The sequence below is a fragment of the Echinicola jeungdonensis genome (assembly GCF_030409905.1).
Taxonomy (GTDB): Bacteria; Bacteroidota; Bacteroidia; order Cytophagales; family Cyclobacteriaceae; genus Echinicola; species Echinicola jeungdonensis.
On the sequence record NZ_JAUFQT010000001.1, the window covers coordinates 2796373 to 2854043 of the forward strand.

Sequence of the window (57671 nt, forward strand, 5' to 3'; positions counted from 1 at the left end):
GTTTATTTTTATGTACAGCCCTTTGAGGTAATTAGTTCCTTTGTCTCCTTCTTTTGTATAACTTGATCCCAGCCATGAGCAATCCGCTCAAGACTAACAAGCCAACTATGCCCCAGACCATATCCAGGAGGTTTTTAAGTACGATCAGGAAGACAATTGCAAATAACAGCACCGTAGCCGCTTCATTCCAAATTCTGAGTTGGGTGGAGCTCCATTTTGACACCCCTTTTTGCAGCTGTTTAAAGATTTGGTGGCATTTAAAATGGTAAAGGTACAATAAAAAAACAAAGCCTAATTTGGCATGCATAAAGCCCAGTTCCAGATACCCCCAACGGTAGCTGAGGACCCAAAACCCAAAAATTAAAGTTAAAACTGCTGATGGCCAGGTGATGCCCAACCAGAGCCTTTTGGCCATTAAGTCCAATTGAGGTTTAAGGATTTTTTGTTCTTCCAGGGGTTTTTCCAGGGTCTCAGTTTGGTAAATGAAAAGCCTTACGATGTAAAATAACCCTGCAAACCAGGTGACAATAAAAATAATATGTAATGCTTTTAAGTATTCGAAGCCCATTTTCAAATTTTTCCTCTAAATTAATGGTTAAAGGGTAAACAACCTTGAAATTAAATGAAAACTAAATATTTGATATGGGGGCTGGGTACAATGGTGTTTTTTGTGATGATCTATATTGCTCAAACCACCTTTACTCAACCTGGAATTGCAGAACTTAGGTCTACTTTTACTGAAGTGGCCAAATACCGAAACCCTAACAATACCGGGCCAATTGTCAGATTGTATGCGGTGGCTACCACCAGAATTGCCCCTTGGGAAGAGATGAAAAGATATGGACAATTTATGCCCCATAACAAATATGGAAATACTAAAGTGTTTTTTTTCGATGGAGTATTACACACCCCTAAGGAAATAGGCCCTGAACCTCCCTATTTTGAAAAAGGATTTCAGGAGTATTGTATCGGAAAGTATGAAAAGACTGCCATGGGGAAAGAAAGCTTCAAAAAATACCCATTTAAAGGATTGTTGATCGATACTTTGGTCAGTGGTGGGCAAGCGAAACAAGGAAAAAGGCTAATAATAAATTGATTTGGACTATAAGCCAAAACGTCTAAAAGCAAAAGATTATGTGGATGGGGTGCTTTCGGGAAATCGCACCCTTTTAAGTAAGGCCATTACTTTGGTAGAAAGCAAATTGGAGGAGGACCAGAATTTGGCCAAGGAAGTGATGGCCAGCATTATGCCTTATTCTGGAAATTCTGTCCGCATAGGTGTTACCGGGATTCCGGGAGTAGGGAAAAGTACCTTTATTGAAAATTTTGGTAAAAATATTGTAGAAGAGGGTCATCGGTTAGCCGTATTGACCATTGATCCAAGTAGCGATAAATCTTCCGGAAGCATATTGGGGGATAAAACCCGTATGGAATCACTATCCAAATTACCTGAGGTTTATGTTAGGCCATCTCCGTCTTCCTTTTTTGCTGGGGGGGTAGGTGAAAAAACCAGAGAAGCTATTTTTTTATGTGAGGCTGCCGGATATGATGTGATTATTGTGGAAACAGTGGGAGTGGGGCAAGCTGAGGCTTTGGTTCGACAAATGGTGGACTTTTTTTTATTGTTATTGTTGCCTGGATCGGGGGACCAACTCCAGGGAATAAAAAAAGGAATTATCGAATTTGCAGATGGCTTGGTGATTACCAAAGCGGATGGGGATAACCTGATTAAATCTAAAATTGCCCTGCAAGAATTCAAACAAGTGGTTAATCTATTGTCCAACAGGGATAAGGGATGGAGGCCCCCTGTAAAAATATGTTCTTCCGTAACAAAAAAAGGGTTAAATGAAATTTGGGGTATGATTCTTGATTATGAAAAAAACAGAAAAATTAATGGGGCCTGGGAGGAAACCAGAAAAGACCAACAGGTGTATTGGGTTAAGGAACAAACTCGGGTCCTGATTGAAAAACGTTTTTTTAATAACCCTTGGATCAAAAAAAATATTGAGAAATATATGCCCTTATTGATTAATGGAAATGTTTTGCCAAGTGAAGTAGCAGAAAAATTATTGGAAGATTTTGTTGTTTATCTAAAAAAACAATCATGAAGGAGGGTTGTAAATCCATTAGGGGACTTTTTATGACGATGGTTTTGCTGGCATTTTTTGCCTGTGGGCAGGACGAAAATGTAGAGTTGAAAAAAATATCCCACCATATAAAAGAACTCAATAAGAAAAGCTGTATTGATGAGGATTGTGCTGAGGTAAAATTGTCTTTTCCAGTTTTTGAGGGAAAGCGGAATTTGGCAGACAAGATCAACCTTCACATTAAGCAGCAAATGATCATGTATTTGGGCTGGGGTGAAAGTGAGCTGGAGGTGGATTCTTTGCAATATGCCGTGAATAATTTTATAAAAAAATTTAAAAACATAAAGGAAGAATTTCCAGATTCGCATCAAAGTTGGTATGTGGATGCTCAGGGAGCAGTAACTTATAGCAATTCAAAATTCCTTTCACTTTCCATGCTCAGTGACAGCTATACAGGAGGGGCCCATTCCAATCAAATTATGTTATTTATGAACTTTGACTTGGATAGGGGAGTGCTGGTGAAAAAAGATGATATCATTTTGAATGAAACCAAATTATTGGCGAAAGCTAAAAATGCTTTTAGAAAATATCATGATGTTGATCCAGAAAAATCATTGGCTGAGGATGGGCGTTTTTTCCTAAAGGACGGGGAGTTCTTCCTTCCTGCAGCCATTGGTTATGAAGACAGTGAACTGGTGTTGTTTTACAATTCCTATGAAATAGCCCCGTATGCCATGGGGCAAACCGAATTGAGGATCCCTTTGGATCAATTGGAGGGAGTCGTGCTTCAGCCCTGAAAAATAAAAATTTTAGAATTGAAATCTTAGAAAGTAGACCATACCCAGGTTGTTTAAATCTTAAAAAAATCAGGAATATAAAATTCCACATTTTCCATTCCTGATTGAATATTCAATTTTAATTGGTTTTGGGTATTTCTATAATTCCCCTGTGTTGGAAAAAAAATGCTCGAATCCCTAATATCTGGTTGTTTAGCCTGTTTAATACGGGTAATGCATGTTTAAGAATAAAATGAATTGGATCAATAAGATCTCATTTTAAACTTTTTCTTTTGCTCATTGATGGCATTTCTGAAGGTAGTATCTGTTTCCATTAGATCGTTTACTGTTTGTACGGCATGGATTACAGTACTGTGGTCCCTTCCTCCAAAGTGGTATCCAATTGATTTGAGAGAATGGTTTGTAAACTCTTTGGAGAAATACATGGCAATTTGCCTTGCCATTACAATTTCTTTTTTCCTGGTCTTGGCTTTAAGATCATCCAGTTTGATGCCATAATAATCCGATACAGTTTTCTGGATAAAATCGATCCCCACCTCTGTTTCAATATCTTTAACGATATTTTTCATGATGCTTTTTGCCAAGCCCAAGTCTATTTCCACCCTGTTGAGGGAGGCATGGGCAATGAGGGAAATGAGTACACCCTCCAGCTCCCGGATGTTAGTGTCAACGGTATAAGCCAGGTATTCAATGACATCATCAGGAATATAAATTCCCTCGGTTTGCATTTTTCGCCTTATTATGGCCACCCTTGTTTCAAAATCAGGCATGTGAAGATCAGCCGTTAACCCCCATTTAAATCTGGAGAGTAATCGTTCCTCCAGCCCTTTTAAGTCCCTTGGGGGGCAATCGGAGGTCATGATGATCTGCTTTTTACTTTGATGCAAATGGTTGAAAATATGGAAAAACATTTCCTGGGTCCGGTCTTTTCCTGCCAAAAACTGGATGTCATCAATGATTAGAACATCCACTTGCATATAAAAATTGGTAAAGCTTTTTACATTTCCATCTTTGATGGAATCCATAAATTGATTGACAAATTTTTCTGAAGAAACATAAAGTACAAATTTGTCCTCAGGGCCATTTTTGATTTCATTTCCGATGGCCTGTACCAAGTGGGTTTTCCCTAGACCAACACCTCCATAAACCATTAAAGGGTTAAATGAAGTGATCCCGGGCTTGGTGGCAACTGCATATCCCGCAGATCTGGCCAAACGGTTACAATCCCCTTCTATGTAGGAACTGAAAGTGTAATTGGGATTAAGATGGGATTGTAGAAGGGCATCACCATGCAGGCTTTGCATATCAAAGGGGCTGCGGTTTTCCTGCTTTTGGAGTTTCTCATCATTTTTTTTCTTGGCTGCAGCATTGCCTTGGGGATAACTGACCACATAGGGTTGGTTTTGGGAGTTCCCCCGGTCCACCACTACAGCATATTCCAACTTGCCACTGGGGCCAAGAATATTTTTGATGGCCAGTTTCAAAACCTGGACATAATTATCCTCCAGCCATTCGTAAAAAAACTGACTGGGGACCTGTATGGTCAGGATAGGGCCTTCCAATCTCACCGGATTAATAGGTTTAAACCAGGTGGAAAAGCTCTGCTCATTTACGTGTGCTTCAATGACACGCAAACATTCATCCCATACTGCTTTTGCCTCTGAATTCATTTGAAACTGATTACAAGAAAGTAATGATTAAATACCCCCTCTTCATCTAGGAAGGGCAACAAAATTGGGGAAAATAAATCTAAATTAAAAATTAAAATTTACTTGCCTTAAGCGTTCTTTTGTGTATAAGTATTTTATGCATAGGAAATGTTGCAATTGATTTGGTTTTCAAAATTTTTTAAAGGTTTTTGTAGATTTTTAAAGAACAGTTTTGTTTCTCCTTGTTAAAGAACGGGGGGTATTATCAACAATAATAATTTAATTAATGGCCTTAAGAATCTAAGGCCTGTCAATATAAATTTTAATTTTTTTCTCACCAATTGATCATCGAATATATCAACATTAGTAAAATAAATTTTGTGGAAAATGGTGAAAACCCTCCTAGACTAATTAATCAATATTAACATTTGAAATTGATTTCCAGTAAACTAAGCCGTTTTATATTAACTGATAAAGGCTGGTTTTTATTTTCCAAAATCTTATTTTTGATAAAGGAGGGGTATAGGTTGAACATAAATTGGAACCGATGAATAAGTTGTTTGATAATTTTCCGCCCCAAAATAAAGGGATGTGGATGCAGGAAGTGCTCAAAGACCTGAAACAAGGAAGTTTTGAACATTTGATGATTTCCAGGCCCTGGGAAGGAATGTCTTTGTTTCCTTTTTATACAGCTGAAGATGCCGAGAAATGGAAATGGCTGATTTCTTATGAGAATATTGAAAATTATAATCTGCCTTTATCCTCGTCTTCCCCTAAGCAGTGGGCCAACATGGTCAAGGTGACCTGGCGTCCGGACGATACTTTTGAGGCTGAAGTAAAAAGGGTCTTGGAAGGAGGGGCTGACGGAATTATTTTGGAATTAAGTGGTGAAGAACCACCTGGTATAATTTTTAAAGGAGATTGGTGGAAGGGGCTTGTCCTTTGGATACACCCTTTAAACAATCCTGTTTCCATCCTACAGCAATTTTTTTCTGAAATCGATCAAAGAAAGATTGATAAAGGTACCATAGTAGGGGGCATTCTTTATAGTCCATTTAAAAACTTATTTGATAATCAAAAAGCGAAAAGTGCATTGGAAGGGGAGCTTTGGCAACTTCACCAAATGACAAAGGACTTTCAGTACTTTAAGGGGCTTTGTCTGGACTGGTGCATTTATTTGGAAGGCGGAGGAAACCCAGATCAGGAAATGAGGTATGGATTGGGGGAATTGGTGGAACTAATGGATATTTTAACCGAAAAGGGTTTTTCTCCCGAAGAGCTTTTTAAGAATTTAATTATAAAGGTGGCCGTCAGTGGTGATTTTTATATGGAGATTGCTAAACTAAAATCCATGCGGGTACTGGTCCATCAATTGGCGGGCCTTTATGAAGTAAAGGTTAACCCCAATGAATTTCCTTTTTTTGGATTTACCAGTAATTGGTCAAAATCCAAAGTGGAACCTTATACAAATATGATCAAAAATACTACCGAAAGTTTGGCTGCCCTATTGGGTGGATGTAATTTGATATGGGTACGGCCACATGAAATTGAAGGAGCTGAGCCAAGTAATTTTTCAAAAAGGATTGCCCGGAATATTTTAAACATATTGAAGGAGGAATGTTATTTGGATAAAGTATTAGACCCAACTGCTGGTTCCTATTATTTGGGCTTTCTGACCAATAAGTTGCGACAATTGGGTGAAGAAGGATTAAGGCAATTGGAAAAAGAAGGAGGATGGTGGGGAAATTATATGGACCTGAGGATTCAAAAGGACATTAAAACTTCCAGGATGGAAAAATGGGATGCCCTGATTAGTGGGGACCAAGTTCGAGTAGGAGAAAATAAATACAGGGCAAAAGAAAGTGGTTATTTATTGGCTAAAAAACCAAATAAAATTCAAGAAGAACCATTTCAAATAAAGCCTCTTTCTCCTGTTCTATTGTTTGAAATGACCAAAACAAGCTAACCATGAGACCAAACCTGGAAAAATTAACCCAAAATAACCTTTTCAGTCACAAACCTGGAAAGCCAGGTGAGTCTTGGTCTTCATTTGAGAAAATCAAGATCAAACCTTTTTATAGTAAAGAGGATGTGAAAAACATTTCCCATTTGAGCTATGTAGCAGGGTTGCCACCTTTTTTGAGGGGGCCCTATAGCACCATGTACCTAAACCGGACCTGGACGATCCGTCAATATGCTGGCTTTTCCAATGCCGAGGCTTCCAATGCTTTCTATAGGAAAAATCTGGAAGAAGGACAAAGAGGCCTTTCAGTGGCATTTGATCTAGCTACTCACCGGGGATTTGATTCCGATCATCCAAGGGTTCAAGGGGATGTTGGAAAGGCTGGGGTAGCAGTGGATTCCATTTTGGACATGAAGATTCTTTTTGATGGAATTCCCTTAGATAAGATGTCTGTTTCAATGACCATGAACGGGGCCGTTATTCCTATTATGGCATTTTATATTGTAGCTGCGGAGGAGCAGGGTGTGCCGGTATCTTCGCTCAAGGGAACTATTCAAAATGATATTTTGAAGGAGTTTATGGTAAGGAATACTTACATATATCCTCCCCAGGCCTCAATGCGCATCATCGGGGATATTTTTAAATATACTTCCCAAAATATGCCTGGGTTTCACTCTATTTCCATCTCGGGCTATCATATGCAGGAAGCTGGGGCCACTGCTGATTTAGAATTGGCTTATACCTTAGCAGATGGCTTGGAGTATGTGAGAACTGGATTAAGGGCTGGATTAGATATTGATGATTTTGCTCCCAGATTATCCTTTTTTTGGGGAGTGGGCATGAATCATTTTATGGAGATTGCTAAACTGAGGGCAGGTAGGCTACTTTGGGCAAGGATGATGAAGACTTTTAACCCTCAAAACCCGAAATCCATGAGCCTTAGGGCCCACTGTCAAACATCCGGTTGGTCACTGACTGAGCAAGATGTTTTTAACAATGTAGCAAGAACAACAATGGAGGCACTTGCAGCTGTTTTGGGGCACACGCAGTCTTTACATACCAATGCTTTTGATGAGGCCATAGCTTTGCCAACAGATTTTTCTGCCAGAGTTGCCAGAAATACACAGCTTTATTTAAAAGAAGAGACGGGTATTACCCGGGTAGTGGATCCCTGGGGAGGTTCCTATTATTTGGAATACCTGACAGACCAACTGGTGAAAAAAGCTGAAATATTGATCAAGGAAGTGGAAGAGCTCGGAGGTATGGCCAAAGCCATTGAGGCCGGACTTCCCAAAATGAGGATTGAAGAAGCTGCTGTCAGAAAACAAGCCAGGATTGATAGTGGAAAAGATGCGATTATTGGTGTAAACAAATACCCTTCCCATCCCGATCACGAATTTGATGTTTTGGAAGTGGATAATGAGCAGGTTATCAGGTCTCAAATGGCCAGATTGGACCAGCTAAAAACAGAAAGGAATGGGAAAGAAGTGGAGGACTCCTTGGATAAAATTACGGAAGCGGCAAAGACTGGGGAGGGGAATTTACTGGAATTGGCGGTTGATGCAGCCAGAAAAAGAGCTACATTAGGAGAAATATCCCTTGCCATGGAAAAGGAATTTGGAAGGCATAAAGCCACCATGAAATCTGTGTCTGGAAATTATGCCAGTGAAGCAAGTGACAACCTGGTTTTTCAGAAGGCCAAATCCCTGTCTGATAAATTTGCGGACCTGGAGGGACGCCGACCACGCATTTTGATTGCCAAAATGGGACAGGATGGACATGATAGAGGAGCCAAGGTAATTGCTACAGGACTGGCGGATATGGGGTTTGACGTGGATATTGGCCCACTTTTCCAAACTCCGTATGAAGTGGCCATGCAGGCAATAGAGAATGATGTCCATATTATTGGCGTTTCTAGCTTAGCTGGCGGGCATAAGACTTTGGTTTCCCAACTGATAAAGGAATTAAAGGATTTGAGCAGAGAGGATATCATGGTTGTCGTGGGAGGGGTTGTACCCCCAAGGGATATAAAATTCCTCAATCAGCTGGGGGTGGCTTTGGTATTTGGTCCTGGGACTGTATTGCCTAAGGCAGCTATTGAAATTTTAAATAAAATGATGGAAGAATAATATATTTTTATAAGCATGAAAGGGATTACACTTTTGTTTGATGAAAGCCTTGCAGAAGAAGTTGAAGATAAAATTGTTCCTTTATTTGGAGAATTACTAAAAGGGAAAATTCCATTTTCCCTAAATCTTGAAATTGCCCTGGAAGAAGATGATTTTTTGGTTACTTATTTGTCTGATGACCAATTGAAGGCCCTTTTTCCCAAGGTGATTGAAAACGAATGGCAGTTGGGCTTTCTTCCCCATCCCAAAATGACCCACGCCCGTCAAGGTTTTGGCGTAGGTTCCAGTATAGAAAAAGCGGCGGAGAATATTTTAAAAACTGATGAGGTCAAAAGGGTGGATGCCCTTATGGTTAATGGTAGGCCTGTTTTCAATACTGTGGTTATTGGGGAATCGCTAAGTGTGATGTATGGTAGTGCAGAATTGTCGGCGATTAAGCGGCTGTGGGGAAAGTTTAAAAGCTTTTTTAAAATGTTTAGGAGGATGCACTTGCACCCTTACAGTATCCTCATCCAAAAGGAAGGGAATAATGAAAATGGGGAGGGTAAAAAGGAGGAAAAGATTGAAACTGCCGCATTAGGAATGGTTGTGGTTGAGCATGGTAAGAGTTCCTTATTGTCCAGGCGGATATTGGAAGATTCATTTGTAAATGATGGGATGATGCATAATATTGTCCTTTCTCCTCATAGTGTTTTTGGCTTACTTGAATTTACAATAAAAAGCTTTTTTCGGTCGACCAAAAATTCCAAATTACCTCCTTTTGCTGCTCATATAAAAACCAAAAAACTAATTGTTCAAAGTCCGGAACCAATTAATTTGAGTGTGGACGGAGTATTTCAAAGCACCAAGGAAGTTGAACTGGAAGTTGTACCTAAAGTCTTGAAAATTGTCCCTGGAAGGTATTTGGATACCCAGGCGGAAGCGAACAATAAAGAGATATTCAAGACACAAATGTTGCCCAGAGGGGAGTTAAGGGATGAACTGTTATCCGGGCCTTTGCCCTATATTAACCATGCCACCACAGAGGAATTTAAGGACCTATTTACCGTACTCCGTGAGAACTCACAGCCTACTTCAAGTTACCTGGTTTTAATGGTGTTATCCACGGTTTTGGCCACCTTTGGTCTTTTTGCAAATTCCACACCTGTAATTATAGGTGCCATGATATTGGCTCCCTTGATGGCTCCCATCATTTCCTTAAGTATGGGTGTTTTGCGTCAAGACCAGCATTTGATCAAAAATAGCCTTCAATCCGTGGGGTTTGGTTTGTTGTTGGGATACCTGTTTGCTGTTTTTATTACCTGGTTGACTCCACTGAAGACTTTGAATAGTGAAATTGTGGCAAGGATAAGACCCAATTTGCTTGACCTTGGGGTGGCGGCTGCATCAGGGGTTGCCGGTGCTTATGCACATTCCAAAAAAGAAATAGCCAAGACTTTGGCAGGAGTAGCCATTGCTGTGGCCTTGGTGCCCCCACTTGCAGTTTCCGGAATTGGACTGGGGTGGTTGAATTGGCAGGTTTTTTCCGGGGCTTTACTTTTATTGGTAACGAACCTGGCGGGAATGGTTTTAGCAGCTTCCCTTACCTTTTTATTGTTGGGGTTCAGTCCATTTCACCTGGCCAAAAAAGGTTTGATGTGGTCCTTGGTTTTGGTTTTGGGAGTGAGTACTCCTTTGGCTTTTGGCTTTTCCAAAATGGTCCATGAAAACAAGATCATCCAACAATTGAGTGGATATCAACTTAATGAAAAGGTAACTATCAGAGAGGTGAATGTAAGGCAGCTCAGCCCTTTAAGGCTTGCAGTTACCTTAGTGGCAGACGGTCCTTTGGATGAAAAGGAATTGCTGAGGGTGAAGCGAAAAGTTGAAACCATGCTTGGAGAGGAGGTTGAACTGGAAATTACCACGGGGGTAAAAATGTAAAAAGTTGACCTGGAGTTCAGGTCAACTTTAGGAAATGTGGTGAATAAACCGATTAGTTCTCTTCTCCTCTCAGTTTGATAACTGCTCCTTCGAGCATGTCACTGATCCTGATTTGGCAGGCCAGCCGACTAGTGGGGAAAAGCTCGGGAAGGGTTTCTAATTGGTCTAGCTCTACATCTGATGCATCGCCCAAACCATCTTTTCCCTCCAGGACCTCCACATGGCAGGTAGCACATAGGGCCATTCCACCACAGGTGGCCAATACTGGATAATCGGAAGCTTTCAGGACTTCCATGAGACTTAAGCCCATATCGTCCGGGGCTTCTATCGATTGACGGTTTCCGTCAAGATCTTCAACTTCAAATGTTACCATGCCACAAAATTAATATTAAAATGCATTTACACCATTAACGGTGGTATATTTAAAGCTTAATTTTTGGTCAGGATAGACATATTTAAAGGCGCTGTGACACATCAAAGCAGCCTCATGGAATCCACAAAGGATAAGTTTCAGCTTATTCTCATAAGTATTGATGTCTCCTACTGCATAGATTCTGTCCACATTTGTGGAGTAATCAGTGGTGTCCACTTCAATGGCATTTTTGTCAATGTTCAACCCCCAATCTGCAATTGGGCCCAATTTCGGGCTTAATCCAAACAAAGGAATTAGGTAGTCAGCATCCACTATCAACTCTTCCTTGGCTTTATTTTTCATGGTTACACTTTGCAAGTGGCCATTTCCTGCAATAGATGTCAGGTTAGAGCTTAGGATCAAATCAATCTTGCCATTGTTGGCCAGGTCAAATACCTTGGCAGCTGAGTCAGGGGCTCCACGGAAGGTCTCGTTTCTGTGAACCAAAGTTACTTTTTCAGCAACATCGGCCAAGAAAATAGTCCAGTCCAGGGCAGAATCACCACCACCTGCCAAAACAACTTTTTTGTCTCTAAATTGTTCTGGGTCTTTTACCATGTAGGTAATACCTTTCCCTTCAAAATTTTCCAGGTTTTCAATGGCTGGTTTTCTAGGCTCAAAGCAACCCAACCCTCCGGCAATTACGATTACCTTGGCGTGAACTTTGGTTTTGTCGCTGGTGGTGATCACAAAAGAACCATCATCCTGCTTGGTGAGGTGATCAACTCGCTCCCCCAAAGTGTATGTGGGGTCGAATGGTTCAATTTGTTTTACCAGGTTATCCACCAATTCCTGAGCTTTTACTTCTGGGTAGCCTGGAATATCATAAATAGGTTTTTGTGGATATATTTCAGAGAGTTGTCCACCCACCTGCGGCAATGCGTCAATCAAATGACAACGCATTTTTAACAAGCCTGCTTCAAATACGGTAAATAATCCAACAGGTCCGGCTCCGATGATGCAAATGTCAGTAGTTATCATGGTGTATCTTTAAATATTTACTTTGCAATTTGATAAATGTGTCCTTGCTGCAAATATAATTAGTAGGACAACTAAATTCCTATTAATTTAAATTTATTCTAAATTACTGTAGGTTATTGTAGATGGTATTAAGTATCCTTTTAAATTCCTCAAAGTCATTTTTATCCAGCTTTTCCCAGGCTTTTTCCCTGATCAATGATACCTGAGGTTTTAATTGTATTACCTTTTCTTTTCCCTCCTGGGTCAATAGAATTTGAAAACTCCTCCGGTCTTCAGGGTGAGGAACCCGTTCAACATAGCCTTTTTTACATAATATGTCAATGATCCTTGTCAATGTTGGATGATCTTTAAACACCAACTGGGTCAAGTCTGTTTGACTTAATGCCTCATTTTCAGATAAATTTTTCAAAACTACCCATTGATCAACAGTGACGTCAAAGTCTCCATTTTTAAACTTTTGTTGGGCGTACTGTTTTACCCTCCTGGCAGTCCGGTCTAGTAAAAATGAGTATTGGCTGTATAATTCCTTTGTCATTGTATTAGTTAGTATGACAAATATAAAAGGAAAATAAGATTGATAAAAACAAATCCCTATAAAAAAGATAGGGTATATGTGTTTTTTGGGTAAAGCAAAGGCCTGTACCTGGTTTTGGGAAACAAACTTCCGTATTTTGTTTCAAAAAAATTCATACTAATCTTTTCTTTGGGGTAAACCTTTTAGTATTTCTATTAAGCTGGCGATTTGATCCTTGGAAAATAAGGTTTGATCCCCTTTTTGTAGCTTGAATTGAAGCGGTGTAGTCTTAATATAGATTGAATAATCTTGGGGGAGGGGGATGTTATTTTTTGAAAGGGCTTGTTTTAACCAGCTGGAATAGGGTTCCGGCCCAATAACATTGGGGTATTTCTTCACTTTTGTTGACCGGATCTTTCCCGAATTGGGGTCAAAAATTAGTTTTTGGTTGGGCAACAAGCGGTTGATTTCTCCGGAAAGGATCAGGTCCTCGGGACATCCGCAAATCAGGGGTTCTCCACATTGCATTAACCACAATTCATCAGCGCTGTCAATGGCAATGTCCAGGTCATGGGTGACGACCAAAATGGTTTTGTTCTGCTGCTGGGTAATTTCCCTTAACAAATGCATGATTTCATAGCGGTTGATCAAGTCCAGGTGGGCAGTGGGCTCATCCAGAATAATCAAATCCCCATCTTGTGCCAAAGCTCGGGCAATCATTACTTTTTGTAATTGGCCATCGCTGATTTCGGAAATTAAATAATCCCTCAAGTATAAGGTCTTGGTGGCTTCCATGGCTTGGGTGATGGCTTTTTTGTCCCCTGTGGTGAGGTCTCCCAACCAATTGGTAAAAGGGGTTCGTCCCAAACTAACCAATTGGCCAACGGTCAGATTACCTGCAGTAATTTTGTCGGTAAGGACAACGCTCATCTGCCGGGCCAAAGATTTGGCAGAATGCTCCTGAATGGGTTTCTCCCTAAATAAAACTTCTCCCGCTAGACAAGGGATCTGTCCCATAATGGACCGGATCAAAGTAGATTTTCCAACTCCATTAGGACCTAATAGACAGGTAAGCTTTCCCTTTTTCAAATCAAATGATAAAGGTCCGGCCACTTCAATGGTCTTATTGTTCTTTTTGTAACCAATAGAAATCCCTTTTCCCGTCAATATTGTTTTATTTTGGTCCATCAAAATTCCTTACTGAAGTTTCTTTTTAAAATTAACCAAATGACCAAAGGGGCCCCAAAGAGGGAGGTGATGACATTAATGGGTAAAGTTGAAGCGGCACCCGGCAATTGGCTGATACCATCACTGAACAGGAGAAAACCAGCCCCTATCAATGCCGAGGCAGGGAATAAAATCCGGTGATCCCCTGTTTGAAAAATCATTCTGGCAAGGTGGGGTACTGCAATACCAATAAATGCAATAGGCCCACAAAAAGCCGTGGCGCTTCCTGCCAAAACTCCGGTACTGAGGATCATAGCCCAACGAAGGGACTTTATATTTATCCCCATACTGGCGGCATATCTTTCTCCCAACAACATGGCATTGTAGGATTTGACCCTTAAAATTACCGGTAAAACCCCTATTAAGGTAATTAATGCCAGAATGGCCAATTGGTTATGGGTAATGCCACCAAGGCTCCCCATGGACCAAATGGTAAATAATTTTAATTCCTCTGCATCCCCAAAATAGGAAAGTACACTGACAATGGCCCCTGAGGCACTACCAAACATTAATCCTATGATCAAAAGGGTCATACTGTCCTTGATCTTCCAGGCAGTGAGGCTCATTAATAATAATACTAAAATTGCTCCTAAACTTCCGGAAATGATAATTCCCCAAACACCCCAGCTCATATAAGTCATCGTTCCCCCCAAACTCCAGCCAAAGGCACTGCTTCCTAATAATAAAATAGCCACCCCCAGGCCGGCACCTGAACTGATCCCTAATACATAGGGGCCTGCTAAAGGGTTTCTGAAAAAAGTTTGCATCTGAAGTCCGCTAAGAGATAGGGATATGCCGGCAAGTATCGCGGTGAGTGCTTTTGGAACCCTATATTCGAAAATAATGGTTTCCCAACTTGATTTGGTAAGTTGCCCCCCCAGTAAAGCTTCCAATATTTCCATGAGCGGGATGTACACAGACCCCATGCCCAGGTTGAATAAAAACAAAAGGATAAGGGATATTAAACCGGCAAGGATTTTTATTTTTTTGGTATGGGGTGCGAAAGTATTCAATTCGTCATTGGAGCTTTTGATAGAAATAGAGTTGGTAATTGGGCAAAAGGCTGGGGTGGAAGATCTTAATTAGGTCCTTTAAAATGAGGTCGGGTCGGGTGTATCCCAATTCGAAATATTCCATCCCCCCCGTTGGTCCTCTTTTGTTGGAAAAGGTAAAGACCTGGCCGTTTTGAAATGATTTAAATTGCGTGTATCTGCTGTCAGCTCTTGCCATTTCGTCTAAGGACTTGTATTCACCGGTGCTTAACAGGTATTCTGCATCCATGCCTTTATCCAGGACAAATTCATAATTGAGCTGAAGGCTGCCCTCACTTTTCATGTTTTTGAAAATATAATCCGTTCCGGCGTCTTTCAGGAATAAACCTCCCCAATTATTTCCTGCTGGGGCATACCAAATGTCTTTGTACATATTCCCACTGATAACTGTAGGTAATTGCTGAAAATCCGTTTGATTAACCTTTTCTTTTAATTGAAGGTAATTGGATTTGATATCATTAAAAACTTGCAGGGATTTTTCAAGTTTACCGGTCAGAGCACCGGTAAATTTGATCCACTCTGCACGTCCCAAAGGATGTTTTTCCACATACTCTCCGTTAATGACTGCGGGTATTTTTGCTTTTTGGAGTATTTGAAGATCTTTGAGATTATCCCCTAAAGTAGAAACAACAACCAAATCAGGGGTCAACTCAAGGATTTTTTCAATATTGAATCTTGCACCCCCACCCAGTTCCATGACTTTTCCTTCATCAATTCTTTTCCGGACATTTGGGGAAGAAATTAAATCCGTATTGGGAAAAGCGATCAATTTTTCATTGATGCCCAGCAAGTCCAAATGGGGCACCTGAGTAGTGGAAGTGAGAATCACCTTTTCTACCTTTGGTTGGATGATTCCATCAAAATTTCCTTCGGGTAATTCCGGTTTTGAATCTTCAATAACTAAATACCGGAATGCCTGATGGTCCCCAGGAAAGCCCTGTGAAACTTCAACGATTTTATATCCGTCGCCCTGAAAAATTTGAAAGCCCTCGGCAAAATCCAAAACCAATGGTTCCAGGGATAAGGATTCTTTTTTGTCGGATGGTGATGAACATGCCCAAAAAAAGAATAAGAGGGTGCTTAAAAATATAAATCTTTTCATTTGTAAATTTTTCAATCAATGATTGTCTGCCCAATAATAAAGGACTAATGGCTGTTGTTTAAATGCAAAAATAGGGGAAGCCCTTGTTAATTTACAATTAACTAACTTAATAATCGGAAAAATTCAGGGGGATTCCCGTTGTTTAGGGTAAGGGGGGCAGGAATAATGATACGGAAAGGGAGGGGGTAGGTAGCAATTTCCTTTTTTAAAGTAGGGTGATCGATGAAGCATGAAAAATACACCCGTTAAAAAAATCAAAATATTAAAACAGGTGTAAAATCATACTTGAACGATATGGCTTTGAGATTGAATTAAAGATTAAGTTTATTCTTCATATTTACCTCAAAGTTCTCAAACAAGTGGATGTAGTATTTCATGATATTATCTCTCATTTCATGTTGGACATCTTCGGTATAAATGGAAGTTGCTTTTATTCTACCGATGATCATGTCTAACCAGCCTTTGCCATCATCTATTATCTCTTCATCAAAAGCATCAATGGTAACATCCCTTGATCCTGAATAAGGAGGCCGGCCTTGTTGGCGGAAGTACTCCGTCATAGTTTTTAAGGCTAGTTCATGGGTGAGTTCAAATGAACGGATCAGGTGTTGTTCCCGGTGAGGATCGATTCCTCTTAGGTTAATTTCTTCTATAACTTCCTGTAATTCGACAAAAGAAGATTGGAAGTCCTCAAAGCATTTTTCTGAAGTGATGGGTGCGGTTTTCATAGCAATATCATTTATTTAAAAATACAAATTATATAAATAAAAGAAAGTACCGGAAGCCTTTTCGGTACTTTCTTTTTACCATTTCCTATGGATGAGAAAGGCTTACCTGATACTATAGGTTTGCATAAATGGTTGGCCTTTAGGGGTTAAGCCCTCGATGAGCAACCTGCCACTATATTCTTCCAAAAATGGACCAATTTCCTTTGGATCCCGTGCGGGTTCACCATTGATTTTGGTAAGGACAAAACCATTGCCAAGGCCCAGTTCCCTCAGATACCCCCTGGTCATCCCCGAAATTTTTATTCCATAATTGATGTCCAACCGGTCCTTTTCAACGGTATTGACCGCCTCAAGTTTTGCTCCCAAAATATTGGAACTATAAAATTCCCTTTTGATCACTCCGGTGCCTCCTTCCAAATTTTGAAGGGTAAGTTGGGCATTTTTTTCATTCCCCTCCCTTTGGTAAGTGACTGTTATTCTGTCACCAGGATAATAGTAGGATATTGCTTCTTCAAAACTTCCCTTTCCGGTTATTTTAGCCCCATCGATACTGGTGATGACATCATTTCTATGAATGCCGGCTTTTGCTGCCGCACCATCCCTGATTACGTGGGTAACAATAACCCCATCCAATGATTCCAAATCCATTTCTTCTGCCAATTCCGGGGTGATTTCTACAGCATCAATTCCCGGAATGGCCTTTTGGACCTCTCCATATTGGATTAAATCATTGGCTACCTTCGAAGCTATGTCTACGGGCACAGCGAATCCATAACCTGTATAGGAACCTGTCCTGGAAAGAATGGCTGTGTTAATTCCTACCAATTCCCCATGAATATTGACCAATGCACCTCCCGAATTTCCAGGGTTAATTGCTGCATCGGTTTGGATAAAAGATTCAAGTGGGAAATCTCCTCCGAGAATATTGATTTGTCTTTCCTTGGCAGAAACGATACCCGCAGTGACGGTGGAAGTAAGGTTAAATGGGTTGCCTACGGCCATGACCCATTCTCCTATTTTTAGGTCCCTACTGCTTCCCCTTTGAATTTCAGGGAGCCCTTTGGCATCTATTTTCAATACTGCAATATCAGTATTGGCGTCAGTGCCAACCAATTTTGCCTTGAAAGTCCTTTTATGATGGACTACCTCTATGGTTTCCGCCCTGTCAACCACATGGTTGTTGGTAATGATATAACCATCTTCACTGAAAATCACCCCAGAGCCGGTGCTTACCCTTTGTGGGGATCCGCCTTGCGGGCCAAAGAAAAAGTCAAACATACTGTACCTGCGGTAATCGGTCCCTGAAAAATTCTTGATAAAAACGACCGACTCTTTACTTTTTTCCGAGGCCTCCACAAAAGATATGGGAGGATTGGTTTGAATATTATTGCCAGTTGCTGGTCTGGAGAAATTTACCTGCTGAGGCTGGGGAATTTCGGTGTTATGCATTGGAGATTCATTTTGAGGATCCTCTCCATTTACCAACTCGAAAGTTCCGGCTCCCATGAGTCCTGCAAAAAAGGCCAGCCCAAATGTTATGAAGCTTTTTTTCATGAGATTTTTGATTTTATTGTCCAATTTACGATCAAACTCTTACTAAGGTATACCGTTTAACAATTTTTAATATGTTTTGTGCAATCCAGCTTTCATTACCCTTTTGAATGAATTTTTTCATGGGTTTATCTTATTTTTAAAACGACTTTTTCACCCAAAATAGGGATTAATCTTAAGTGATTTTTTTAACTAAAGTTACAGGTACGTGGATTTTATTTATTGATCAATAGGATAATTATCCGATTTCCAAGATGATGCCAAAACTGAGGGGGGTGAAAAAGAGGCAAAAATTCCAAGGAAAAGTCTATTAACCTTGTAAATTTGTCAGCTTATTAGAATAGCTTTGGAAGAGAACCGGTTTGATTATGGCCGGTTGAGTGAAAATAGACTTACATGTCAGAAAAAAAGAAAGTAGCCCTTTTAGGTTCTACCGGAAGTATAGGGACACAAGCATTGGAGGTGATCAGGGGCCATGCAGATCGGTTTGAAGTGGAAGTGCTGACAGCCCAAAATAATGTAGATCTCCTTGTTCAGCAAGCTTTGGAGTTTAAGCCCAATGCTGTTGTAATTGTCAATGAAACCCATTACCCGAAAGTAAAAGAGGCTTTAGATCCTCACTTTATCAAGGTGTTTGCAGGTGAAAATTCCCTGGCCCAAGTGGTAGAAATGGATTCCATAGATGTGGTTTTGACAGCTTTGGTGGGATACTCAGGATTATTGCCGACGATCAAAGCCATTGAAGCAGGCAAACAAATTGCCCTTGCTAACAAAGAAACACTTGTAGTGGCCGGTGAATTAATTACAAAGCTGGCTAGGGAAAAAGGGGTAAATATTTATCCGATAGATTCAGAACATTCTGCTATTTTTCAATGTCTGGTAGGTGAATTTCATAACCCTATTGAGAAATTGATTCTTACTGCTTCTGGCGGGCCATTTAGAGGGAAGGATAAACAATTTTTAAGTACTGTAACCAAGGAGCAGGCACTGAAACATCCCAATTGGGACATGGGGGCAAAAATTACCATTGATTCCGCTTCAATGATGAATAAAGGTTTGGAAGTTATTGAAGCCAAATGGTTGTTTGGGGTAGACCCAAAACAAATTGAAGTGGTGGTCCATCCCCAATCCATTGTCCATTCTTTGGTCCAATTTGAAGATGGAAGTATAAAAGCACAACTTGGATTGCCTGACATGCGTATTCCTATTCAGTTTGCTTTATCTTATCCGGACAGGTTTGTTTCAGATTTTCCCAGGTTTGATTTTATGAAATATCCTTCCCTGGGATTTGAAGCTCCAGATGGGGATACATTCAGGAACTTATCACTTGCCTTTGAGGCTTTAGAAAAAGGAGGCAATGCTCCATGCATCTTAAATGCTAGCAACGAAGTGGTTGTGGCCGCATTTTTGTGCGGAGAGGTAGGCTTCCTTGAAATGTCAGATATAATAGGCCATACCTTGCAAACCGTGGACTTTATTGCTCATCCCAGCTTGGAAGATTATGTGGAGACTGACAAAAAGGCAAGAGAAAAAACAAAAGAATTAATTAAGCATTAAATAAATAAGCATGGATACTTTGATAATGGTGGGGCAGCTTTTGCTGGGCTTATCAATTTTGGTTGGGTTACATGAGTTAGGCCATTTGCTGTCTGCCAAGTTGTTTGGCATGCGGGTGGAAAAATTTTCCATTGGTTTCCCTCCAAAGGTAATCGGTTTTAAATATGGTGAAACTGAATATTCTTTAGGGGCCATACCATTAGGTGGATTTGTCAAAATCTCAGGAATGATGGATGAATCAATGGATAAAGAGCAACTCAACTCGGAGCCCCAACCTTGGGAATTTAGGGCAAAACCTGCTTGGCAGCGTTTGATCGTCATGTTAGGGGGGATTATTGTAAACGTAATCACAGGGGTATTAATATTTATTTTCCTAGTTTATGATAAAGGAGAAACTTATTTTTCAAGAGACCAGATCATAGAACACGGGATTGTAGCCTATGATATTGGAGAGCAAATTGGCTTTCAAGATGGAGATAAGGTGTTGAATATTAATGGGAAACCCTATCAAAGTCTATCTGATTTGAGCAGTGGAGATGCTTTATTGAGTGACAATGGGTATTATACCGTTGAGCGGGATGGAAAAATTGTGAAAATCGAAATACCAAGAGGATTTATCAACTCTTTTTCTGACCGGGAAAGCATGTCCAATTTTATTGATATTGGGATTCCTTTTACCATCAAAAAAGCAGTGAAAGGAGGAAATGCAATAGATGTTGGCTTTCAGGACGGGGATAAGATCTTGGCAGTTAATGGGGAAAAGGTTCGTTATTTTAATGACTTTCAGGAAAAATTGTCTTCCAATGCATCTAAGGAGGTGGAGTTGACCTATGAAAGAAATGGGGAGGTCCTTACAGATAAGGTAAAAGTCAATAAGAATGGCTTGATAGGGGTAATGGTAAACCCATTGATCGAGCCGGTTCGCAAAAGTTATTCATTTGCCGAATCCATTCCCAAAGGTGCTGAAAGGGCATTTAGTGTGGTAATAGTCAATGCAAGGGCCCTGGGTAAAATGTTTACTGGGGAAGTTTCTGCCAAAAATGTAAGTGGACCAATTGGAATGGCCCAGATCTACGGAAGTAACTGGGATTGGGTGAAATTTTGGAGCATTACCGGTCTTATTTCCATGATCCTTGCCTTTATGAATTTATTGCCTATTCCAGCATTGGATGGGGGGCATGTGGTTTTTCTTCTGTATGAAATGGTGTCCGGAAAAAGCCCTTCTGAGAAATTTCTGGAGAATGCCCAAAAAGTTGGTATGGTGCTCCTATTAGCCTTGATGGTTTTTGCCATAGGTAATGATATTTTGAAATTATTTTCAGGAGGCTGAAATTAAAATCATAAAAATAAAGAAAAGGGGGAGCGGAAGTTCCCCCTTTTTTTAACGAAACATTTAGGTCCCGGAAGAAAAGGTGTTCAGAAATCATGCTTATTCCTGCCATTTTGTACCAATCCAAACATTGGCATATCCCTTGAGTTTAGTAAAGGAGCCTTTGTTAATTAAAGGTTCTTCTTGTATTTTAAATAAAATATGACAAAATAACAGTCATTATCTATATGAACAAAAACGACAGTCCACTATACCAATCTTTGATCATGGGGGATTTTGCCGGAGAAGGTGATTTGATCCATTTGATCACGGATGAAGAGGAAGAAGGACAAACCCAGCCCGAAGATTTTTCAGATGAAATTCCGATTCTTTCCGTAAGGAATACCGTTTTGTTCCCAGGGGTGGTAATACCCATCACTGTGGGGAGAGAGCGTTCCATAAGATTGGTCAAAAAAGCCCAAAAGGGCAATAAAATGATTGGGGTGTGTGCCCAGGTCAACCCCAATAACGATGACCCCTCTTGGGAGGATATTTACCATGTAGGGACCATTGCAAAAATCATAAAAATGATTGTATTGCCAGATGGAAATACAACCATTATTATCCAGGGCAAAACGCGATTCAAGATAAAAGAAACTTTGCGGGAGGATCCTTATTTTGAAGCTAAGGTGGAATATTTGGAGGAAAGCTTCCCGGATAATAATAAGGAAATTGATGCCCTTGAAGAATCCCTTAAAGATGCTGCAGGTAAAATCCTCCAGCTGAATCCTGAAATTCCAAGGGAGGCTCAGGTAGCCTTGGATAATATTGACAGTACTGCATTTCTGACTCATTTTCTTTCTTCCAATATCAATGCTCCAGTAGAGGCCAAGCAAAAGCTTTTGGAGATCAATGATGGCCTGGAACGGGCTACTTTGTTGCTGGAATATATGATGAAAGATATCCAGATGCTGGAACTTAAAAGTGAGATTCACAAAAAGGTCCACACGGATATTGACCAGCAACAAAGGGATTACTTCCTTCGTCAGCAGATGAAAGTTTTGCAGACTGAGTTGGGAGAGGAAGGTCCTGAGAAGGAAGTGGAAGAACTCCGGGCAAAAGGGAAAAAGAAAAATTGGCCCCCTGAGGTAGCTAAACATTTTGAAAAGGAACTGGATAAAATCCTCCGAATTAATCCCTCTGCAGCAGAATACCCCATAGCATTAAATTATGCTGAGGTAATGGTGGAATTGCCCTGGGATGAAACTACCCCGGATAATTTCGACCTTAAAAGAGCTAAGGACATATTGGATAATGACCATTATGGTTTGGATAAGGTCAAAGACAGAATCATAGAATACTTGGCTGTCCTGAAATTAAAAAGAGATTTGAAAGGGCCTATTCTTTGTTTATATGGCCCTCCGGGTGTGGGGAAAACCTCCCTGGGGAAATCCATTGCCAAAGCCCTTGGCAGGAAATATGTCCGCATGTCACTAGGCGGGCTTCATGATGAAGCAGAGATTAGAGGCCATAGAAAAACCTATGTAGGAGCGATGCCGGGCAAGATCATCCAAAGCATGAAAAAGGTCAAAACATCCAATCCAGTTTATGTTTTGGATGAAGTGGACAAGTTGAGCTCCGATTTTAGAGGGGACCCATCTTCTGCTTTGTTGGAAGTGCTTGATCCAGAGCAAAACAGCACCTTTGTAGATAACTTCCTGGAAGTTGAATATGACCTTTCCAAGGTTTTGTTCATTGCTACTGCCAACTCATTGGAAACTATTCAGCCCGCCCTAAGGGATAGGATGGAAGTAATAGAGGTGACCGGATATACCATGGAGGAAAAGGTTGAAATATGTAAAAAGCATTTGATTCCTAAGCAAAGAAAAGAGCATGGATTGAAAGCAAAGGATGTTAGCTTTGATAAAAAGGCCATTGTCAAAATCATTGAAGACTATACCCGTGAATCTGGTGTACGGAACCTTGAAAGGACCATTGGTACAGTGATTCGAAATGTGGCCAAGTCCATTGCCATGGAGGAAGAATACCAGAAAAAAATCACTCCTGCCATGGTCCGTAAGATTCTTGGTGGGGAAATCTTTGATAAGGAAATTTACCAGGACAACAGTGTTGCCGGAGTAGTTACCGGTCTTGCCTGGACTTCCGTAGGAGGGGAAATTTTGTTTATAGAAACTTCCTTGAGTAAAGGGAAAGGTAAATTAACCCTTTCCGGTCAATTGGGCGATGTGATGAAAGAATCAGCTATGACAGCCATTTCTTATCTTCGGTCCCGGGCAGATTCCCTGGGTATCGATAATAGGATATTTGACCAATATGACCTGCACGTCCATGTTCCAGCAGGTGCAGTTCCTAAAGATGGGCCTTCCGCAGGGATTACTATGTTGACAGCTTTGGCTTCCTTATACACCCAAAGGAAAGTGAAGGCCAAACTGGCCATGACAGGAGAAATAACCCTTAGGGGGAAAGTGATGCCTGTGGGTGGCATTAAAGAAAAAATCCTGGCTGCGAAGCGTGCAGGTATCAAGGAAATTGTTTTATGTAATAGAAACAAGAAGGATATTGAGGAAATCGATAAAAAATACCTAGAAGGGGTGAAATTCCATTTTGTGGATAAAGTGGATGAAGTGTTGGACATAGCGCTGCTTAAAGTCAAAGTGGATTACCCCCTGAAATTGACTTTTGAAAAGTCTGATAAAGCGGTTGAAGCCTGATATAATATATCGATGGATTTTAGTTTGGGGATGTCTTCTGGCATCCCTTTGCACTTCCATGGGGCAGGAAAGCCAAGCTGGTTTTGCTTTTATTGATCATCCTTCCTCTACCCAACAGGCTGCCTTGGGAGGGCTAAACCTGACATCTTCCCATGACCCCCTTATGTTTTTAGCCAACCCCTCAGGAATGGACAGCACAATAGTTGGGGCTGCCTCCTTCCATTATCTTAATTTTCCTGGAGGAGTAGATATTTTTCAAATGGGATATCATTGGTCAAGCTGGGGAAATGGGATTATGGGTGCTGGCTTGCAATATTTTAATTATGGGGCTTTTGAGGGTTATGATGAAACCGGAAGTTATACAGGTAAGTTTTACGCAAGGGAATTTGCCATAACTTTGGGCCATGCTTTTTCGCAAGGGGTTTTTCAATATGGTGGAAGTTTAAAATTGCTGGGGTCCATATTGGAGTCATATAATGCATATGCTTTAGCCTTTGATTTTGGAGTGGGATATCAGCACCCAAAAAAAGATTTAAAAATGGGCATGGTTGTTAAAAACTTAGGTTTTCCAATATCGTCTTATTTAGAAGGGCAAAAAAAGCTTAGCTTGCCCACAGATATAAAAATAGGCCTTAGTATTAAACCTGAACATATGCCGGTAAGGTTTCACCTTACTGCCAGGAATATAAAAAAAGAAGAAAGAGATTATTTCTATTCCTTTAGGGATTCTTCCAATGATCAGTCAGGTTGGGGAGAAAGTGTGTTCCGGAGATTGATTTGGGGGGCTGAGATTCTTGCCCATGATAATTTCAGGATGCAAATTGGATACAATCACCTTATACGGAAAGAGCTTTCTGTTGCTTCCGGTAATGGATTGGGAGGATTTAGCGGGGGATTTACCTTAGGGATTAAGAAATTTGAGTTATCTTATACAAGGATGTTTTATCAGGTAGCTAGTGCTGCCAACTTAATTGGAATAACAACAAATATCAATGACTTAAGGTCATTTTGATGTAAAAGATATCAAATTAATTATGAAAGAAATCAAACAATTGACACCAAGGCAAATTGTCCAGGAGTTAGATAAATATATCATTGGACAGGAAGAAGCTAAAAGAAATGTGGCTATTGCCCTTAGAAACAGGATCAGAAGAATGATGGTTAAGACTGATCTGCAAAAGGATATTGTTCCTAATAATATTCTGATGATTGGTGCTACCGGGGTAGGAAAGACGGAGATTGCCAGGAGGCTTGCCAGTGTGGCCAATGCTCCATTTACAAAGGTGGAAGCTTCCAAATTTACTGAAGTAGGGTATGTAGGGCGTGATGTGGAGAGCATGGTAAGAGACTTGGTGGAGCAATCCATCAATTTGGTGAAGGAAGCTAAAAATGAGGAGGTAAAAGAAAGAGCCGCTGAAAATGTGGAGGATATTTTGTTGGATATTTTGATTCCCCCAGTCAAAACGCCCACCTACAGTGCTACTTCTTCTACAGCCCAACAGGGAGAGTTTGACCCAGATAAGGCTTCAGAACAGGAGCTAAATGAAAGAACCAGGGAGCGTTTCCGTGAAAAACTTAAAAATGGTGAACTGGAGGAGAGGAAAGTGGAGATCAATGTCAAACAATCTTCCAATGTGGGAGTTGGCATGATCGGTAATGGGATGATAGATGATGCCAGTATGGCCGGGCTTCAGGATATGTTGAGTGGAATGATGCCCAAAAAGACCAAAAAGAGAAAATTGACCATTGCCGAGGCCAGGAAAATTTTGATGGAAGAGGAAACTTCCAAACTTATAGATTTTGATGAAGTCAAAGAAGAAGCCATCCATTTGGCTGAAAACAATGGGATTATTTTTGTTGATGAGGTGGATAAAATTGCCTCCAAGAGCGGCCAGGGAAGTGGTGGCCCCGATGTAAGCAGGGAAGGTGTCCAAAGGGACCTTCTTCCCATAGTGGAAGGAAGTGCAGTCAATACTAAATATGGATTGGTGCACACCGATCATGTGCTGTTTATTGCTGCGGGTGCTTTCCATGTGAGCAAACCCTCTGACCTTATCCCGGAATTGCAAGGACGTTTCCCCATCAGGGTGGAATTGGATAACCTTACTCAAAAGGATTTTGCCAGGATTTTGAGGGAACCCAAAAATGCCCTGACCAAGCAATACCAGGCCTTGTTCAAAGCTGAGGAAGTTTCATTGGAATATTCGGATGAAGCTATAGAGGAAATTGCCCGTTTGGCCTTCAAGATTAACGAAGAAGTCGAAAATATTGGTGCAAGAAGACTTCATACTGTTATGAGTCATTTATTGAATGATTTCTTATTTGACGTTCCAGATACCATTGAGGCCAATTCTAAAATTCTGATCACCAAGGAAATGGTGGAAGATAGGTTGAGTTCTTTGGTGAAAAATAGAGATCTTTCTCAATATATATTGTAATTAAAATGATTTTAAGCCAAAACATAAAAGAAATTCCTTTTGTTTTGGCTATAAAATTTTAATCCTATGAAAAACAAGCTTTTTATTGTTACAGGTAGCAGCAAAGGTTTGGGTAAAGCCCTTGTGGAGGCATTAGTAAAAGAAGATGGTAGTCAGGTAATTGGGGTTTCCAGGTCTACAATGGATGATATCTCTGGTATTGAACATGTAAAATTGGATTTGGGAGATATCCAGGAATTGGAGAAAAAACTGGACAGGATTTTTCCAATTGATGATTTTGACCAGGTGGTATTGATCAATAATGCGGGTTGGATCGGTGAAATTGCCCCTGTGGGAAAATTGACCCCTGAAGGAATTGCCAAACTCCAAACGGTTAATGTGGTTGCTCCGGCCATTTTGATGAATGAATTTGTGAGGAGGTATGGGAAACAAATGGAAACCAAAAAAGTTATTGTTAATATTTCTTCCGGAGCTGCCAATAAAAATATCGATGGATGGTCCGGATACAGCAGTACCAAAGCCGCCCTGAACAGGATGACAGCCATTGCCCAGGAAGAAAGCGAACTTCATGATTATGGAATCCAATATTATGCACTTTCTCCAGGGGTTATTGATACTCCCATGCAGGAAGAAATCAGGTCAAGCCAAAAGGATGATTTTAGCAATGTAGAAAAATTCAAAGCGTTAAAGGCCAATGCTGAGCTGAGCACGCCTAAAAATACCGCTCAAAAAGTCTTGCATTTGATACGGAATGTTCAGGATTATAAAGAGGTCTTTCAGGATGTAAGAGAGTTTTAATCCTGAATCTGTGTTTTATTTTTAGGGAAATCAAAAAACCAAGCCTTTGCATTAAACCTTCCCACTTCATTCCAAGTATTGGTTTCAAATTGGAAACCAAATTGCCCACAAGTGGGAAGGTTGTCAATATTCCCACCCAGATCTTCAATCAGGTCATTGAGTCCCGGGTTATGCCCAAAAATAAATAAAGTATTTACATCAACTGGGGAATGCCTGATAGTTCTCAAAATAGACCCGCTGGATGCATGATATAGCTCGTCGGTAAATGAAATTTTTTCCTCTGGATATTGGAGGATTTCTGCAGCAGCCAAAGCTGTTGCTTTTGCCCTTTCAGCACCTGAAGAAACCATTAAATCCGGAATAATATTCCTGTCCTTTAACCTTTGTGCCATACGCGGGGCATCCCTGATTCCTCTTTTTGCCAAGGGCCGTTTGTGATCATCCAGGAAAGGATCATCCCAAGAAGATTTTGCATGTCTGCATATTATTAAATTTTTCATTTACACAAGATACTAAAAAAAACAGTTTGTTTTTTGGGTTAATAATTTTTACATTCAGTCATTATTTAACCACTAACAATTATTATTTATTAACATGCTTACCGGAATAGTTAAATTTTATAATGAATCCAAAGGTTTCGGTTTCATTATTGATGATGAGTCACAAAACGATGTGTTTGTTCATGCCACTGGTTTAGTGGATAAGGTTGAACAGAATGACAAAGTTTCTTTTGAGGTCAAAGAAGGAAAAAAGGGATTGAATGCTTTTAATGTTAGAAAAGCATAAATGAATTTTAGTCACTTTTTTTAAGCAAAGCCTGCCCCATTTGGGGCAGGCTTTGCTGTTTGTCCTGATTTTTAATAAGGAGATATCGTTTGGGACCTTGTTCTTCTTGAACAAAGCGGGTCCAATTCAATGAGCCTTCCCGATTTCTTCTTATTAGTTATTCAAAATAAAGAAAACCAATGCTACCCCTAGTGCAATGATCATCCTTTTGGCTTTTTCTTTATGTTCAAGATCCAATTTCCTCTTCCTCAAAACCAATACGGCAATGCTTAGGGCAAGAAGTTGGATAGCAATGCCAAATCCATTAATAAAACTGATTTTTTGCTGCTCTACAAAAGGCCAAGTCCTATTAACCAAAGGGATAAAACAAAGCAATATGCCAGTAATTCCAAAAGAAAAAGAACGGTGAAGAAGGTTTCCCGAATCCTGATTCATCCAATTCATATTTTTAAGCTTTAATTTTCTCTTTTCTTTTTTCAAAATATTCTGCCACTTCCTGGGCCGATTTGGCATTGAAAGTCATGTCCTTAGTCAATCCCCCCTTTCTTCCGACCAACACTCCGTACTTCATGTCCAAAAAGCCGGCTTTTTCATGGGCATCAGGGTTAATGGAGAGTTGAACACCTTTTTCAAGCGCATAATGCACCCACCTCCAATCCAGGTCCAATCTCCAAGGGTTGGCATTAATCTCAATAATTACCTCATGTTTTGCACAGGCCTCAATTATGGTTTTGTGATCCAATGGGTAGCCTTCCCTTCTTAATAGTAATCTACCGGTAGGGTGCCCTAAAATGGTAGTATAGGGGTTTTCTATGGCCTTAAGAACCCTGGCCGTAGCTTTCTTTTTGTTCATCCCCAAACTACTGTGGATGGAAGCTACAATAAAATCGAAGCTCGCCAAAGTCTCCTCAGGATAATCCAAACTTCCATCCAAGAGAATGTCGCTTTCTATACCGCTAAAAATTTTAAATGAATCCAATTCCTCATTCAAAGCCTTTATTTCTTCTTGCTGTTTTTGCACTTTATTCACATCCAAGCCTCCGGCATAACTTGCCGTCTGACTGTGGTCAGAGATGCCCAAATATTCAAACCCCAATTCCTTACAATATTCGGCCATTTCCCTGAGAGAATGTTTGCCATCACTGTAGGTGGAATGATTATGAAGAATGCCTTTTAGATTTTCATAAATTAATAAATCAGGAATTTCACCTTTTTTCGCCCATTCCAATTCAAACTGTCCTTCTCTAAGTTCGGGTAAAATATATGCCAGACCTGCTTCTTTATAAGCTTCTTCTTCACTTGAAAAAAGTTTGGATTTAAAAAAGGTTCCTAGGGTTTCCTGGTTTTCCAAAGGAGAGAGCAGGTGCCCTTTGCTTCCAGTCCTTATCAGCTTCTCATTGATGAAATGTTCCTCATCAGTGTGGTGGATGATAATGTCAAGGTCTTTATCTTGAAGCTGGCCACGCCAATTAAAAGGGCTGGATTTTTTGGGGTCATATTTTAATCCATCAATTTGGTTTATTTCTTTAAGAGTAGATTTTCGGTCTTTTGAGCAGATGATCCATTCCACATTTTCAAGGATCTCCAAATTTCGGGCATAATCCCCGGTTATGCTCACCTTTTCTTTGCCAAAAGCTTGATTTAATTTTTCATTTAAGGAAGTAATGTCCTTCTCGATATCCGCATAAAGCCATTTTCCAAGATTGGCTTCCATATATTCCAGGGCCTGAATAATGCTTTCCTGGGTTTTTTCACCAAAACCTTTGATATTTGCTACCTTCCCTGATTGGCAAGCTTCCATCAGTTCATGAGTGGAAGTGATGTTCAGTTCTTTCCAAAGGGTTTTGATTTTCTTTGGTCCCAAACCTTTTATCTCCAGTACCTCCAATAAACCTTTTGGGGTTTTTTCCAGCAAATCATCCAGATAGGGATGGCTGCCCGTTTCTTGGATGTCAAGGATCACTTCTGCAATGCTTTTTCCAATTCCGCTTATTTTTTGCAGCCCTTCCTGGTCCAAATCTTCAAGGCTAATATCTCCTCTGTCGATGGTATTTACTGCAGATTGATAACTCCTTACCTTAAAAGTATTTTCCTCGTGGAGCTCCATGAGCTGGATGGTTAGCTTCAGGATTTTGGTGATATTTTTATTGTCCAAATTTTTTTTGTTTGGGTTAAAAGATATAAGCAAATGTCCACAATAAATGTTTTAAAATAAAATCATAAAGCTTAACTTATATCATAATAAGCTTGTGAAAAAGTCTTAGCACACCCATGAAAAAATATATTCTTGCGTTTGTTTTTGCCTTGTTGGGTCCTATGGATTTAGTACTTGGCCAGGTAAATTTCACCCATAGGGTAGAGGTGGCTACTGAGTGGGTTGATAATAATTTTATTATTCTCCCTTCGGAGAATGGCACGGTTGCCTTTAGGTCGGTTTCTTCTAAGGGCTTTAACATTAGTAAAAAACTGCAATATTTTACGACAGACCGCCATTTGAAGGCCAGTAAATTGATGGAGTTCCCCTTAAAAGATCATTTTGACCTGATCGGTTTTGACTTGGATGGAGGATGGCTTTACCTATTGCTTCAAAAAGGGGATGCTTACAGTGGAGATAAACTTATTTATGGGATCAATTTGGAAACACAACAACTAATTGAAGTAGAAGCCGAAAATATATTGGATATGGAAATCAGGGAATTCCTTGTCATGGATGAAAAAGCTATTTTGATGGGGATGATGGAATACAGGCCTGCCATACAGGTCTTTGACCTGAAAAACAAAAATGTGTATACTGTTCAGGGGATTTATTCAAATGAAGTTAATATACTTCAAATTCGTAAAGATCCGGAGCTGAAATTTTTTGATGTATTAGTAAATCGTAGAGACCGGTTCAAACGAAAAACTGTTTCTGTTTTGACCTTTGACGAACGTGGAAATAAATTGAGGGAAGTGAAAATAGAGCCGAGAAAAGATCCTCAATTGGAGATCGAGGAAGGGTTGTTGACGCCCGTCCAGGATTACATCCAAGCCTTGATCGGCCCATTTGGGTTGAGAAAGAGAGAACCCAACAAAGGGATTTATTTTTCCAGGATCAATGAGTTTGGGGAATATAAAAACAGATTTTACACCCTTACTGATTTCGAAAATTTTTATAACTATCTGCCGGAAAAGCAGAAAGCTAGAAGGGAGCGGTCACTTGAAAAAGCCATTAGAAAGGAAAAATCAATCACTATCCCCAATTCCCTTGTAACACGTGAAGTGATTTCAAAAGGTGGAAACTTTTTGGTTTATAATGATTACTTTATGGCCAGTACCAGCAGGTTTCGCCAAAGGGATGTGATTTACCATAATGATTTTTACCGTTATTATCCAGATGGTTTTCGTAATCAGGTAAACTTGGGAGGGTATACCTGGTACAATTCCAGAAGCCGGGAGGGGGTGAATTACCAATATAAATACTTGGCTGCCCAGTTTTTGTTGTTGGACCAACAGGGGAATATGATTTGGGACAATACCCTTTCATTGCAAGACCTTATTACCGCCAATCCCGGAAAATTTGGGGAGGTCAGCTTTGATGGAGATAACCTTTTTTATATGTATTTGGAAGAGGATAAATTGAATCTGACTCACCTTTTTGGGGGAGAAGTGAAATTCGAAAACCAGGAGTTTGAATTGGAATTGCTTGCAAAAAATGAAAGGATAAAAGAAACCCAGGTAGAAAGCCTCTCATTGATGTGGTGGTATGACCATTATTTTTTATTGTCCGGCAAACAACAAATTAGATTTCAGGGTGAAGATGCAAGAGAAAGGGTACGGGAGGTGTTTTTTATTACCAAGATAAAGGTAGATGGGCAATTGGATAGGGCTTTGACCCAAGAGGAAAATTAAAAATAAGTGATGCATTTAGAGTTTACCTGAAGCTTTCTACCTACCATAATGGGTGGTTTTTGAATACTCATTAAAAAGGAAGAAAATGAGAAGAGAATTTTCGCAGATTTCTTGATTATTGGCACCGAAATTTATGGTTCTTTTTTTTTCTTAACATTTAGTATTTTATGGCTCTACCTACCATTTTTCCACCGGGTAGGATTGAAAAAAAATAATTGAAAAAAAAATCGAATAAAATTAGGGGTTGAATTCACTAATACCATATGAAGGTCAAACCCTTTCAATGGGTCTTCAGGTTGCATTGAAGATTCCGTTAATGGCTTTACCTTTTTATTTCAATAAGAATTTGGGTGTTATATGGTAGATGAAGGTAAGCCGGGTTGCAATTTATTTTTATATTTGTGCTCAAATCTAAGCCATGCAAAAAAGACTAGTTTTAGATCAGAAGCAAATATCCATTACATTAAGCCGGTTTTGTCATCAGTTGATAGAAAATCATGATGACTTTAAAGATACCATTTTGCTGGGTTTGCAACCTAGAGGGACTTTGGTTTTGGACAGGATAGTGGAAAGGCTCAAGGAAATCAGTGGGATTGAGGTGCCATCAGGGCGTTTGGATGCAACATTTCACCGGGATGATTTTAGAAGAAGAGATATTCCTCTAAAAGCCAATGAAACCAGGATTGATTTTTTGATTGAAAATAAAAAAGTCATTCTTGTGGATGATGTGCTTTATAAGGGAAGGTCTGTAAGAGCAGCCATGGATGCCATGATAGCTTTTGGAAGACCCCAGAAGGTAGAATTGATGGTGTTGATAGACCGGAAGTTTACCCGGGATTACCCCATCAAACCGGATTATTTTGGCCGTCAGGTCAATACCCTGGAAAGTCAATATGTTAGCGTGGAATGGGCATCACAAGGTTTCGAAGAAGATGCAATTTGGATAACAGAAAAAGAAGTTAAAAGCGTATAATGCAAAAGCTAAGTACCCGCCATTTATTAGGTATCAAAGATATTTCCCCTGAAGATATCCAGTTAATCTTCGAAACGGCTGATAATTTTAAAAATGTAATCAACCGGCCCATCAAAAAGGTGCCTTCCTTAAGGGATATTACCATTGCAAATGTGTTTTTTGAAAACTCCACCCGGACCAAATTGTCCTTTGAGTTGGCAGAAAAAAGATTATCAGCGGATGTGATCAATTTTTCCTCGGGAAGTAGTTCTGTGAAAAAGGGGGAATCCCTGGTGGATACCGTAAACAATATCCTGTCCATGAAAGTGGATATGATAGTGATGCGGCATAGCAGCCCTGGGGCACCACATTTTTTGTCCAAAAACATCAATGCCAATATTGTCAATGCCGGGGATGGTACTCATGAACATCCCACCCAAGCATTGCTGGATGCTTTTTCTATTCGTGAGAAATTAGGAGATGTAGCCGGCAAAAAAGTTGCCATTATTGGTGATATACTTCATTCAAGAGTAGCCCTTTCCAATATATTTTGCCTACAAAAATTAGGGGCTGAGGTGATGGTTTGCGGCCCAATTACTCTTCTACCCAAACACATAGAAAGTTTGGGAGTGAAAGTTGAATATGATGTCAAAAAAGCTTTGCAATGGTGTGATGTAGCCAATGTGCTGCGTATTCAACTTGAAAGGCAGCAGATCAAGTATTTTCCTAGCCTAAGGGAATATTCCCTTTATTATGGAGTCAGCAAAAAGCTGTTGGATCAATTGGATAAAGAAATTGTGATCATGCACCCTGGGCCGATAAATAGGGGGGTGGAGTTGAATTCCGATGTAGCAGACAGTGACCATTCAATTATATTAAACCAAGTAGAAAATGGTGTGGCTGTTAGGATGGCTGTTCTTTACTTATTGGCTGGGGTGAAATAGTTTTTTGCAATAAGGATTGAAATTTATATCCCATTTCTAAAATCTTTATTTCTTATGGAAGGCTTGAAAGTCGCTTTCAAGGATTTTTAATTGGTCCTGGGGTCAATAAAAATAGCTAATCCCCATTAATTAATGCTTGTTCCCTTTGGGGATTTTAGTGTCCAGCCCATTCGCTTTTGTTCAATTTCTGGCAGAATTCCCAGTTCTTAGAAAATAGAAGAAACCAATTGTGGGGTTGAATGATTTTTTTTTAAAAGAAATTGGGAGGTTTTGGCAGCCTTATTTGTTAACAATGGGGGCAATTCGTGAATTGCTTTCTGATTAAAATTTATTTGTAAATTGGTAAAAATTCCCAGATGATATGAAATATAATTCCATCATAGAGACAATAGGTGATACTCCTTTGATCCGGTTAAACAAGGTCAATAAGGGGTTCAAAGGTGAGATATACGTCAAAGTAGAATATTTCAATCCAGGGAATTCCATGAAGGACCGAATGGCCATCAAAATGGTTGAGGATGCAGAAAAGGAAGGCCTGCTTAAACCTGGGGGAACTATCATCGAGGGGACAAGTGGAAATACTGGAATGGGGCTTGCCCTGGTAGGAATAGCAAGGGGTTATAAATGCATTTTTACCATGGCTGATAAACAATCCAAGGAAAAAATCGATGTGCTTAAAGCCATGGGCGCAGAAGTCATTGTATGTCCCACCAATGTTCCTGCTGATGACCCAAAGTCCTACTATTCCGTAGCCAAAAAGTTAAATAAGGATATCCCAAATTCCTTTTATCCCAACCAGTATGATAACCTTTCCAATTGGAAAGCTCATTATGAAACTACCGGGCCAGAAATATGGGAAGATACCGAGGGTAAAATTACCCATTATGCAGCAGGTGTTGGAACGGGGGGATCCATGTGCGGTGCAGCCAAATACCTGAAAGAACAAAACCCCAAAGTCATTTCAATAGGCATTGATACATATGGGTCAGTTTTTAAAAAGTTCAAAGAAACCGGCGTTTTCGATGAAAATGAGATTTATCCTTATTTGACGGAGGGAATAGGAGAAGACATTTTGCCTAAAAATGTGGATTTTTCCCTAATTGATCATTTCGTAAAAGTTACAGATAAGGATGCTGCTGTAATGACCAGACGACTTTCCAGAGAAGAAGGACTATTTGTAGGTTGGTCTTGCGGTGCTGCTGTACACGGGGCCTTGGAATTTGCCAAAGAAAACTTAAAAGAAAATGACACCATGGTTATCATCCTTCCTGACCATGGAACCCGCTACCTGGGTAAAGTGTATAATGATGACTGGATGAAGGATCATGGCTTTCTGGAATACAACACCTACGGGACTGCCCGTGACATCATTTCTTCCAGAGAAGGGAAATATGAATTGGTAGTAGCACACAAAGGGGACAAAGTGAAAGATGCCATCGCAATGATGAATGAAAGGAGTGTTTCTCAAATTCCAGTAATGGATGATGGACATGTTATCGGTAGCATTACCGATAATAAATTATTAAGTAAAATCATTAAAAACCCAGAGTTAAAAGATTTGGGAGTAGAAGAGGTGATGGAAAACTCTATGAAATTTGTGGCCTTGGACAGTACCCTGGATGTGCTTTCTTCCATGGTGGATAAGGACAAAGCGGTTTTGGTAAGGGATGATTTTCACCAAATCCACATTATTACTAAACACGATATCCTAGGGGCCTTTACCAAATAAAAAAAGAGCAATTAATATTTCAAAAAATCAATAAGACTGTCTCGGACCTAATTGGGTAGTCATTTTGGCAGGATGATAAGACCTTAGTGGAAAATGGATTGATGATTAATTTCTTGCCGTTAAGGATATTTCCAGCTCGTACTCAAGAAATACCTGTTGAGACCGTTATTAAATTTACTTATGGAAAAAAGAAACTTAGAAAGACTAATTGCTAATGGTTATGATTTTGATATTGCACAGGCAATTCAAAATGGATGGGAATTGTTTACAAGGAAACCTACTTTTAGCATTGGCTTTGCTGGTTTTTTTGTGTCTTCCCAGTTATTGGCAATGATTTATTTACAGAATTATGCCACCATTTATAATTTTTTACTGACAGGTCCATTGGTATCCGGATTTTATTTAGTGGCCAATAAAATTAAATCCAATGAGGAGATAACCTATGCTGATTTTTTTAAGGGATTTGAATATTATGTGCCCATTATCTTGATCTGGGGTGTAGGGCAATTGTTAGTTTTTCTTGGGTTTGTGGCATTGATTATTCCAGGAATTTATTTGATGGTGGCTTATAATTTTTCAGTTCTCATTTCAGTTTTTACCGGATTTAATTTTTGGGACTCGCTGGAGTATAGCCGAAAAATAATAACCGTACGATGGTGGAAGTTCTTTATTCTATCCTTGTTACTAATTGTCATGAATATAGTGGGGGGGCTTTTAGTTCTGGGCTTATTGGTTAGTTTTCCACTTACCTTTTATATTACTTACTGTGTTTTTGAAGAAATTACCAGCGAAGTTTTACAAGAAGCTTGAGGTCAGGTGGTTATTGGAATAATTATTGCTAGAGATTTAGCTTAAAATTGGAAGTAGTGAGAAGATCGGTTACCACGCGGAAAGCGAAGAAAAAAGTGATTTTAGGGTTTTTGTTGGCCCTTTTTTTAGTGTTGAGTGTTAGTGCTGTAACCTATTTCAGTCTTGAAAAACTTTTAAATACAGTAGAGTCCCTTTCGGAACCAAGCGAGAGGGTTCGCCAGCTCAATGGTTTGTTGGCGGATATATATCAATTTGACAAATTAAAAGGCAATTTTCAGGAGGATGGGGATAGCATTTCCGGCCTGGTTTATTTAGAAAGGATAGAAGAGCGTTTAAATGAACTAGAGGGGTTTGCTCAGGATTCTTCTGAATTGAGGTATTTAAAGAGGATCAATTATAATGTCAATGAGCTGGTAGTAGTTTATAATGGTTTAAAAGAGGTGAAACTAAACCTTATGAACCGAAACTTCAGCAGGGAGGCCTTAAGTAACATTGAAACAAAAATCAAAAGACAAGAGGAAATCAATCGTCTTCAAAGTCTGGGGCAAATTAGGTTGGATCATAAAATCAGAAGAACTCCCCCAAAATCTGAAACTCCCAAAAAGAAAGTGGATGCGGATTCTGGTTTTTCAAGCCTGATGACTACCAAGGAAAAAGAAAACCTTCGGGGTATTTTTCAACAGTTTAGGCCAGGTTTGATTGAAGAGGATTCTATCAATAAGGTGGAGCCTCATGCAACGGATTCCATCTTGTATGCGGTAAAAAAATTTCTTCTGGATATAAACAGCCAGGAGCGTCACCTAAGATCAAATTTGGCTGATTTGGAAGCCAAATTAAATGAGAAAAACAAGGCCTTGATTGCCGATACCCAAAAGATTATTTCCAATCTCCAATATGATACTCTGGAGGAATCCAGGGAAAAGAATGAATCCCTATATGACACTGCATTTAGTGTTTCAGTGCTTTTAGGCATCCTGGTGTTTGTTGGGATAGTGGGGTCTTCAGCTTTTATTTATAGCATATTAGCTGAAATGAATAAGGATGAAAATTACCGGATACATCTGGAGAAAGCCAAAGAAAGGTCTGACAACCTTGCAAAAACCAAGCAGAATTTCCTAGCCAATATGAGTCATGAAATCCGGAATCCATTGCATGCCATCCAGGGTTATCAAGCTGCTCTCAGGAAAACCTCCTTATCGGAAAACCAAAGGGATTATAATAATATGGTGGGGTTTGCTGCTGACACCCTTTCCGCTATTGTTAATGATATATTGGATTTTTCAAAGTTGGAGGCAGACAAGGTGATGATTGATAAGTCGCCATTTGACCCTCATAAACTTTTCCGGTCGATCCAGAGCTCATTTGAATTAAAAGCAAAAGAAAAACAAATTGAATTTAACTGGGAACTGGATTTGCCGGAAAATAAATGGCTTCTCGGCGATGAGTTAAGAATCAACCAGATTCTTAACAATCTGATTGGGAATTCATTGAAATTTACTGAAAAAGGTAGGGTAGATGTGATTGTCAGTTTTGATAATATTGGAGTACTGGAAATTACTGTAGCCGATACGGGGATAGGTATGACCGAAGAGTTTAAGTCCAATGTATTTACCGAATTTAATCAAGGGGACAGTTCCATCAATCGGAAATATGGAGGTACAGGCTTGGGCTTAGCTATAGTGAAAAGAATAGTGGACCTGATGAAAGGTGAGATCCAGTTGGAAAGTAAGGAAGGGGAAGGGACCAGTATATATATTAAACTTCCCATAAAAGCCACAAAAGTGCAGGAGGAGGCCCTTGAAAATGTTGATAGTGAATATGATATCCGGGGATTAAATGTTTTGTTGGTTGATGATGATCCTTTGGGCCTGAGATTTGCCAAGCTCCTTTTGGAAAGTAACGGTGCCGTAGTACATGCCTATCAGGGTGGGCTTGATTTTAAGGAAAATTTTAGAGAAGTGGACTTTGACTTAGCTCTTCTGGATATTCAAATGCCTGAAATCAGTGGATATCAGGTGTTGGAAATGTTAAGGAATAATCCCAGGTATAAAAATTTAGTATGCCTTGCTATAACTGCAAATGTTTTCGTGAAAGAAAAAGAAAAAATCCAGAAATCCGGTTTTGATGCCATCGTCTTAAAACCATTCAAGGAAGAGGAATTGATTAAACAAATCGGTAAAAAACTTGGATTGGAGATAAAGGAAAAATCAGGGCCAACAGAAGAAGTCAAAGCCTATAAAACTGATGATGCCCTTTATGATCTGGTGGATCTTCAGAAGTTTTGCATGGGAGATGAAGGCATTTTACAAGAAGTGTTGATAGATTTTTGCGAAACTACCCATAATGATCTGAATGCCCTGGATAAAGCTTTGAAAAATCAGGATTGGGAATCCCTATTAGAGATCTCCCATAAATTGGGAAGCCGCCTTGGGCAATTAAAAATTAATGCTGGAAGGGTTGCAAGAAAGCTGGAGCAGGATCTAAAAGAAGGAAAAACAGAAAGCGCCTCTTCCCTTGTAAAGGCAATTATTACGGAATCTCAAATTGTTCTTGAAAAGATTAATGAGGACCATCACCTTTATTTGAAGACTAGTTGAGGAAAGTTTGGGAAAAATTGGTTCTTCAAGAATGCCTCCTTTTGCAATATCCTGAACAAATATAGCTATAAGAGTCTTAAGACTCGGGAAGTTACGGTCAAAACCTTTAAGAATTAGGTTGCTCCTCCAATTGAAAATCCCATCGTTATATTGTTCTGCAAAACTTTAGGTTGTTGAGGTGGGACACAAGAAGGGATAGTGGTATCAATCCCCCAATTTCAAGGTCTGGAATGGTCCCGTTATATGGATGCTCCATTGAGCCATTGACACATTATTAGTTGGTAATAAAGCACAGGGCTTAACTATCTGTTCCCGTTAATCGATACCATATTTTTCCAATTTATTGTAAAGTGTTTTACGGTCAATATTAAGGATTTTAGCTGCTTTGGATTTGTTATGTTTTACCTCATTGAGGGTTTTGATGATCATTGCCTTTTCCTGTTCTTCAAAAGAAGACTTTAGGTCTTTTGATCCATTGGTTTGGGAGGAGGAATTCTGGGGAAGCATCAAATCCACCGGTAATGCTTCTTTTTGTATATCTCCTTCTCCAGTTAAAAGAACAGCTCTTTTGATAATGTTTTTTAATTCACGGAGGTTGCCCGGCCAGCCATAATTTTTAAAAATTTCTTTAACTTCTTCACTAAAACCGGTGACATCCTTTTCCAGGTTTTTATTGGCATCCGTTAAGAAAATATCAGCATAATGGAATAGATCTTCCACTCTTTCCCTTAAAGGGGTGGCCTTGAGGCTAAATTCATTTAACCGGTGGAAAAGGTCTTCCCGGAATTCTCCTTTTTTCGCCAGTTCTGAAAGGTCTTCATTCGTGGCTACAATAATCCGGACATCTACAGGGATGTCCTTATTGCCACCAATTTTCTTGATTTTTCTTTCCTGTATGGCCCTAAGGAGTTTGATTTGGACCTCATAGCTCAAATTACCAATTTCATCCAAAAAAATGGTTCCATTATTAGCCAATTCAAAGGAGCCGGTTTTGTTTTCCAAAGCTCCTGTAAATGCTCCTTTTACATGTCCAAATAATTCACTTCCTGCCAGTTCTTTAGATAAGGCCCCACAGTCTATGGCAACAAATGGTCCAGAACTCCTTTTCGACTTTTCATGGATCCTTTTGGAAACAAATTCCTTACCTGTACCACTCTCTCCAAGCACCATTACACTCATCTCTGTTGGGGCTACCAAGGAAATATACTGCTCTAATTGAACGGCAGAAGGACTTCTCCCAATAACGTAAATGGAGGATTTTGGCTTTGGAGCAACAGGGTCACTGATTTTAGGGGTTTCCTTGGGTTTAGGTTTGGCTTTTAGGGCCTCCTGAACCGTGGCCAATAATTCATCAGGGTTTACAGGTTTGGTGATATATTCAAAAGCACCCAATTTCATGGATTTTACTGCCGTTCTGATATCAGAGTAATTGGTGATCAAAATGACCCTGATCTCAGCATTTTTTGCAATGATGTTTTCCAACACCTCCATGCCTGTTCCGTCAGGTAAGCGGTAATCCGTAATGACCAGGTTAAATTTTTCCTTTTCTATTAATGCATAGGCATCACTGATCTTGGTTGTTGAAGTTATGTTGAAACCATGCTTTTCCAAAAAGGTTTTTATGATTTTTGAATAGGTGAGATCGTCTTCGATCAATAATATATTTCCCTTGGACATTCTGAATTGGTTTGAATATTTTGAGCTTTGTGTAAATTAAGCCACTTTAATGCCATAAATGGCAAAGGAGAAAAAGAGTTTGAAATTTTTCTCCTTTAGTATGAATTAAGCTTTGTGAAACCCCTTGGTAGCCTTTGAGTTGGGGTAAGTTTTAGCGGCTGTTGCTTGATTGCTATAGTTACAAAAATAACCAAAAAATAAAGAAAATGCACCTGATTATTTTAGGTCAAAATTTAAAATATTTGAAAACATTGAAAAAATTTAAACTTCAATAAGCACATTGGTCAATAATTATAATATTGCCAAAGTTCCTTTTCCCTTTATTGTGCTTTTTTTGTAACAGCCTAAGGGTATTGCCTACCATCAAAAAATCATTCAAAAAAATAGTTTTTGGTATGGTTAGCTGCCTGTTTTTTCAATGGGTATAATAAAGTAATTATATCCCATAACAGTGGCGTTTTAACCCTAATGATTGTCTGGGAATATCATAAAAGATCGAAGGAAGGGGCTAAAGTGAGGATTAATTTCATAAAAATAGTTAGTAGAAATATTCTTTAATAAAGTCTACTCTCATGTCAAATCTTTTATTTCAAAATGAATAACTTGCATAAGTTGGGAGGGGGAAAGTATTAGTTTCCCATTAAAGTACTACTATCTGGCCATTTTCATTGAAGGTTGCCATGATGGTTAGGCTTTCTTCATCCTCAAAGGTTAGGTCATAAAATACCTTGCCTTCTTTTTTTATTTTCTTGGCATTTACCAGGTCCAGGCTAGAGAAGAAATTGTCTTTTTTAACGTTATGGGAAATGTCCTTAGGTATTTCTTCCAAGAGAATCTCTTCGGGCGAAAACTGAGAATTAGAAGAAGCAATGGTTTTTTGTCCTTCACCGCCTTTTCCTGAAAACTGGTTACCCTTTTTTGGACTGCATGCTACCAATATTAATAGCAGTCCTATCAAATAAATGGGGTTCTTTTTCATTTGGAAATTCCTTTTCTACTCAACATGCTCCTATCCTGCTGGTTAATTTTTGGGCCGTTGGGAAATTGGTTTTAAATTTAAATTAGGTTGTTGTTCACCTGTTCCAAGGTCCGATAATTAAGATAAGCAGGAATGTGAATATTGATTTACAAACATTATTACTATTACTTCAATTCATTCATCATAGTTTGTGCCATACTAATAAAGTGGTTTTAAATCCTTGAAAATGAGTTTTATGGGTGTGTAAATGTGGAGGTTTTCCTCAATTTGGGGAGCAGATTTGACCAAGAGTTAATAAATAAGGGGTATGATTAAATGGGTAAGCCAGAAGTTTGATGAATTTAAGTTCAGGGTAGAAGAAAAATTATCCATAATCTACTTGGAAAGGGGAAAGCTGATTTTTTACCCCTAATTCCTTTTGTTTTGAATCCTGATCGATAAAAGGTAACTTTGTACCATAACTTAAACAAATAACTCTTTGCTTGCATAATGCCCTTGGGTGCGTGAACCCAAGGGTTTCTTTTTTTTGGAGTGAAGAAAGCAAAAAAAATCCGCTAAATTGCATCGAAATATTTTGATTAATTATGAATTCAGCAGCCCCAATTGGAATTTTTGATAGTGGGATAGGGGGACTCACCGTTGCCAGGGCGGTAAAAGAAATCCTTCCCAATGAACAAGTCATATATTTTGGTGATACCGCCCATTTGCCTTATGGAGATAAAAGTACCGCCGCTATCCAAGCATATTCTGTCAAAATCGCAGATGTTTTACTTCGTTCCGGATGTAAATTGATTTTGATTGCCTGCAATTCCGCTTCCACAGCTGCTTTTGAATTGGTAAAGGCTTACGTTGCCTCTAGAGCAAAGGTTTTTGACGTAATCGAACCTGTTATTCAGTATTTGAAAGAAAATCATAAAGGAAAAAAAGTTGGTTTGATCGGAACCAAGCAAACCGTTAGATCAGGAGTATATCGCCATAAAATTGATGCATTAAGTTTGGGAATTGAGTTTGCTGCCTTAGAAACCCCGCTTTTGGCTCCTATGATTGAAGAAGGCTTTTTAAGTAATACCATCAGTCAGGCAATTATCAAAACCTACCTGGATGATCCTCAGCTGCAGGGATTGGAGGCTTTGATTTTGGGTTGTACCCATTATCCCTTGATAAAGGAGCACATAGAAGCTTTGTACGAAGGTAAGGTTGAGGTAATCGATAGCTCAGAAACGGTTGCTAAGGCAACAAAAGAATTTTTGGCAGAACATCAATTATTGAATCCTGGTAAAGGTGGAAAGGACCATTTTTTGGTGTCTGATTATACTCCGGCATTTGAGCATACCACCAAGTTGTTCTTTGGGGAAGAGGTAAGCTTGGAAAAATACCCATTATGGGAATAGAGGGGTTTTGCGGATGTGAAAATACAATTAGTTATTGTTTAACCGGATTGTATTGCTGATTGCATAAAACAATTGGTGAAGGGGTCACTTGAAGGGCTTTTCTATCTTAAAATCATATTTTTTATCGTAAAAATTCTCCTAATGCCTTTTAAATTTTTATAATAATAAGGGGAATTCAAGGTTTTGTTAATATCCTCTAAATTATAACGCGAGTCAATAAGCCCCATTGGTATATACCCTTCTTGGTTTTTGCAGGAAAGAAAGTGAAATAAATTACCGGGTTTTACCCCCTGCAACTTTATCCAAAATACTTCGATAAAGTTGATTATTGTACCCTATGTGGGGTTTTGTCATAACTTTAAATAATCTCTTTGTTAAAATTGAATTTTTATGGAGGAAATTAGGTTATGAAAGCATTAAGGATTTTGATGGAAAGTAATAAAAATGCCTTAAATTTGCACCTTCAAATACTACCTGCGAAAACCCGATGAGTGATCAAATCAAACACGAGTGCGGGATAGCCATGATAAGGCTCCGCAAACCCCTTCAATATTATATAGACAAGTACGGCACACCCTTGTACGCAGCCAATCGCCTTTATGTGTTGATGCAAAAGCAGATCAACCGTGGCCAGGACGGCGCTGGAGTTGCCAATATTAAAATTAACAGCAAACCGGGTACCCGATATATCAGCAGGTACCGGTCCATTGACCAACAAGCGGTGAATACCATTTTTGGCAAGGTCGCCAAAAAGTTTAAAAAAGCTAAAAAGAACGGGGGAGAAAAAGCATTGTTGGATGCCGAGTGGGTGAAAAACAATGTGGCATTTTCCGGGGAAGTCTGGCTTGGACACCTACGTTATGGAACTCATGGTGAAAATAGCATAGAAACCTGTCATCCCTTTTTAAGGCAAAATAACTGGAGAAGTAGAAACCTGGTCATGGCAGGAAATTTTAACATGACCAATGTGGAAGAACTTTTTGGGAAATTGGTGGAATTGGGACAGCATCCCAAAGAAAAAACCGATACCGTTACCGTAATGGAAAAAATCGGCCACTTTGTGGACGAAGAAAACCAAAGGATCTTTAATAAATTTAAAGGAGATTATTCCAATCTCGAAATTACTGATGTTATTGAAAGGGAACTGGATGTAGCCAGGATCCTTAGAAGGTCTTGCCGGGACTTTGATGGGGGGTATGCCATGGCAGGGATAATTGGAAATGGTGCCAGTTTTGTTGTTAGGGACCCCTCCGGAATCCGCCCTGCATATTATTATGCGGATGATGAAATTGTAGTTATTGCTTCTGAAAAGCCGGCTATTAAATCTGCATTTGATATTGATTACAAAGCTATCCAGGAGATCAAACCTGGAAATGCTTTAATTGTCAATAAAGATGGCTCCTTTGGAGAACATGAAATTACCCCGCCAACCACTAAAAAATCCTGTTCCTTTGAGAGGATTTATTTTTCCAGAGGTACCGACCCGGATATTTACAGGGAAAGAAAAAATTTAGGTAGGGCCCTTATCCCTCAGATACTACATACCATTGATTTTGATCTAAAGAACACCGTCTTTTCTTATATCCCCAATACCGCTGAAACCGCATTTTTGGGATTGATAGAGGGCTTAGAAGATTACCTGAGTACCAAAAGAAGAGAAGTCTTGTTGGATGGAAAGCCTCATCTTGGGGATGTAGAGGAGTTGTTGCATTTCAGGCCCAGGGTAGAAAAATTGGTGAGCAAGGATGTGAAATTACGAACATTCATTACCAATGACAGTGACAGAGATGTAATGGTGGCCAATGTTTATGATACTACCTATGAGGTAATAAGATCTGGAGTGGATACCATTGTAATATTGGATGATAGCATTGTCCGTGGTACTACGTTGGAAAAAAGTATTTTAACCACATTGGACAAACTTCATCCCAAGCGTATCATTGTTGTTTCTTCAGCACCACAAATCAGATTTCCGGATTGTTATGGAATTGATATGTCCAAGATGAAGGAATTTATAGCCTTTAGGGCAGCTTTGAAACTATTGGAAGATACGGGGCAAAAATTCATTTTGGAAGATGTATATGAAAAATGTGTTTCTGACCCCCAGGCTACGGAAAACTTTGTAAAGAAAATTTACGATAATTTTACTGATCAGGAGATTTCTGATAAAATTGCTGAAATTATCACTTCGGATAATATTCAGGCTGAGGTGAAGGTGATATATCAAACCGTTGAAAACTTGAATAAAGCTTGTCCTGACCACTTGGGAGACTGGTATTTTACCGGTAACTTCCCAACCCCAGGAGGTATGCGGGTGGTTAATAAATCCTTTGTCAATTTTATGGAAGGAAAGGCCATAAGGGCTTATTAAAAATAAAAAAAACTACAGAAAAAGAGGTCATTTAACAGAATGGCCTTTTTTTGTATCCACTTCAATAAATCTATAAGTCTAAACATAAAGTAGATAAAATAATGAGTATCAATACCGCATTTTTAAAGGAAGTTTGTGAAATCGCAGGGGCACCTGGTTTTGAAAAAAGAATCCGGGACTTGGTTGTAAAAGAAGTTACTCCCTTGGTAGATGAAGTGAAGATTGATAACATCGGTAATGTGATTGCTGTTAAAAAAGGGAAAAATAATCCAGATGGGAAAAAGGTCATGGTGGCTGCCCATATGGATGAAATTGGCTTTATTGTAAATCATATTGATGATAATGGTTTTTTGAGATTCCATACTTTGGGAGGTTTTGATCCCAAAACGCTAACTGCCCAAAGGGTAATTGTCCATGGGAAAAAAGACCTGGTAGGGGTAATGGGAAGTAAACCCATTCACGTGATGTCTCCGGAAGAAAGAAATAAAATGCCCAAAACCACGGATTATTTTATTGACCTAGGCCTTCCCAAAGAAGAAGTGGATAAATATGTTAAGGTGGGAGACCCAATTACCCGTGACAGGGAATTGGTGGAAATGGGAGATTGTGTCAATTGCAAATCCATAGATAATAGAGTAGCTGTCTTTATATTGATTGAGGCTTTGAAAACCCTGGAAAATCCACCGTATGATGTATATGCAACCTTTACTGTCCAGGAAGAAGTGGGACTTAGAGGGGCAAATGTAGCTGCCCATGGGATCAACCCTGATTTTGGTATTGCCCTGGATACTACGGTTGCTTATGATTTGCCCGGTGCTTCTCCACATGAAAAAATCACAGAGTTAGGAAAAGGTACTGCAGTTAAAATTATGGATGCGATGACCATTTGTGATTATAGGATGGTCGAATTCATGAAAAAAACGGCCGATAATAAACAGATCCAATGGCAGCCAGAAATCTTAACAGCTGGAGGAACTGATACCGCCGGGGTGCAACGTATGGGTAAACAAGGTGCCATTGCAGGGGCAATTTCCATTCCAACACGCCATTTGCACCAAGTTATTGAGATGGCTCACAAACATGATATTGATTCCAGTATCAGATTACTAAATGCCTGCTTGGAGGGAATTGACCAATATGATTGGAAACATTAATTGTCTTCAGTTTTTATTGAATATTTAGGAACCGAAAAAACAAATTCAATCCTGCAATAATGTGGGATGTTATTGGGAGAACAAATAGGCAAGGGTAAAAACAAAGTATGAAAGGCCTTTTCTGATAAAGGCCTTTTTTATTTGACTTTTTTCTTGGGTAGCTTTTTTGATAGGTATTTGTGAAAATCCAGGTAAAAAGTGTGTTCATGGTTGCTGAGACTGATGGATGTTTTATCGTCAAAGACAATTGTAATCTGCCTGAATTCCTTTTTATTGGTGATGACCACCTCTTCCTGCCAGGCTAAAATCTGGTCCAAGTAATAAGATTTCTTGAAGCCTTTTAAAGGAAGTTTAACTTCTATTTTTTCTTTTCCGGCTGATATAAACCGGTAGCCAGCCATCATTTTTACCAGGATCATCAATATTGCCAAGGTTAATAAACTGGCACTGATCAAATAAAAAAACAATCCATACGACTGTTCGGTGCTAAAATCGTGTAAAATATAAGTTAGGCCGGCAATCAAGATGATGACCACTGTGCCAAGGGAAATATAAGTGGATCTTTTAGGTTTACAATTAATCATAGTTGGCTTTTAATTCATCAAGCTTGTTTTTTGAAAAACGGATCAAATCCGGGAAAAACTTTTCAAAATGGCTTTTAAAGGTAGATTCATGCTCTCGTAATGACAAATGGGCAGTTTCCATTTTGGAATCGAATGCAGTTCTTTTGGAAATTCCGGTTAGGGATTTCCGAATCCCTTCAAGGGTTCCATAAGACACAAGCCAATTCTCCTTTTCCATAAAATGAAACAAATAAACAAAACTAACAGGTAGGTTGCCTTCAAATTGAGAAATGGTTTGGTATACTTGATCAGCAAATTCCTGAATACTTCGGCTGTCATAATTTTCCCAATATTTACTTAAGAAATAATCAAAAAATATATCAGTAATGACCATGCTGTACCTTCCAAATTTTGGCTTAAGGATTTCCTGGGCCTTTTTCACCTCTTGATGGGTATCAGTAAATTCATCTATTTCCCTATGCAACATGATTCCCAAGACAATATCCTTTTCAAATTGGTCCCTGAGGTTCCCACGCACAAAATCTCCAATAAAGTTGCCGACCAGCACTTTAGGTTGATCAAAGGATAAATAAGCGTGGGCTAGAAAATTCAAACTGGAAAAACTTTTGGGTTGATGATTTGCTGCGTTGTTAAATAAATTAGTTTTGAATCTTAAAAATAACCATTGATGTCGAAAATACAGGAAGAATTAAAACATACTTTACAACTTTTAAAAAAGGAATGGGCAGCAGACCTTCAGCAATATCAAAATAAGATTCAAAGTACCTCTTTGGCAGATAGAAAGAAGGAAGGGGTTTGTTGGTACCCTGTAGAATTGAAAAAAAAGAAATTTGGATTTGGTGAAAGGATGATTGTCGAGGTAGAAAGGATGGATGACCAGGGGTCTCATGGCTTTCAGTCCGGAAAATCAGTCTCTCTTTTTTCAAATGCCCGGGAGGGTAAATATTATCGGGCCAATGGTGTAGTGAATTTTGTAAGGAAAAATATCATGGTCATCACTCTTTCCGGAGGTGGTTGGCCGGAATGGTTGCATGATGGGAAGTTGGGGGTGGATTTATTGTTTGATGAAGCCAGTTACCGGGAAATGGAATTTGCCCTCCATGCAGTAATGAAATCTTCCGAAGGAAGGTTGGGGTACCTTAGGGATGTGATGTTAGGGGATTTGGTAGCCGGTAAAAGTTCCTGGGTTCCGGTAAATTTGCCTGCTCTCAATACCAGTCAAGGTCAGGCCGTTAATGGGGTGATGGAAGCACAGGATCTTGGAGTGATTCATGGCCCTCCAGGGACCGGGAAAACCACAACTTTGGTTGCAGCGGTTCAACTTGCTTTAGAATATCATGATCAGGTTTTGGTTTGTGCGCCAAGTAATGCCGCAGTAGATTTATTGGTGGAAAAATTAATAAATGAAGGAGTGTCCACTCTAAGAATTGGACACCCTGCCCGTGTTGATGATCAAATTTTGTCCCAAACCTTGGATGCCAAAATTGCACAGCATGGGAGTTATAAGGAGTTGAAAAAACTCCGCAAATCGGCTGAGGAATTCAAAAGGTTAGGAAAAAAGTATAAAAGGAAATTTGGACCCGAGGAGCGTGCCCAAAGGAAAAAGTTAATGAGTGAAGCTTCCAGGGTCAAAGAAGAGGCAGACCATCTTGAAAATTACATATTGTACGATGTGTTTCAGCAATCAAAAGTTGTGGCTACGACCTTGGTGGGGGCAAGTAACACGGCCTTAAAAGGTATCCAGTTTCCTGTTGTTTTTATAGATGAAGCTGCCCAGGGCATGGAACCTGCAACCTGGATTCCTATTTTGAAAGGAGAAAGAATCATCATGGCAGGTGACCATTGCCAGTTGCCCCCTACCATCAAATCTTTTGAGGCGGCCAAAGAGGGGTTAAGTGAAACACTTTTTGAAAAAGCCATCAAGAGGCAAAAGGAAATGAGCTGGATGCTAACTCTCCAATACCGTATGCCAAAAATGATAATGGCATTTTCCAATGAATATTTTTACAAAGGTGAGTTAGAGGCTGCACCCAATACCGAACACCATTATTTGGCTACAGAAGAACCAGTTATGGAGTTTATAGATACAGCTGGAAGCGGGTTTGGTGAGCAGATAGAAAAGGATTCCCTAAGTAAATTGAACATGGAGGAAGGCCGGTTTTCCCTGGCTGTGTTGGACCAATTGATCAAAAGGGTTGGGATGGATGGTTTTAGGGAAAATCCATATAATGTGGGGATCATATCCCCTTATAAAGCCCAAGTAAAGCAATTGAATGAAATGGTGGAAGACGGGGATTTTCCAATGGTTAAAAAATTGGATGACCTCCTTACCATTGATACCGTTGATGGTTTTCAGGGGCAGGAAAGGGACCTGATTTTGATAAGCCTTGTCCGGTCCAATGATAAAGGTGAAATTGGTTTTTTGGCTGATACCCGTAGAATGAATGTGGCATTGACAAGGGCAAAAAGAAAACTGATCGTGGTTGGGGATAGTGCTACTTTAGGGAATCATCCATTTTACAAAGCCTTTCTCAATTATGCTGAAAGGAATAATATTTACCGAAGTGTTTATGAATATTTGGAGTTTTAGTCCAGTCCAGGAGGAGTTAGGAAAGCTTTCCTTTTTTATCCATATAAACAAGGTTGAGGTAACTAAGAACATCTCCAAAAGCTTCGGCCGATTGTTCCTGTTCCGGGCTGATTTTTTTTCCTGTCAACCGGCAAAGTAAAAGCCCATAAACCCCATTAAGGCAAACTTGGATTTCATGCCCAAGGTCTTTTCCTTCTGCAGAAAGGATGGCCTCCATAACATGAGGTTTTGCATTATTGTAAATCTGGAAATACTCTTTATCAGTTTTTAACAGATCCCAATGAATTTTGGCCAACCGGTCCACTTCTTTTTGGGTGGAGGAAAGGTGACCGGTTTCAGTGATTCCTTCCTGCTTCATTTGGTCTGACAGGGATAGGAACCAATCTGAAATTTCCTCTTTTTCCTCAGCCGATATGGGATAATGAGAGATGACATATTGACGTATTTCTTCCATATTAAATTGGTAAGAACGGATCAAATCTTCCATTTGGTACATGTATATGATGTACTCTCCAATATTTTGGTTTCTTTTTTTTTCGGCCAGTTGTTTCATAGGGCAATATTAAGGGGGCAAAGATAAGGAGCCTTTTGACCTGTGACAAGGAAGATCTAAGTCAAATGCGGATAAAATGGTTGAAGTGACAGAGAAAGCATTTATAAATAGTGGGTTCTATACTGCTAAAACACTAACTATTTACTACTTTTGCCAACAGAATGAATATGCAAAAAATTAGAAATTTCTGTATTATTGCCCATATTGATCATGGGAAGAGTACATTAGCGGACCGGCTTCTTCAATTTACCAAAACGGTATCCGACAGGGAGATGCAGGACCAATTGTTGGATAACATGGATTTGGAGCGTGAGCGGGGGATTACCATTAAATCCCATGCCATCCAAATGCGGTATGATTATAAGGGAGATGAGCATGTTCTAAACCTGATCGATACTCCCGGACACGTGGATTTTTCATATGAAGTTTCCAGGTCCATTGCTGCATGTGAGGGGGCTTTGTTGATTGTAGATGCTTCGCAGGGTGTGGAGGCCCAGACCATAACCAACCTTTATTTGGCCATGGAACATGATCTGGAGATCATTCCTGTATTAAATAAAATTGACTTGCCCGGAGCAGAACCTGAGGTAATTGCTGAAGAGGTGATGGATTTGATCGGTTGTGACCGTGAAGATATCATTTTGGCATCAGGTAAAGAGGGGACAGGTGTTGAAGACATCTTGAATGCAGTGGTGGAAAGGATTCCTGCTCCAAAGGGAGATGAAAAAGAGCCCTTGCAAGCCATGATTTTTGATTCCGTGTATAATCCCTTTAGAGGGGTAGAAGTGCTTTTCCGGATTTTTAATGGCACTATTAACAAAGGGGATAAAATTAAATTTGTCAACACTGGTAAAGAATATGATGCCGATGAAATTGGTGTTTTAGGAATCCAACAAAAGCCACAAGAATCCCTGAGTGCGGGGAATGTAGGGTATCTAATATCCGGTATCAAGGTGGCAAAGGAGGTAAAAGTTGGGGATACCATTACACATATCAAAAAACCTTGTTCTCAGGCTGTAAAGGGATTTGAAAATGTTAAACCCATGGTGTTTGCAGGTATTTACCCCGTAGATACCACAGAATTTGAGGAGCTCAGAAATTCTATGGAAAAGTTGCAGTTGAATGATGCTTCCCTGGTTTGGGAGCCGGAGACTTCAGCGGCACTGGGTTTTGGGTTCCGATGTGGTTTTTTGGGAATGCTTCACATGGAAATTATCCAGGAAAGGCTGGAGCGGGAGTTTGATATGACGGTGATTACCACTGTACCCTCTGTCCAATTTAAAGCCTTGATGAATGATGGGGAGTACAAATTGATCAATGCACCTTCTGATATGCCGGATACTAATTTGTATAAGCATATAGAGGAGCCTTTTGTTAGGGCATCGATTATCACCAAAGCCGATTATGTTGGTCCAGTGATTCAGTTGTGCATGGAAAAAAGGGGGCAAATCAAAAACCAGGTTTACCTGACAGCAGACCGGGTGGAATTGACTTTTAATATGCCATTGGCGGAAATTGTATTTGACTTTTTCGATAAATTAAAGACCATTTCCAGAGGTTATGCTTCCCTTGACTATGAGCTGAAAGATAACCAACCTTCAACTATGGTAAGGTTGGATGTGATGTTGAACGGGGAAGTGGTGGATGCCCTGTCAGCTATAGTGCACAGGGATAAGGCCTATGAATGGGGGAGAAGGCTTTGTGAGAAATTAAAGGAACTTGTGCCACGGCAAATGTTTGAAATAGCTATTCAAGCGGCCATTGGAACCAAGGTGATTGCTCGGGAGACCGTAAAAGCCATGCGGAAAAATGTATTGGCTAAATGTTATGGAGGGGATATTTCCAGGAAACGAAAACTGCTGGAGAAACAGAAAAAAGGAAAGAAACGTATGAGGCAAGTGGGTAATGTAGAAGTTCCTCAGGAAGCCTTTATGGCTGTTCTTAAATTGGATTAGCCAATTTATTGCCCTGCTTGATTGCTTGAAAATTGAAAAATTCGTTTTAATATAATTGAACCAGGGGAGTTTGGAAATGGTGATGTCCAAACCCGAGCTACCTTTGGCTTAGATCAAATCAATATTATGCCCACAATCATTGACGGAAAAAAAACATCTGCGGAAATCAAAGACGAAATTGCCGCAAGGGTAAAGGAAATAAAATTAGAAGGGGGGAAAACACCCCATTTGGCAGCTGTGCTAGTTGGTGAGGATGGTGCCAGCCAGACTTATGTTGGAGCCAAAGTAAAAGCTTGCGAGCAAGTAGGCTTTGAGTCTACCTTGGTAAGGTTGGAAGATACTGTTTCTGAAGATGAACTGCTGAAAGTGGTGGAGGATATTAATGAAAACCCAGATATTGACGGGTTGATTGTCCAATTGCCACTTCCCAAGCATATTGCTGTGGAAAAAGTGACAGAAAAGATCAAGCCTGAAAAGGATGTGGATGGATTTACCCCTGCCAATGTGGGTAGAATGGCCTTAAATTGGCCTACCTATGTTTCTGCAACCCCCAATGGGATTGTGGAGCTATTGAAGAGATATGAAATTGAAACTTCTGGCAAGCATTGTGTTGTTATTGGTAGGAGTCATATTGTTGGTTCTCCCATGAGTATCCTTATGGCCAGAAATGGTAATCCAGGTAATTGTACTGTGACCCTTACTCACAGTCGCACCCAGAATTTGACTGAAATTACTAAATCAGCCGATATCCTGATTGTTGCTTTGGGCAAACCAGAATTCCTTAAGGCTGATATGGTGAAAGAAGGGGCTGTAGTGATTGATGTTGGTATCCACAGGATCGAAGATGCCTCTAAGAAAAGAGGATTTAGGTTGATTGGAGATGTGAAATTTGATGAAGTCTCCGAAAAAGTTTCAGCCATAACACCTGTTCCAGGTGGGGTTGGACCAATGACCATTGCTTCTTTACTTTATAACACCCTATTGGCAGCTGAGAAGAAAATTTATGCTTAAGCTCAATAGACTTTGATTAAAATAAATTTACAGTCTGTTTCCGGAGTCCAATGAATCTGGAATCAGGCTTTTACAAATAACACCAGCGGTTCAATCACCCGCTTAACCAAAAATTATCATGAACACAAAGACAGCAGTAGATCAAGGATTAATGCTTCCCTTGATGGAGGCATTTTATACAATACAGGGAGAGGGGACCTTTTCAGGGTATCCGGCATATTTTATCCGGTTAGGAGGATGTGATGTTGGTTGTGTTTGGTGTGATGTAAAAGAATCCTGGGAAGCCGGAAAGTGGCCTTTAGTAGGCATTGAAGAAATTGTGGAAGGAGCACTTTCCTATGAAGGAAGGTTAGTCGTTATAACTGGGGGAGAGCCTTTAATGTATAATTTGGACCCCTTGACACGTCTGCTCAAAGCGAAAGGCTTTACAACGAATATAGAGACCAGCGGTGCGCATACTTTTTCAGGAGAATTTGATTGGGTTTGTTTTTCGCCCAAAAAGTTTAAAAAGCCCCATCCTGGAATTTATGAAAAAGCCGATGAGTTAAAAGTGGTGGTATTTCATAAGAGTGATTTTGAATTTGCCGAAACCCATGCGGCCAAGGTTAAAGAAAACTGCAGGAAATTGCTCCAACCGGAATGGAGCAAAGCAGAAACTAATACCAAAAAGATCATTGATTACGTAAAAAATCATCCAAATTGGAATATTTCACTTCAAACTCATAAATTTATGGATATACCGTAAATTTATGCTGAAAACCCAATTTATCCTTTTGCTGACCTTAATCTCCTTTGGGGTATGGGGCCAGGATTATTCCGTGGATGACAGAAGAGCCATAAAGCTCTATCAGGAGGGGAAAGAATTGGTTTTAAAGCGAAGGTACCTGGAAGCCATGGAAAAGTACCAGGCTACCATCAGGAGGAATGATAATTTTTTAGAAGCTTACCGGGATTGGTCCCAATTGTTGCTCAATAGGGAAGATTATGAGAATTCTCTTCAGGTTGCCTTAAGGGGAGAAAGTAAAATCCGCCAAAACGAAGAATTTAAAGATGATTTTGGTTGGCTTCTTACTAAAATTTACCTCAAATCTGGGAATTTCCAAAAAGCCATAGAAAAATTCAAGGAGACAGAAAGCTATTTTTCTGAGGAGCTCAAAGCTTCTCAGGGATATCAGGATATAGCTCGTCAGCTTCGGTTTATTGAAAAGGAAATCCAAAATGCTAAAAGTATAGAAAAGGAAAAGCTGGAAAAGCCTCTCAATAATTTCAAGCTTCAATATTTTCCCGTCCTTACGGCTGACAGTAAACGGATATTTTTTACAAAAAGGGATGGACTGGCCAGGAGTGAAAATGAGGATATTTTTGTGGCCAATTGGCAAAATGGGCATTGGACTCAACCTGAACCCTTGTCAAAAACCATCAATACCATTAATAATGAAGGAACCTGTACCATTTCGGCTGATGGGAAAATTTTAATTTACACCAGTTGTGATGCCCCTGATTCATTTGGCTCTTGTGACCTTTATGTGGCCTATAAAGTCAACGGGTTATGGCAAAAACCAAGGAATATGGGAGAGAAGGTGAATTCCAGGTATTGGGATTCACAGCCCTCCCTTTCTGCAGATGGTAGTATTTTGTTTTTTTCTTCCAACAGGAGAGGCGGATGTGGGGGAAATGATATTTGGTACACCATGCGAATGGATGATGGAACCTGGTCAGAACCGGTTAATGTAGGGGAAGTGGTGAATACGGTTTATGATGAGGTTTCCCCATTTATTTATTTTAATAATGAATTGCTGTTTTTCGCCTCAAATGGGCATATTGGGTTTGGAGGTATGGACCTGTTTACTACAAAAATCAATAAAGGGGTTTTTGAATCTCCCCAAAACTTAGGCTATCCAATCAATGATCATAAAGACCAATTGGCTTTGTTTATTACAGCCCAGCGGGATTATGCTTATTATACAGAAAATTCCCTGAGCAATGGAGTCTTAGACAGGTCTTTTTTGTTTCGTTTTCCATTCCCCAAAGAAATTGATCTTGGAGAAAGGCTTGTAGTGACCGAAGGGAAGGTGATCAATGAAAGGACAGGAAAACCGGTGGAGGCTACATTATCATTGGTGAACCTGGAGAATGACAGTACCATGTATGCTTTTAAATCAGATGGTGAATCCGGGGAGTTTATGATGTTGTACCCGGATAAAGCTTTTTCTGGTCTTTATGTAGAAAAAGAGGGGTATTTGCCCAAAATCTATAATGTGGAAAAGGATAGCCTTAAAGATATTAAGGATATGAAGGTCAGTTTGACTCCTGTAGAAAAAGGGGAGCAGTTTGTTTTTGAAAATGTGTTTTTTGATTTTGACAAAGCCGACCTAAAGAAAGAATCAATGAGTTCTCTTGTTCGCTTAAAGAAATTTATGAAGGAAAACCCTGATGTCGATATTTTAATTGAAGGGCATACCGACAGTGTTGGGGATGATCAGTATAATCAGGATTTAAGTCTCAGGAGAGCTCAAAGTGTAAAAGCATATCTGATATCACAAGGGGTTTCAGGAGGGAAATTGAAAGTGAAAGGATGGGGGGATAAAAAGCCTCTTGTTTCCAACGATACACCTTCTAACCGGGCAAAAAATAGGAGAATTGAAATCGTGATTCAATAATATTGGGGTGTCCGGAATCCGGCTAAGACTTAAAACTTTTTCATTAATAAAAATCTGATTATCAGCTTTCTTGCCAGGAGGAAAATTTGATGAAATAATTCATTTGGATATGTGATTTCAATAAATATTAATTCGTGCCAAACCTAAAATTTGTGAGTCACCTTTTGAGTTGGAGGATTATGGGCGAAATTGCCAATATACAGGAATAAAAAATTCCTTATTCAATTCCCCAAACCTTTTGCCTTCAAATCACTTTCCCTGACGTATTCTCATTTCAAAATTTAAACTGGTATTTTTTATAAGGTTACAGCCTGAAGTTTTTATTTATTTAATCCTTAATAATGAAGAGAATTAAAATGGTAGAGATTTTATTTTTTGTAGGACAAATTCAATTACAAGGTTCCTGAATTGCCGGTTTCAAAAGCTTTTTTTTTTGAAATAAATCATCCTTTGTGCGGGTGAGTAATAACCGAATTTTATTTATGATCCAGATTAATGTGATAAACTTTTGGTTTTGTTGTATTGATATTGGGTAAGTTGTTTTTTAAATATTGAAAAATAATCTGGTAATAATTATATAAAAATAGGAGGAAAATACTTTTAAATTTTATGAAAGATAAATAAATAGTAAAAATTAATTTAAATAATGATATAAAATAAAAATGGTAATAAAATAGATTTTTATTAAAAAAAAATAAAAATGGGAAATAAAATTTTTTTAAAATAACAAAATAAAGAATAAAAAACATATTAAAAGTAAAAAATAAATAACAAAAAATTGTATGTAAAAAAATGTGTTTGATGGCGTTTTGAATGTGTTTGTAGAAAAAACAAATAAAATTGGATTATTAACTGTATAAAAGTTAAATTAATAGTAGTTAACCAAAAAAATATACACATGAGGAAAATATTACTTCTTGGACTAACGCTGGTTTTTGCAAGTGCAGTGGCATTTGCTCAAACAAGGGTTACAGGAAAGGTGACTTCTTCTGAAAATGGGGAAGCCTTACCTGGTGTAAGCGTTCTGGTACAAGGCACCTCAGTTGGTGCAGTAACAGATTTGGATGGTAACTACTCACTCCAAGTGCCAGAGGGTGGGGAAGTTTTGATCTTCTCTTTTATAGGAATGACTACCAAGGAGGTAGCCATCGGAGACAGATCTATTATTAATGTGGAAATGGAATCTGAAGCAAGAGTGTTATCAGAAGTAGTTGTAACGGCAATGGGTATTACAAGAGAGAAGGCATCTCTGGGGTATTCCGTGCAAGAAGTAGATTCAGAAGAGCTAAATAAATCCCAACAAACGGATGTAATCAGTTCGTTGGCTGGGAGGGTTTCCGGAGTTCAATTGAATTCCTCAACCAATATCGGTGGATCTAAACGGATTACTATTCGGGGGGCAAGCTCCTTTTTTGGTGAGAACCAACCCCTGATTGTTATTGATGGATTGCCGGTAAACAATTCCAACTTTAACAGTGATGCCATGCAAGATGGTAGTGGGGGATATGATTATGGAAATATGCTCAATGATATTAACCCTAATGATATTGAAAGTATTTCCATATTAAAAGGTACTGCAGCGGCCCTCTACGGTTCCCGTGCTGCCAACGGTGTGATTTTAATAACTACTAAAAAGGGCTCTCTTGGAAAAGAGGCATTTAAGGTAGACTTAAGTTCCTCCGTAAATTTTGAAAGCGTTTATTTGATGCCCGAACTTCAAAGGAAATATGGAGGAGGGGCAATAATAAGTGATGAGGATGGTGGTGAAGATGGATTTGCGGTGGTCAATATTGAAGGAACGGATTATAAGGTAGTTCAATATGGAATCGATGAAAGTTGGGGCCCAAGATATGACCCAAACATTTCCGTTCTCCACTGGGATGCCTTTAGCGAGGATTATCCAGAGGATTATTTGCAGCCAAGGCCTTGGGTTGCCCCCGAAAATGATGTGCGTGATTTTTTTGAAACGGGAGTGTCTACAGTTAATTCAGTAGCCGTTTCAAGGTCAAATTTAAATTCCTCCGTACGTTTGGCCTATACCAATACCCATACAACTGGAACCCTTCCTGGTTCGGAACTTGACCAAAATAA

Annotated in this window: 46 protein-coding genes (1 of these 46 running past the window's edge); 28 read left to right on the forward strand and 18 right to left on the reverse strand. The window is 39.5% G+C overall.

Translation table 11 applies throughout. From position 1 onward, the window contains the following. Nucleotides 1–31 precede the first annotated feature (31 nt). Nucleotides 32–568: a CopD family protein gene (locus QWY93_RS11655; RefSeq protein WP_290248428.1), complete on the reverse strand. Its 537-nt coding sequence runs from the start codon at nucleotides 566–568 to the stop codon at nucleotides 32–34. Between the two features lie 54 nt (nucleotides 569–622). Here QWY93_RS11655 and QWY93_RS11660 point away from each other — a divergent pair, with 54 nt between their 5' ends. Genes QWY93_RS11660 through QWY93_RS11670 form a run of 3 tightly spaced genes read left to right on the forward strand, consistent with a single transcriptional unit; the run spans nucleotide 623 to nucleotide 2884 of the window. Next, on the forward strand, nucleotides 623–1096 hold the full coding sequence (locus tag QWY93_RS11660) for a hypothetical protein (RefSeq protein WP_290248429.1): 474 nt from the start codon (nucleotides 623–625) through the stop codon (nucleotides 1094–1096). A gap of 1 nt (nucleotide 1097) precedes the next feature. Beyond that, nucleotides 1098–2108 carry a methylmalonyl Co-A mutase-associated GTPase MeaB gene (gene meaB / locus QWY93_RS11665; protein WP_290248430.1) on the forward strand — a complete coding sequence of 337 codons (1011 nt, stop codon included), beginning with the start codon at nucleotides 1098–1100 and terminating at the stop codon, nucleotides 2106–2108. Then, the gene (locus tag QWY93_RS11670) at nucleotides 2105–2884 is read left to right on the forward strand and encodes a DUF3298 and DUF4163 domain-containing protein (RefSeq protein ID WP_290248431.1); all 780 of its coding nucleotides are present in this window, start codon (nucleotides 2105–2107) and stop codon (nucleotides 2882–2884) included. The genes meaB and QWY93_RS11670 overlap by 4 nt, the downstream gene beginning before the upstream one ends. 242 nt (nucleotides 2885–3126) lie before the next feature. Here QWY93_RS11670 and dnaA read toward each other — a convergent pair whose 3' ends face one another. Then, on the reverse strand, nucleotides 3127–4554 hold the full coding sequence (dnaA, locus tag QWY93_RS11675; RefSeq protein ID WP_290248432.1) for a chromosomal replication initiator protein DnaA: 1428 nt from the start codon (nucleotides 4552–4554) through the stop codon (nucleotides 3127–3129). A gap of 526 nt (nucleotides 4555–5080) precedes the next feature. Between dnaA and QWY93_RS11680 the strand changes: the two genes are divergently transcribed. From QWY93_RS11680 to QWY93_RS11690, 3 genes are read left to right on the forward strand one after another with little or no spacing between them, the layout of a single operon-like run. Beyond that, on the forward strand, nucleotides 5081–6499 hold the full coding sequence (locus QWY93_RS11680) for a methylmalonyl-CoA mutase family protein (protein WP_290248434.1): 1419 nt from the start codon (nucleotides 5081–5083) through the stop codon (nucleotides 6497–6499). A 2-nt stretch (nucleotides 6500–6501) separates the two neighbouring features. Continuing rightward, the gene (gene scpA / locus QWY93_RS11685) at nucleotides 6502–8625 is read left to right on the forward strand and encodes a methylmalonyl-CoA mutase (protein ID WP_290248435.1); all 2124 of its coding nucleotides are present in this window, start codon (nucleotides 6502–6504) and stop codon (nucleotides 8623–8625) included. Nucleotides 8626–8640: 15 nt separating this feature from the next. Next, entirely contained in the window at nucleotides 8641–10548 is a 1908-nt protein-coding gene (locus QWY93_RS11690; protein ID WP_290248436.1) for a DUF389 domain-containing protein, read from the forward strand. Between the two features lie 52 nt (nucleotides 10549–10600). On the opposite strand, the gene QWY93_RS11695 is transcribed toward QWY93_RS11690, so the two are convergent. From QWY93_RS11695 to QWY93_RS11730, 8 genes are all read right to left on the reverse strand, one after another. After that, on the reverse strand, nucleotides 10601–10921 hold the full coding sequence (locus QWY93_RS11695) for a 2Fe-2S iron-sulfur cluster-binding protein (RefSeq protein ID WP_290248437.1): 321 nt from the start codon (nucleotides 10919–10921) through the stop codon (nucleotides 10601–10603). A 15-nt stretch (nucleotides 10922–10936) separates the two neighbouring features. Further along, nucleotides 10937–11941 carry an NAD(P)/FAD-dependent oxidoreductase gene (locus tag QWY93_RS11700; protein ID WP_290248438.1) on the reverse strand — a complete coding sequence of 335 codons (1005 nt, stop codon included), beginning with the start codon at nucleotides 11939–11941 and terminating at the stop codon, nucleotides 10937–10939. A 103-nt stretch (nucleotides 11942–12044) separates the two neighbouring features. Continuing rightward, complete coding sequence (locus QWY93_RS11705; RefSeq protein ID WP_290248439.1) at nucleotides 12045–12476, reverse strand: MarR family winged helix-turn-helix transcriptional regulator; 432 nt, start codon at nucleotides 12474–12476, stop codon at nucleotides 12045–12047. A 156-nt stretch (nucleotides 12477–12632) separates the two neighbouring features. Beyond that, nucleotides 12633–13643 carry an ABC transporter ATP-binding protein gene (locus QWY93_RS11710; protein ID WP_290248440.1) on the reverse strand — a complete coding sequence of 337 codons (1011 nt, stop codon included), beginning with the start codon at nucleotides 13641–13643 and terminating at the stop codon, nucleotides 12633–12635. Continuing rightward, nucleotides 13643–14695 carry an iron chelate uptake ABC transporter family permease subunit gene (locus QWY93_RS11715; RefSeq protein ID WP_290248441.1) on the reverse strand — a complete coding sequence of 351 codons (1053 nt, stop codon included), beginning with the start codon at nucleotides 14693–14695 and terminating at the stop codon, nucleotides 13643–13645. Before QWY93_RS11715 ends, QWY93_RS11710 begins: the two co-directional genes overlap by 1 nt. 4 nt (nucleotides 14696–14699) lie before the next feature. After that, complete coding sequence (locus tag QWY93_RS11720; protein ID WP_290248443.1) at nucleotides 14700–15836, reverse strand: ABC transporter substrate-binding protein; 1137 nt, start codon at nucleotides 15834–15836, stop codon at nucleotides 14700–14702. 311 nt (nucleotides 15837–16147) lie between these two features. Continuing rightward, a complete protein-coding gene (locus QWY93_RS11725; RefSeq protein WP_290248444.1) occupies nucleotides 16148–16564 on the reverse strand; it encodes an HI0074 family nucleotidyltransferase substrate-binding subunit in 417 nt (138 codons plus the stop codon). Between the two features lie 102 nt (nucleotides 16565–16666). Next, nucleotides 16667–18118, reverse strand: coding sequence for a S1C family serine protease (locus QWY93_RS11730; RefSeq protein WP_290248446.1), 1452 nt, complete (start codon nucleotides 18116–18118; stop codon nucleotides 16667–16669). A 393-nt stretch (nucleotides 18119–18511) separates the two neighbouring features. On the opposite strand from QWY93_RS11730, the gene QWY93_RS11735 reads away from it, so the two are divergent. The 6 genes from QWY93_RS11735 to QWY93_RS11760 all read left to right on the forward strand — a co-directional run bounded on the left by QWY93_RS11735 (nucleotide 18512) and on the right by QWY93_RS11760 (nucleotide 26949). Next, entirely contained in the window at nucleotides 18512–19672 is a 1161-nt protein-coding gene (locus QWY93_RS11735; protein WP_290248448.1) for a 1-deoxy-D-xylulose-5-phosphate reductoisomerase, read from the forward strand. A 10-nt stretch (nucleotides 19673–19682) separates the two neighbouring features. Next, nucleotides 19683–21002: an RIP metalloprotease RseP gene (gene rseP, locus QWY93_RS11740; RefSeq protein WP_290248449.1), complete on the forward strand. Its 1320-nt coding sequence runs from the start codon at nucleotides 19683–19685 to the stop codon at nucleotides 21000–21002. Between the two features lie 227 nt (nucleotides 21003–21229). After that, nucleotides 21230–23713 carry an endopeptidase La gene (gene lon / locus QWY93_RS11745; RefSeq protein WP_290248450.1) on the forward strand — a complete coding sequence of 828 codons (2484 nt, stop codon included), beginning with the start codon at nucleotides 21230–21232 and terminating at the stop codon, nucleotides 23711–23713. Beyond that, nucleotides 23682–24725 carry a type IX secretion system protein PorQ gene (gene porQ / locus QWY93_RS11750; protein ID WP_290248451.1) on the forward strand — a complete coding sequence of 348 codons (1044 nt, stop codon included), beginning with the start codon at nucleotides 23682–23684 and terminating at the stop codon, nucleotides 24723–24725. The genes lon and porQ overlap by 32 nt, the downstream gene beginning before the upstream one ends. A gap of 22 nt (nucleotides 24726–24747) precedes the next feature. Further along, nucleotides 24748–26151 carry an ATP-dependent protease ATPase subunit HslU gene (hslU, locus tag QWY93_RS11755; protein WP_290248452.1) on the forward strand — a complete coding sequence of 468 codons (1404 nt, stop codon included), beginning with the start codon at nucleotides 24748–24750 and terminating at the stop codon, nucleotides 26149–26151. A 66-nt stretch (nucleotides 26152–26217) separates the two neighbouring features. Then, nucleotides 26218–26949, forward strand: a complete 732-nt coding sequence (locus QWY93_RS11760) for an SDR family NAD(P)-dependent oxidoreductase (protein ID WP_290248453.1) — start codon at nucleotides 26218–26220, stop codon at nucleotides 26947–26949. Here QWY93_RS11760 and QWY93_RS11765 read toward each other — a convergent pair. Next, entirely contained in the window at nucleotides 26946–27449 is a 504-nt protein-coding gene (locus QWY93_RS11765; protein WP_290248454.1) for a SixA phosphatase family protein, read from the reverse strand. The two genes, QWY93_RS11760 and QWY93_RS11765, sit on opposite strands and share 4 nt — an antisense overlap. Before the next feature lie 94 nt (nucleotides 27450–27543). On the opposite strand from QWY93_RS11765, the gene QWY93_RS11770 reads away from it, so the two are divergent. After that, nucleotides 27544–27735, forward strand: a complete 192-nt coding sequence (locus tag QWY93_RS11770) for a cold-shock protein (protein ID WP_290248455.1) — start codon at nucleotides 27544–27546, stop codon at nucleotides 27733–27735. Nucleotides 27736–27888: 153 nt separating this feature from the next. On the opposite strand, the gene QWY93_RS11775 is transcribed toward QWY93_RS11770, so the two are convergent. Together QWY93_RS11775 and polX are read right to left on the reverse strand one after the other, a co-directional pair. Next, nucleotides 27889–28170 carry a hypothetical protein gene (locus tag QWY93_RS11775; protein ID WP_353959637.1) on the reverse strand — a complete coding sequence of 94 codons (282 nt, stop codon included), beginning with the start codon at nucleotides 28168–28170 and terminating at the stop codon, nucleotides 27889–27891. Nucleotides 28171–28183: 13 nt separating this feature from the next. Continuing rightward, the gene (polX, locus tag QWY93_RS11780) at nucleotides 28184–29890 is read right to left on the reverse strand and encodes a DNA polymerase/3'-5' exonuclease PolX (protein ID WP_290248457.1); all 1707 of its coding nucleotides are present in this window, start codon (nucleotides 29888–29890) and stop codon (nucleotides 28184–28186) included. A gap of 116 nt (nucleotides 29891–30006) precedes the next feature. Here polX and QWY93_RS11785 point away from each other — a divergent pair, with 116 nt between their 5' ends. The 6 genes from QWY93_RS11785 to QWY93_RS11810 all read left to right on the forward strand — a co-directional run bounded on the left by QWY93_RS11785 (nucleotide 30007) and on the right by QWY93_RS11810 (nucleotide 38655). After that, nucleotides 30007–31623, forward strand: a complete 1617-nt coding sequence (locus QWY93_RS11785) for a transcriptional regulator (protein ID WP_290248458.1) — start codon at nucleotides 30007–30009, stop codon at nucleotides 31621–31623. Between the two features lie 418 nt (nucleotides 31624–32041). Continuing rightward, nucleotides 32042–32596: a bifunctional pyr operon transcriptional regulator/uracil phosphoribosyltransferase PyrR gene (pyrR, locus tag QWY93_RS11790; protein ID WP_290248459.1), complete on the forward strand. Its 555-nt coding sequence runs from the start codon at nucleotides 32042–32044 to the stop codon at nucleotides 32594–32596. Next, on the forward strand, nucleotides 32596–33519 hold the full coding sequence (locus tag QWY93_RS11795; protein WP_290248460.1) for an aspartate carbamoyltransferase catalytic subunit: 924 nt from the start codon (nucleotides 32596–32598) through the stop codon (nucleotides 33517–33519). Before pyrR ends, QWY93_RS11795 begins: the two co-directional genes overlap by 1 nt. Nucleotides 33520–33880: 361 nt before the next feature. Further along, nucleotides 33881–35248, forward strand: a complete 1368-nt coding sequence (locus tag QWY93_RS11800; RefSeq protein ID WP_290248461.1) for a pyridoxal-phosphate dependent enzyme — start codon at nucleotides 33881–33883, stop codon at nucleotides 35246–35248. Nucleotides 35249–35428: 180 nt separating this feature from the next. Next, nucleotides 35429–36058, forward strand: a complete 630-nt coding sequence (locus QWY93_RS11805; protein WP_290248462.1) for a DUF2189 domain-containing protein — start codon at nucleotides 35429–35431, stop codon at nucleotides 36056–36058. A 56-nt stretch (nucleotides 36059–36114) separates the two neighbouring features. Beyond that, entirely contained in the window at nucleotides 36115–38655 is a 2541-nt protein-coding gene (locus QWY93_RS11810) for an ATP-binding protein (RefSeq protein WP_290248463.1), read from the forward strand. A gap of 315 nt (nucleotides 38656–38970) precedes the next feature. Here QWY93_RS11810 and QWY93_RS11815 read toward each other — a convergent pair whose 3' ends face one another. Both QWY93_RS11815 and QWY93_RS11820 read right to left on the reverse strand, forming a co-directional pair. After that, nucleotides 38971–40332: a sigma-54-dependent transcriptional regulator gene (locus QWY93_RS11815; RefSeq protein WP_290248464.1), complete on the reverse strand. Its 1362-nt coding sequence runs from the start codon at nucleotides 40330–40332 to the stop codon at nucleotides 38971–38973. Nucleotides 40333–40972: 640 nt separating this feature from the next. Then, nucleotides 40973–41311 (reverse strand): hypothetical protein, encoded by a 339-nt coding sequence (locus QWY93_RS11820; protein WP_290248465.1) that lies wholly within the window; start codon nucleotides 41309–41311, stop codon nucleotides 40973–40975. A gap of 584 nt (nucleotides 41312–41895) precedes the next feature. Between QWY93_RS11820 and murI the strand changes: the two genes are divergently transcribed. The 3 genes from murI to QWY93_RS11835 all read left to right on the forward strand — a co-directional run bounded on the left by murI (nucleotide 41896) and on the right by QWY93_RS11835 (nucleotide 46227). Next, entirely contained in the window at nucleotides 41896–42702 is an 807-nt protein-coding gene (gene murI / locus QWY93_RS11825; protein ID WP_290248466.1) for a glutamate racemase, read from the forward strand. 487 nt (nucleotides 42703–43189) lie between these two features. Then, nucleotides 43190–45073 (forward strand): amidophosphoribosyltransferase, encoded by a 1884-nt coding sequence (locus tag QWY93_RS11830; protein ID WP_290248467.1) that lies wholly within the window; start codon nucleotides 43190–43192, stop codon nucleotides 45071–45073. A 101-nt stretch (nucleotides 45074–45174) separates the two neighbouring features. Then, nucleotides 45175–46227 carry a M42 family metallopeptidase gene (locus QWY93_RS11835; protein WP_290248468.1) on the forward strand — a complete coding sequence of 351 codons (1053 nt, stop codon included), beginning with the start codon at nucleotides 45175–45177 and terminating at the stop codon, nucleotides 46225–46227. 137 nt (nucleotides 46228–46364) lie between these two features. On the opposite strand, the gene QWY93_RS11840 is transcribed toward QWY93_RS11835, so the two are convergent. Beyond that, nucleotides 46365–46811 carry a hypothetical protein gene (locus tag QWY93_RS11840; protein ID WP_290248469.1) on the reverse strand — a complete coding sequence of 149 codons (447 nt, stop codon included), beginning with the start codon at nucleotides 46809–46811 and terminating at the stop codon, nucleotides 46365–46367. Next, nucleotides 46804–47403, reverse strand: coding sequence for an acyl carrier protein phosphodiesterase (locus QWY93_RS11845; RefSeq protein ID WP_290248470.1), 600 nt, complete (start codon nucleotides 47401–47403; stop codon nucleotides 46804–46806). The genes QWY93_RS11840 and QWY93_RS11845 overlap by 8 nt, the downstream gene beginning before the upstream one ends. Nucleotides 47404–47478: 75 nt before the next feature. Here QWY93_RS11845 and QWY93_RS11850 point away from each other — a divergent pair, with 75 nt between their 5' ends. Beyond that, nucleotides 47479–49401: an AAA domain-containing protein gene (locus QWY93_RS11850; protein WP_290248471.1), complete on the forward strand. Its 1923-nt coding sequence runs from the start codon at nucleotides 47479–47481 to the stop codon at nucleotides 49399–49401. A gap of 16 nt (nucleotides 49402–49417) precedes the next feature. Here the strand turns inward: QWY93_RS11850 and QWY93_RS11855 are convergent, their stop codons facing one another. Continuing rightward, nucleotides 49418–49954: a DUF4924 family protein gene (locus QWY93_RS11855; RefSeq protein WP_290248472.1), complete on the reverse strand. Its 537-nt coding sequence runs from the start codon at nucleotides 49952–49954 to the stop codon at nucleotides 49418–49420. A 161-nt stretch (nucleotides 49955–50115) separates the two neighbouring features. Between QWY93_RS11855 and lepA the strand changes: the two genes are divergently transcribed. The 5 genes from lepA to QWY93_RS11880 form a co-directional block, all read left to right on the forward strand. Further along, complete coding sequence (lepA, locus tag QWY93_RS11860; RefSeq protein WP_290248473.1) at nucleotides 50116–51909, forward strand: translation elongation factor 4; 1794 nt, start codon at nucleotides 50116–50118, stop codon at nucleotides 51907–51909. 126 nt (nucleotides 51910–52035) lie between these two features. After that, the gene (folD, locus tag QWY93_RS11865; protein ID WP_290248474.1) at nucleotides 52036–52920 is read left to right on the forward strand and encodes a bifunctional methylenetetrahydrofolate dehydrogenase/methenyltetrahydrofolate cyclohydrolase FolD; all 885 of its coding nucleotides are present in this window, start codon (nucleotides 52036–52038) and stop codon (nucleotides 52918–52920) included. 118 nt (nucleotides 52921–53038) lie between these two features. Further along, nucleotides 53039–53665 carry a 7-carboxy-7-deazaguanine synthase QueE gene (locus tag QWY93_RS11870; protein ID WP_290248475.1) on the forward strand — a complete coding sequence of 209 codons (627 nt, stop codon included), beginning with the start codon at nucleotides 53039–53041 and terminating at the stop codon, nucleotides 53663–53665. A gap of 4 nt (nucleotides 53666–53669) precedes the next feature. Continuing rightward, the gene (locus tag QWY93_RS11875) at nucleotides 53670–55580 is read left to right on the forward strand and encodes an OmpA family protein (RefSeq protein WP_290248476.1); all 1911 of its coding nucleotides are present in this window, start codon (nucleotides 53670–53672) and stop codon (nucleotides 55578–55580) included. An 898-nt stretch (nucleotides 55581–56478) separates the two neighbouring features. Beyond that, nucleotides 56479–57671, forward strand: partial view of a SusC/RagA family TonB-linked outer membrane protein gene (locus QWY93_RS11880; protein ID WP_290248477.1) — the beginning only. The gene runs 2098 nt beyond the window's last position; 1193 of the gene's 3291 nt are visible here — the first part of the coding sequence; its start codon is at nucleotides 56479–56481; the stop codon falls past the right edge of the window.

Bases quoted from the DNA above. Each gene is read 5' to 3' on its own strand.
- QWY93_RS11655 (WP_290248428.1), bottom strand. From the start codon at position 568: ATGGGCTTCGAATACTTAAAAGCATTACATATTATTTTTATTGTCACC.
- QWY93_RS11660 (WP_290248429.1), top strand. From the start codon at position 623: ATGAAAACTAAATATTTGATATGGGGGCTGGGTACAATGGTGTTTTTT.
- QWY93_RS11670 (WP_290248431.1), top strand. From the start codon at position 2,105: ATGAAGGAGGGTTGTAAATCCATTAGGGGACTTTTTATGACGATGGTT.
- dnaA (WP_290248432.1), bottom strand. From the start codon at position 4,554: ATGAATTCAGAGGCAAAAGCAGTATGGGATGAATGTTTGCGTGTCATT.
- QWY93_RS11680 (WP_290248434.1), top strand. From the start codon at position 5,081: ATGAATAAGTTGTTTGATAATTTTCCGCCCCAAAATAAAGGGATGTGG.
- scpA (WP_290248435.1), top strand. From the start codon at position 6,502: ATGAGACCAAACCTGGAAAAATTAACCCAAAATAACCTTTTCAGTCAC.
- QWY93_RS11690 (WP_290248436.1), top strand. From the start codon at position 8,641: ATGAAAGGGATTACACTTTTGTTTGATGAAAGCCTTGCAGAAGAAGTT.
- QWY93_RS11695 (WP_290248437.1), bottom strand. From the start codon at position 10,921: ATGGTAACATTTGAAGTTGAAGATCTTGACGGAAACCGTCAATCGATA.
- QWY93_RS11700 (WP_290248438.1), bottom strand. From the start codon at position 11,941: ATGATAACTACTGACATTTGCATCATCGGAGCCGGACCTGTTGGATTA.
- QWY93_RS11705 (WP_290248439.1), bottom strand. From the start codon at position 12,476: ATGACAAAGGAATTATACAGCCAATACTCATTTTTACTAGACCGGACT.
- QWY93_RS11710 (WP_290248440.1), bottom strand. From the start codon at position 13,643: ATGGACCAAAATAAAACAATATTGACGGGAAAAGGGATTTCTATTGGT.
- QWY93_RS11720 (WP_290248443.1), bottom strand. From the start codon at position 15,836: ATGAAAAGATTTATATTTTTAAGCACCCTCTTATTCTTTTTTTGGGCA.
- QWY93_RS11725 (WP_290248444.1), bottom strand. From the start codon at position 16,564: ATGAAAACCGCACCCATCACTTCAGAAAAATGCTTTGAGGACTTCCAA.
- QWY93_RS11730 (WP_290248446.1), bottom strand. From the start codon at position 18,118: ATGAAAAAAAGCTTCATAACATTTGGGCTGGCCTTTTTTGCAGGACTC.
- QWY93_RS11735 (WP_290248448.1), top strand. From the start codon at position 18,512: ATGTCAGAAAAAAAGAAAGTAGCCCTTTTAGGTTCTACCGGAAGTATA.
- rseP (WP_290248449.1), top strand. From the start codon at position 19,683: ATGGATACTTTGATAATGGTGGGGCAGCTTTTGCTGGGCTTATCAATT.
- lon (WP_290248450.1), top strand. From the start codon at position 21,230: ATGAACAAAAACGACAGTCCACTATACCAATCTTTGATCATGGGGGAT.
- hslU (WP_290248452.1), top strand. From the start codon at position 24,748: ATGAAAGAAATCAAACAATTGACACCAAGGCAAATTGTCCAGGAGTTA.
- QWY93_RS11760 (WP_290248453.1), top strand. From the start codon at position 26,218: ATGAAAAACAAGCTTTTTATTGTTACAGGTAGCAGCAAAGGTTTGGGT.
- QWY93_RS11765 (WP_290248454.1), bottom strand. From the start codon at position 27,449: ATGAAAAATTTAATAATATGCAGACATGCAAAATCTTCTTGGGATGAT.
- QWY93_RS11770 (WP_290248455.1), top strand. From the start codon at position 27,544: ATGCTTACCGGAATAGTTAAATTTTATAATGAATCCAAAGGTTTCGGT.
- QWY93_RS11775 (WP_353959637.1), bottom strand. From the start codon at position 28,170: ATGAATCAGGATTCGGGAAACCTTCTTCACCGTTCTTTTTCTTTTGGA.
- QWY93_RS11785 (WP_290248458.1), top strand. From the start codon at position 30,007: ATGAAAAAATATATTCTTGCGTTTGTTTTTGCCTTGTTGGGTCCTATG.
- pyrR (WP_290248459.1), top strand. From the start codon at position 32,042: ATGCAAAAAAGACTAGTTTTAGATCAGAAGCAAATATCCATTACATTA.
- QWY93_RS11795 (WP_290248460.1), top strand. From the start codon at position 32,596: ATGCAAAAGCTAAGTACCCGCCATTTATTAGGTATCAAAGATATTTCC.
- QWY93_RS11800 (WP_290248461.1), top strand. From the start codon at position 33,881: ATGAAATATAATTCCATCATAGAGACAATAGGTGATACTCCTTTGATC.
- QWY93_RS11805 (WP_290248462.1), top strand. From the start codon at position 35,429: ATGGAAAAAAGAAACTTAGAAAGACTAATTGCTAATGGTTATGATTTT.
- QWY93_RS11815 (WP_290248464.1), bottom strand. From the start codon at position 40,332: ATGTCCAAGGGAAATATATTATTGATCGAAGACGATCTCACCTATTCA.
- QWY93_RS11820 (WP_290248465.1), bottom strand. From the start codon at position 41,311: ATGAAAAAGAACCCCATTTATTTGATAGGACTGCTATTAATATTGGTA.
- murI (WP_290248466.1), top strand. From the start codon at position 41,896: ATGAATTCAGCAGCCCCAATTGGAATTTTTGATAGTGGGATAGGGGGA.
- QWY93_RS11830 (WP_290248467.1), top strand. From the start codon at position 43,190: ATGAGTGATCAAATCAAACACGAGTGCGGGATAGCCATGATAAGGCTC.
- QWY93_RS11835 (WP_290248468.1), top strand. From the start codon at position 45,175: ATGAGTATCAATACCGCATTTTTAAAGGAAGTTTGTGAAATCGCAGGG.
- QWY93_RS11840 (WP_290248469.1), bottom strand. From the start codon at position 46,811: ATGATTAATTGTAAACCTAAAAGATCCACTTATATTTCCCTTGGCACA.
- QWY93_RS11850 (WP_290248471.1), top strand. From the start codon at position 47,479: ATGTCGAAAATACAGGAAGAATTAAAACATACTTTACAACTTTTAAAA.
- QWY93_RS11855 (WP_290248472.1), bottom strand. From the start codon at position 49,954: ATGAAACAACTGGCCGAAAAAAAAAGAAACCAAAATATTGGAGAGTAC.
- lepA (WP_290248473.1), top strand. From the start codon at position 50,116: ATGAATATGCAAAAAATTAGAAATTTCTGTATTATTGCCCATATTGAT.
- folD (WP_290248474.1), top strand. From the start codon at position 52,036: ATGCCCACAATCATTGACGGAAAAAAAACATCTGCGGAAATCAAAGAC.
- QWY93_RS11870 (WP_290248475.1), top strand. From the start codon at position 53,039: ATGAACACAAAGACAGCAGTAGATCAAGGATTAATGCTTCCCTTGATG.
- QWY93_RS11875 (WP_290248476.1), top strand. From the start codon at position 53,670: ATGCTGAAAACCCAATTTATCCTTTTGCTGACCTTAATCTCCTTTGGG.